Origin of the sequence: Aquimarina algiphila (genome assembly GCF_007489275.1) — a bacterium.
GTDB classification, from domain to species: domain Bacteria; phylum Bacteroidota; class Bacteroidia; order Flavobacteriales; family Flavobacteriaceae; genus Aquimarina; species Aquimarina algiphila.
Map to the genome: position 1 here is coordinate 115,344 of NZ_VLNR01000001.1, position 57,157 is coordinate 172,500.

Sequence of the window (57,157 nt, forward strand, 5' to 3'; positions counted from 1 at the left end):
ATTATAAAGGTATAAATGCCGAAACCTTGTAAAATTCGTCTGATGTTCCTGCATCAGTATTTAACGTTGAACCTGCAGAAATTCTAAATGCAATTCCCTTATCAAATTTTAATTTTATCGAACCTCCTAACCATTGATATATAAGCAAAGGGTCTCCCTCTTCTTGTCTTGTAATTCCGAAGGATTCATAAAAAGCACCAAGTACAACTCTAGAACTAATATTTATACCTGGTGCCATCCAATTGAGTAAGTAATCTTTTGTAATAATATCATCATCTTCTCTTAGTGATTTATAATATGCCAAATAGCCTTCAAAATCAAATATTCTGTCATGGTAGTTTACATAAATATTAGGAACCAGCCCTTCTCCTATTTTTGTTTCTTTACTGTTAGATGAGAACTTCCCATGGGAAATCCCTAAGGAAGGGTTTAAGTAAAGCTTATTCTCAAATAACTTAAATCCAAGCCCTACTCCTGTTTCTAATAATAGATCACTTCCTGTTTCTAAATTCCCAAAAGAAGTATTTGTCCAGAAAATACTATAGATAGTAATGTCATAATTTTTATTGGTTTCGAAATTACCAAAGAAAATAGGGTAAAATCCAGCCACGCTATTATGTATTATTTTTGTTGCAAAAGTTGCTTTCTTTTTCTCTTCAGTCTCTTGAGCACTTAGATTGCATAGTGATAATGTGAGTACTAAAATTATTATTTTTTTCATGATTAAAATTCTGTTTGTAAAAATTGATTTATTAATGCTGAAATTTTATGGTGCATTTCTTCTAAATGCAAATGATGACCTCCTTCTATCCAATGCAGCTCGGCATGCTTAAATTTATCTAGCCTTGCATTAAACATTCCATCAGAAAAAAGTCCTTGTTTCCCTAAAATGATAAGGGTTTTGCAAGAAATAGAACTAATAAAAAATTGTGCTTGTGACTCTGTCATTCTATAGCATTCTGGTAATACTATCCTAGGATCATAACTCCAGCGATACCCCGCAGGCACCTCTTGTAAAGACCGTTCTATCAAGCAAGCTGATGCATCATAAGAAATTACTCCCATACTAGAATCCATTCTTTCTTTTATAGCTTCATCTTTTGTAGTAAATAGCACTGTATCTGGTAAAGAAAACCCATACAATTTTGTTCTCTTTGCCATTTTTAATTGCTTTACTGATTGTTGAAAATTTGAGACTATGTCATCGTCATTGATTACAAAAGGAGCTCCCAAACCATCAATGAATATTAGTTTATCGATAAGTTTAGGCATAGCTCCCGCAAGTATTGAAGCAATACCGGTCCCCATAGAATGCGCAAGAATACTAAGCTTTTTTATTGCTAGTACATCAATGACTTTTAGAATGTCGATTGCATAATCCCATAAATAATAAGAGTTATTGGCATCTCGATGATCAGAAAAACCATGTCCTGCCAGGTCAATTGCTATGAGATAAATATCTGGAGAAAGTAATGACGCAATTTTGTCAAAAGTATTTGCATTATCCAACCAACCATGAATTGCCAGCACAGGCGCACCCTCTTTATTTCCCCTAGTTTTTGCTGATAATTTTAGCCCTTCGATATCAACTACTAATTCCATAACTAAGCAGATAATATTTTGGTATTGGATGTAGCTTCTTTTATTGCTATATCTTTCAAAGCAATAACATTAAACTTACCATTCGGAGTTTTTGGTATTGTCTTGAGAATACGAACATATTCTGGTACTTTATAAGGTTCTAAATCTTGTATACAAGAAATGATAATTTCTTTTTCTGCGATGGACTTACCTTCCTTAAGAACTACAAAAGCAAATAATGCTTCTCCATAATCTTCATGAGGAACTCCGGTCACAACGACTGCGTTGATTTCTGGAATATTGCCTATATAATCCTCTACCTCTTTTGGACTTACTTTGATTCCTCTAGAATTGATCATATGATCCATTCTACCTTTAAAATAAAGGTACCCGTCTTCATCCAAAGAACAAAAATCACCTGTATAGAGTACTTTTTCTCCAGTATACATTCCTGATTTAAGTTTTTCTGCAGTTTTTTCAGGCTTATTCCAATATCCATTCATTACGGTAGCTCCTCTAATAACCAATTGCCCTATCTGGTTGGGTTCTGTTATTTTATTATCATCATCATCTACTAACCATAATTCTGTATTAGGAATTGCAATACCTACACTATTAGGCTTTTTATCGATATCTGAAGGAGGTAAATATGTACACCTCTTACATTCTGTGAGACCATACATAGAAAATAGTTCTACATTAGGAAACAACTCATGTACCATTTGGATATTACTTTGTGTAAGTGCAGCTCCGGTATTAGTTAAAGATCTTATGCTAGAAAGATCAAATTGATATTTTTTATTCTGTTCGAATAACAGCATTACCATTGTAGGAACAGCTGGTAGTATCGTTATTTTTTCTTTTACTATTTTCTTCAATAAAAATATAGGCCATGTAAATTCTTTTTCCAGTACTAGCATCGCTCCTTTAGAAATACACATAATCATTTGGTACAAACCATAATCAAAAGATAATGGTAAGGCACATAACACTTTATCTTCTCTATTATAGCCTAAATAAGTATTTAATGAATTTGTTGCTGCAATCATATTTTGATGAGTAAGCATAACTCCTTTTGGTTCTCCAGTTGAACCCGAAGTATATAATATAGCGGCTAAATCAATACTAATTAAATTTGAGGACTTTAACTCCTGATTTTTCTGAGATAAAATAGTGTTGTAATCTTCAAATAAAGATTCTATAAAATGATCAGGTTTATTAAGGACAATCGCTTTTTTAAGAACTGACGATGTTAAAACAATTTTATTTTGAGTTGCTATTTCTTCGTTTGTTATCAGTACAGAAGCTTCTGAATCATTAAGTATATACTCTATTTTGTTTGATTTCAGTTCGGTTCCAACCGGGATTACAATTGCTCCTGTTTTTAAAATCGCCCAAAAGGAAATAATAGTTTCTATAGTATTACCTAAAAGCACTACTACTCTATCTCCCCTTTCTATTTGTTGACTTTGTAAATAAGCTGCAAGAGTATTTGATTGTTCATGAATATCAGAAAAAGTATATGTACTTCCAGAAATTGCAACAGCTTTTTTTTTAGGATAGAGATACGCAGTCTCTTCCAAGAAATTTTGCATTTTTGGTATCATTTTATTTATATTAAAATTCTAATAGTTATTAATCTGTATTAACAGTATAACTCCCAAAAAAACAGGAAGCTATACTCTGTCAATACTATGTAGAATGTGTTTACGAATATTTTATATCCCTTATGCTACAGAAACACTTATATTCATCTCTGATAATACATAATCAAAAATTGTTTGTAACGTATTAAAATGTCTTGCTTCAATAGTATCGGCATTTACTTCAAATTCATTTATATTATCTTCTAAATAGGTTAGAAAAAACATTGAAGAAAGCGAATCAATACCTAAATCATTTTTAAGATGAGAATCCATTTTAATTTGTTCTTTGGTGATATTAGGAATACTATCTAATAATCCTTCTTTAATAATGTCTAAAATTTTATGAGTATCCATTGCTTTATTAATTTAAGATTAATTCGTTTTGTTTAAAATCAACTACTATTTGTTTATCCATTATATCTTCAGCGGTATCTTTTGCTCGTATAAGATGTGCTTCCCCTTGATATAATAAAATTTCTGAAGGATAACCATGGCTATGAAAAAGCACTGGAGAAGATGTAGGTCCATACGCTCCTGATAATTTAACCAACAGAATATCTTCTACTTTTATTTCTTTAAGTTCTATATTACGTCCTATAATATCATCAGGACTACATAAAGGACCGGACACTTGATATTTATATTCTAATGCGTTCTCTGAAGCTGATATATTTTCTATAGGAAAATTTCTTTTTACTACGCGACCAGAACCTGCTGCTGCAGAGTGACAGTTGGTTCCACCATCAGTAACGGCAAATGTTTTTCCATGATTTACTTTTATATTATTCACTTCTACGGCCATGCATCCTGAAGTCCCTATAATAAACCTACCAGACTCCATAATAATTCTGGTTTTAGGATATTTTTTGTTAAAATCTGTAAACAAAGGAACCATGAGGTTCTTGAATTCCAGAATATCAAGTTCTTCTTGATTTTGGAAATAAGGAATTCCCATACCTCCTCCAACATCAATCATCGTAAATTCATGATTGTATTTTTGAGCTATGGTTTCATACAATTCTAAAATATACTTGGTGTTTTCAAATACTGATTTTGCCTCGAGAATATTCGTTCCGTTATACACATGAATCCCTCTTATATGTATATCTGGAGTATCCAAATACTTTCCAAAATTCTGAATTGCTTGCTTTTCTTCAATACCGAAATGTGTTGGCCTTCCTCCCATTTTCCATGGAGACCCCTCTGCAGAAAAATCTGGATTAATACGAATAGCAACATTTGCTACAATTCCCATTTCTTTTGCAAAAGCAGATACTCTTTTTAATTCAATTTCTGATTCTATTACTATTGCAAAAATATTTAATGATATCGCTCTTTTAAGTTCATAGTCCTTTTTGCAAGGTCCTAAGTACACAATATCTTGTGGGGTTGACCCTGCTTTAAGCGCTATTTCCATTTCTGTAATAGAACATACTTCTGTACAAGCTCCATTAGACCTAAGCAATTTCACCAATGATACATTCGGGTTTACTTTTAACGCATAAAATACATCTACACAATCGGGTAAAGCATTTTTTAGATTTTTATAATTTTTGATCAATTGTTCTCCATCATAGATATAGGAAGGAGTTCCAAATTGTCTTACGGCAGATAAAATCGCTGATTTATTCTTTTTCATTTTTATAACAATTATTCGCATACTATGTCTTAATTATATACACAGATACGTTTAGGTATCTCGTATCACATAATACGAGATATACCCATGGGGTTAATTACAGGTTTTAATTAATGTTTGTGATTGATTTTGGTCGGAAGTATTTATTCTATTTGTCAGAATTAAACATATCATACTCGATAAGCCATTTGCCATTCTCTTTTTTCCAAAGAATTACATAAGAACCTTCAAAAATGGGTGTTTGTTTAGAATTTATGTAACCTAACATATGACACCTTTGAAACGCAACGTCTAAATCCCCAAGGAACTGTAATTCATCTTGAAAAAACTCTACTCTATCAACCGTTTTAACGCTTAAAGAAAATTCTTTTTCAATCTCGGCTCTGCCAAGTCTAGGTTTTGTACCTGGTTTCATAAATACAGCTCCCGTTGTAGTATACTCTTCTGAGATACCTTTTGGGTCTTTTTTTTGCCATTTTTCTTCAAAACGACGATCAGCAATATCAATTAGTTTTGCCTCTTTAAGAAGATCTTCATCCATTACTTTTTTGTTTCCGTAATAACTTACAACAGAATTTTTGTAGTTGATTTCTGGGTTTTTTGGTTTTGGATTTTCTATAAATGAAAGTAATAAAGTTACTGCCGCTAAGGTAATAACAAGGCACGAAGCCGCTTTTAGACTAATTGTCTTCATTGTTTGTGTGAATTAAGTGGTTAATACTATTTGTGAAGATCGAAATTATAGTAGCATAGGAGTTTTTGATATAAACATTCTAACATAAAATCTATTTTATTTTAATTATGACATGCTAAAAACGACATAATAACCATAAAAAAAATATGCTTAAGTAATAATTAAAAGTAGAATTTTATGTTAACATCATATCGTTTTAACATTTATTATGAAATATTCTAAATAACTCAAAATTTAAGGTCATCAATTGGTATGTGTTTTGAATTATTTGATATTCTGATAAAAGCGGAGCAATATAAACGTTGTTTTTACTGTCAAAAAGAAATCATCAAGACCCCAGAATATTTAGATAAAAAAATCTATCTTATAAAAAACGGAATTGTCAAAATCAGTAGTATTACAGAGCATGGCGAAGAAATAATTCTGGTGATACTTACCACAGGTGAAATTTTTGGTGCTAGTCTGATTTTTGAAAACCCTCATCTTAACTATATATGTGAATCTATTAATGAAGAAACGATACTTTATGAATTTGATATAGCATGTATCCAAAAAATAATTAAAAAGAATTGCAATATCAATCAAGACTTTCTACACATAATTGGCACACAATATTTTGAATTAGAAAGAAGAATAAAAATACTTACCGATAGCTCAGCAGAACAAAGATTGATAAATGTATTGATAGAATTTAAAAATAAATTTGAACATTTATCAGATAATGAAGAAAACATTATTATTCATTTACCTATTAATCAGGATGAATTATCAAATTACATAAGGACTACGCGGGTAACTACTAATAAAATAATTAATAAATTAAAGAATAACTTTTTAATAGAATATCATCAAAAAACTATTACACTAAAAAAAGATTTTTTTAAGCATTACAAATAATCAAAAAACTATTAAAGAGTATTATAATTTATACCCTATAGATAGTTGGATATTTCTAGTGCTCCCATCAGCACCTCCTGGAATATCTTCGTCGTCAATGATATTTGATAAACCAAACCCATAGCGTAAATCGGCAAAAACATTATCAGTAATATTTGCTCCTACTCCAATAACTCCTGCAAAGTTAAATGTATTAAAATTAGTTTCAATACCTGTATTATCTTCCCATTCCCATATTTTAAGTCCTATCTGAGGTCCAATATGAACATTGAACAAGTCAGAAAAATTATATTTTAATAACACTGGTAACTGAAGATAATCTACACGTAATGTTTTGTCATCATTCCCTAACGATGAAAACTGAAGCTCTGGTTGTATACTCCATTTTTGGGTAACTGGATACTCCACTAAAAACCCTACTACAATACCAAACCGACTATCTTCAAGGTTTTCCGGAATATCATCAGAGCTTATAGAACTTAGGTTAGCACCAATTCTCATGCCGTAAGAAGCGTCTTGAGCTTTAGAAATCAAAATTCCAAATACTAAAAATAATGTTACAAATAGTAGGTTTTTTTTCATGGTATATAGGTTAGTTATAAATTCAATTTAAAACAAATTAATGGTTTTAGGAAAAAAACTAAAGTTTATAATAGTATTTAATTACAAAAAATCGATTAACGGTGCTTTTTTTCTTTTATGAGTTTATCGATTATTTAGTTTATCATTATACAGTGATTTAATAATGCCATCAGATAATCCTATTTTGGGAACAAAAATTTTCCTTGCTCCACCCCATTTCATTGCTGAAAGATATATACGAACTGCTGGAAGAATAACATCTGCTCTATCTTGATTTAGATTAAGTTGCCAAATTCTTTCTTCATAGGTCAAAGAATTAAGTAATTCATAATACGAGCTCAAATACAAAAATGTCAAGGGTTTCCCCATACTTTTTCCGCTATTCTTAAAAATATTATTAATATTTCCTCCCGACCCTATTAGGGCAATTCTGCTATAACCTTTTGTCTGGTTTTTGATCCAACGTTCTACATCGTTCCATATCTCATCAGAAACTAAATCATTAAGAAGCCTAACGGTTCCCAGCTTGAAAGATTTTGATGCAATAACATTTCCATTGTGATATAATGTAAACTCTGTACTACCTCCACCAACATCTACATATAGATAAGTAGCATCTGTATTAATCAATTCATGTAAATCTGTCATTGCAATAATGGCTGCTTCAGATTTACCATCAATAATATCAATCTGTATTCCTGTTTTTTCTTTTATAAGTTGCACTACTTCTTCTCCATTTTCGGCCTCACGCATTGCCGATGTAGCACAAGCTTTATAACGAGAAACTTTATGAGTTTTCATTAGAAGTTGATACGCCTTCATTGCATCAATCATCCTAGTAATATTTTCTTCAGAAACACGCTTAGTTTTAAAAACATCTGCTCCTAAACGAATTGGGACTCGTACAAGGCTCGTTTTTTTAAATCTCGTAGTTTTTCCTTCTTCTTCGTGAATACTACTTATTAATAGCCTTACTGCATTGGAACCAATATCTATAGCTCCATATTTTTCTATAGTTAACAAAATAATTAATTTCCTAGTTTTTTTAAATAATAGTTATATGTTGCTATTTGTGATCTCACTTTATCTTTATCATTTCTAATGTAAGCATTATCCTGCTCTTTAGAAAGCATTCGACCTTTCACATTATCACTCCAACAGATATCAAAAGTATCAATTAATTCTAATTTAATATCTTCATCATAAATAGGACAAGAGATTTCTACCCTTCTATCCAAATTACGAGTCATCCAATCAGCAGAAGAAATATAAACTTTTGGATCTCCACCATTATTAAAAATATATAATCTTGGATGTTCGAGAAATTTATCAATCACGCTTATTGCTCTAATATTTTCACTCATTCCAGGTATCCCAGGAATCAGGCAACAAATTCCTCGTATGATTAAATCAATTTTTACTCCAGCTCTACTGGCTTCATATAGCTTATCAATCATATCATAATCACTTAAACTATTTAATTTCAACCTAATACTTGCCTGAATACCTTTTTTACTATTCTTAATTTCTTCATCTATTAACTTCACCAAAGAAGACCTGGTATAGTGTGGAGAAACTAATAAATGTTTATAGCGATTTATCTTATAATTTATTTCAAAAAATTTAAAAACTCTATTCGTCTCTTTTAAAATAGATTCATTTGTAGTAAATAACGTATAATCGGTATATATTTTGGCCGTAGATTCATTAAAGTTACCTGTACTTATAAATCCATATCTTTTTAGCTTACCTTTTTCTTCTCGCTCTATCACGCAGGCTTTACAATGTACTTTTAATCCGGTTACTCCAAAAATTAGATTGACACCTTCTCTCTGCATTTGTTCTGCATATCGAATATTTGCTGCTTCATCAAAACGGGCTTGCAATTCGATCTCTACAATAACTTTTTTACCGTTTTTAGCAGCATTTATAAGAGAACTTGCAATATGAGAAATACTAGCTAATCTATAAATAGTAATCTTAATACTTTTTACTTTAGGATCAATCGCAGATTCTCTCAAAAACTTTACCGTATAGGCAAAAGTATGGTAGGGTGTATATTGTAAAAAGTCTTTTTTGGCTATTCTATCTAATAAACTCCCCTGTAGAGCAAGTCCAGGAATATCTAATGGTTTTATTTGCTGATACACCAAATCTGAATTCCCTAAATCAGGAAAATTCATATAATCTCTTCGGTTATGATATCTACCTCCCGGAATAATACTATCAGTATTATCAACTCCCATTTTTTCCATTAAAAATGCAAGGGTGTCTTTTTCTATAGTTTTATCATATACAAAACGAACAGGTTCTCCATCTCTACGAGATCTTACGCTGCTTGATATTTTCTGAATAAAACTCTTACTCAGGTCATTATCAAAATCCAACTGTGCATCCCTAGTAATTTTAATCATATGTGCAGATGCACTCACATAATCAAAAATACTGAAGTTGATATGCATGCAATATCTAATAAGGTCATCAAGAATTATGATAAACTGTTTTCCATCCTTTTCTGGTAATACAACAAATCGATCAGTGTTTTTCGGAATTTCTATTAATGCATATATCCTTTCTTTTATCGTTTGCTGTAATATTTTAGAAATCCTTCCTTCTTTAGGTATTTTCTCTCTTAAAACCAGTTTAACTGCCAAATATGCAACACTATCCTTTAAATGAGGGAATTTATCAAGATCGTTAAGTATATAAGTTACTAAAGCTGGACTAACCTTGTTAATAAAATAGCTACGTATGAAAGCATCCTGGTCTTCGGTAACCTGATTCTCATCAATAATAAAAATATTATGGTCTTCAAGCTTACTTTTAATGGTATTAATCGTCTCAAGACTTTCTGATTGTTGTTTAATTACAATATTGGTAATTTTATCTAACAATTCACTTGCTGTATTCCCTTTTAGTACATTCTTACCGTCTTTTCCTGCTAAATCAATTCTCTTAATTGTAGCATATCTTACTTTAAAAAATTCATCAAGATTATTAGAAAATATTCCTATAAAACGTAATCTTTCTAGTAGAGGAACCGTATCATCAGAAGCCTCTTGCAACACTCTTGCATTAAATTGCAGCCAACTTAATTCTCTATTAATATACTGATTATTAGTATTTTCCCGCATTATCTCAAGGATTTAGGGTAAATTGTTAATAGGGTTTTTCCTACAGGTAAATCTTTCCATTTATCGGTATCAAACTCTATAACCACAACTCCTGCAGTAGGTAGATTATCTATTTGCTTACTTCCTAAAAAATTAGCTATTGAAGTAAACGCATGATTATGCCCAAATATCATCAAAGTTTTAATCTCATCATCACAGCTATTGATAACGTCCATTACCATAGTACCATCAAAATCATAAAGATTTGGTTCTAAACTAAATACATCTTTAGATATATCCAAATGACTAAGTATAATTTTTGCTGTACTATACGCCCTCTCTGCCGGACTACACAATATCTTATCTACAGTTTTTACTATGGTTTTCAGCTCTTTACCAACTAAATCAGCATCACTCAAGCCTCTTTGATTAAGTGGTCTTTTGTCATCAGTAACATCAAACTCCCATGAAGATTTTGCATGTCTTATTATATATAAAGTTTTCATGAACCAGATACTATTTTTGAAGAAACAAAGTTATTTTATACAAGTTTAAGCATAAGCTTTTACAAATCTTAGTATAAGAACACAAAAAATATTTTTTATACGAATATTAATAGGTAAGATTCTTTGTTTCAGAAATTATAAGAAAGAGTTATAAAAGAATTCTTTTATTCTGACATAATCGCTAAATTAATGAAAATGAACGTAATATCTAACTGATTTTAATCGGTAAAAATAGTGTTTACATCGAAAACATGATTTTTTTCTTATAAATTCAAATGTTAAAATATAAATTTACATACGGTTTTCCCTTAAATCAGAGTGTTTCCCTCCAAACATTATGTATACAGATTTATCATAATATGAATAGGGCTATTAAAAATGAAAAAGGTGGAAAAAGTGATTATTAAAAATAGAAACTATAATAAGTTTCAAAACGTATTCCTACTTATCGTCATATATTGTTTTAGTACTTCAATTATATATGGCCAGGTAGAGGTGCCTCTTAAAAAGCGTACTGAATTAACGCTTAAAGGGGATTTCAAATTTGTATCCAATACAATTTTAGGTAAAGTAAGTAATGATGACGGATCTGGTGTTTTTGATCCCAATAAAAGCTATAATAATGGTGGATTAAACAATCAATTCAAAATGGGATTTATCGATATCGATAATGATACATCTACTTTTAACTCTAGCAGTGCTGATCTTAATATCGAATCTGAATGTAATGCTATAAAACATGTAGGCTTGTATTGGACAGCGTCATATGCTGATGCCAATCGTGAACATGATATCACATCAATCAAAATAAAATATCCAGGAGAAGAAACATACTCCACTATAACAAACGGAAAAATTATCCATGACTATTATAAGGATAAAGAATCTTTATTTCAACAATATTCTTGTTATAAAGATATTACTTCGGATGTTTTAAATCTAAAAAACCCTCAAGGAACCTATACGGTTGCTAATATTCCAGCAACTACGACTGAAGTAAATGATGATCCAATCTTGGGCAATGGATTAGCTGGTGGATGGACGATGGTTGTTATTTATGAGGATAATGCTAAACCAAGAAAAAGATTCTATGTTTATGATGGATTTGTAAATATTGACTCCAAAGCTAAACCCGTAGCCTTTTCTTTTAACAATTTTCAGACTATCCCAAATGGTGCTGTAAACGGAAAAATAGGTATTATTTCTTATGAAGGAGATAAAGGAATTATTGGAGATCGTTTTCAGGCTATGTCTAATGAAACAGGCAAATACAAAAGTCTTGCAGATGGAACTAATCCAATGAATAACTTTTTCAACGCAAATATCACTGAAAATGGAAAGAATGTAAAATCAAGAGTTCCTGCAAGTCAAAACACCTTAGGATACGATGCTGATTTATTTAATATAAAGAATGTACGAAATAGTATCATTGGCAACAATCAAACTGAAGCAAAATTTAGATTATTAACCGATAACGATGGATATTCTGTTACCGCTGTAGCATTTAGTATAGAAATATATGAACCCGCTATACATATTGTTAAAAGGTCTAAGTATACTGCAAATGATACTTATATTCACCCAGAAGATGTTTTAGCTCCAAAACAAGAAATAACATACCATCTTACAATACACAACGATGGTAATGATGATGCAAAAAACACAATCATTAAAGACATTCTGCCTAAGAATGTAATATTTTCTGAAAAGTCATTGGTATTACCTTCTAAAAAGATCAAGACAAAATTTGATGATGCAACTAGAACATTGAGTTTTAGTGTACCAAATAAAATGGTTAAAACTGATAGTGAACCGTTTAAAATAAGTTATAATGTTATTGTAGACACTGGGTGCGAATCTATCAATACTATAGATGACATCTTAGTTGTTGATCAGCCTATAACTGCTGAATTTAATGGAACATTAAATGAAACAGTAAAGTACTCAAAGGGATATAACCATATCAACTCATGTAACTTACCAGACTTTTATCAGTTTAAGCTTGCTATAGATATTAGTGAATTAAACTGTCCTAATGCAAATCGTCTTGCTTCTATTCCTAAAAAGAAAATGAATAACCATTTTGCAGCGGTAATACCTGGCGAATCTGATAAAGTTGATAAATCTAACAATACTCAAAGTGGTGGTATAGCACCCGGTGATGTAGTGCCTTCAAAGACTACTCCGAAATCTCCATTAAAATCAGAAATAAAATTAACCAAGACGATAAATGACCTTATTGATCTAAATGAAATCTATTTTGATTTTGATAAGTGGAACATAACTCCACAGGCTGAAAAGGAGTTAGATAGAGTTGTTCAAATTATGAATGAGGACTACCCAGATATGGTTATTAAAATAGAAACACATTCTGATAGCCGAGGAGGTGAAAATTATAATCTAACTCTTTCTCAAAAAAGAGCAGAATCAATTTACAATTATCTTCTAGGTAAAAACATTTCTAAAAACAGAATACTTTCCTATATAGGTTTTGGAGAAAGTCAACCTGTGAATGATTGTAAAGATGGTCAGGATTGTTCAGAAGATCAATATCAAAAGAACAGAAGATCTAGTTTTGTTATTATGTAACTAGTTAACTAGTATTATCAAGGAGACAGTCTTACTGTTTCCCAATCCTCATTTTTGATAAAAAATCTAATTCTATCATGTAATCGATTAGGTCTTCCTTGCCAAAACTCAAATTCTATAGGTTGTATGCGATATCCACCCCAAGATTCTGGCATAGGTATTTCTTTATTGTGATATTCGTCTTCTAAAGATTTAAGTTTTTTTTCTAGTTCAGTTCTTGATTCAATAATTTCGCTTTGATTAGAGGTCAAAGCTCCTATCTGGCTACCTCTGGGGCGAGAACGAAAATATTTTAAGCTAGCTTGTTTATCTATTTTTTCTACTACCCCCTTAACAATCACTTGTCGCTCCAGGTTGGGCCAAAAAAAAGAAATACACACTTTGTTATTATATGCTATAGCCTTTCCCTTTTCAGAATTATAATTGGTATAAAACACAAACCCTTTATCGTCAAAATGTTTTAACAAGACAATTCTTGCTTTTGGAAAACCATCAGAACCTGTAGTTGTAATTGTCATAGCATTCGTCTCTTCCACTCCACCCTTTTCTTCAACTTCTTTGAACCACTGAGAAAAGAGTAAAATAGGAGTTTCCGGAAGATCACTTTCTTCTAAAAAACTCTTCTCATAAGATTTTCTATATGCTGTCAGATCTCTATTCATAATCAAAAATATAGTGCAATTTACTTATTTTAAAAAATAGAAAGTAATAAACGAACTAACAATTTTTGCCTAAAGTTGATAACTGTAAAATCAAAATTCAAAGACTTTACCATCATCTGCTATTTTAACATCTTGAAACACAGTTTTTGCCTCATCTCTAAACAACTCAATATTATCATATCTTGTAGAATAGTGTCCTAATATTAGAGTTCCAACATTTGCCTTCTTAGCAATACTTGCTGCTTCTATTGCAGAACTATGCCCTGTCTTGGCACATAAATGTTTATGGCTTTCTAAAAATGTAGATTCATGATACAGCACAGAAACATCTTTAATTAAGGGGATTTTTGCTTCATCATATTTTGTATCACTACAAAACGCATAACTTTTTGCTGGTTTTGGATCTTTAGTGAGTTCATTATTTGAAATTACTGTTCCGTCATCCAAAACTACATCTTTTCCTTTTTTTATAGATCTATAATATGCTTTATCAATATCATAGTTTAACACCTTATCAATCAATAATGTTCTATCACCTGATTTTTCACGAAACAAAAAGCCATTACAATATACTCTATGTTGCAAGGGTATGGTCGTTACGACTACCTTTTCATCTTCAAAAACTATTTCTGACTCTGTATTAGTCAATTCATGAAAATGCAACGGATAATCTGTCCAGGAATTTGAAAGTTTCAATTGAAGCGTAATTGCTTCTTTAATCCCTTTAGGACCGTGAATATGCAACGGTATATCTCTATTTAGTAGTCTAAATGTAGACACCAAACCAATCAAACCAAAGAAATGGTCACCATGAAGATGCGAAATAAAAATATGTTTAATTCTTGAAAATTTGATTTTATTTCGTCTTAATTCTACTTGGGTGCCTTCTCCACAATCAATTAAAAAAATATGATTATTTATTTCTAAAACTTGTGATGTTGGATTCGTAAAAGTTCTTGGAGTCGCTGAATAGCATCCTAAAATCGTAATTTTCAAAATTATCTTTCCTCTTTATTAAATAGGCTGTGAATATAATTCAATCTTAATTATAAATCAATCTAATGCCCAAAAGAATCGAATGAAGTTAATAAAGATATATAACCTTGTACATCCAAATCACTTCTATATCCTGTAGCACCAAGAACAACTCCTTCTTTATTAAGGATTAAAATCGCTGGAAACTGCTTCTTTTTATTATAGCGCTTTGCTAATTCTTTATTTTTATTTTTTTGCTCTTGTGAGATTTTGTTCTTTTTTCGCCTTGGAAAATCAGCTCTTAACCAAACATACTTTTGATGAGTGAAAGCTGCAAATTCTTCACTAGATAATAGGTTTCTTTCTAGCTTGATACAGGGAGGACACCAATCAGATCCAGTAAAAAACAATACAATTTTTTGGTCTTTTTCTTTGGCTAAAGCTAGCGCTTCATCCAAATCATATTTCCAATCCTGAGCTTTAAGATTCTGAGAAAAAAGCATAACAAATGCTACTAATAAAATTGGGGCTAATCTTTTCATAATGTATGAGACGAAAATTAATATAAGAAATTACAAAAAAATATTAGTTTTCTCAAAAACCAAGATCTCTTTCTATTTCTTCCATTTCTACCAAATCATACGCTTCCTGTAAAGTAGGTACAATTGTTATTTCAGCAGGGGCTTCATCATATGAAACCTTATTTGTAACAATCACAAAAGAGTGATTAGCTGATTTGTGAGTATTAGAAATTCTTAAAAACTCATTTAAATCACTTACTGAAATTTTTGCTAATGAAAATAAATTAACGATAATATTATCGTTTTTAAGCGTATCATACTTGCTCTCCATTCCATTAACAAATTCAACGATTGTGGTTTTTTCTTGTGTTATTATAGTCGTAGAACCTTCCTTATTAAAAATCATAAATTACCGTTTAATTTTTGAAGCTAAAAGATATATTACTGCCATCCTCACTGCTACCCCATTTTGTACCTGATCTAATATAATGGCTTGATTAGAATCAGCAACATCACTCGTGATTTCTACTCCACGGTTGATAGGTCCTGGGTGCATTATTACAATGTCCTTATTAAGACTATCCAATACTTTTTTATTGACCCCAAATTGTTGAGTATATTCTCTTGTTGAAGGGAAGTAACTAATTTCCATTCGTTCATTTTGCACGCGTAGCATATTAGCCACATCGCACCATTCTAACGCTTTCTTGAGATTAGTTTCTACCCCCACACCTAATCTATCTATATATTTAGGAATTAAAGTTTTAGGTCCGCAGACTTTTACTTCTGCCCCTTGTAATTTTAATGCAAAAATATTAGATAACGCTACTCTTGAGTGTAAAATATCTCCTACAATTACTATCTTTTTACCGCCTACACCCCCTAATCGTTCGCGTATTGAATATGAATCCAGCAAAGCTTGTGTTGGGTGTTCATGTGCTCCATCTCCAGCATTTACGATACTAGCTCCAACATGTTTTGATAAAAAAACTCCTGCCCCCGGATTTGGGTGACGCATGACCACCATATCTACTTTCATAGACAGGATATTATTTACCGTATCAATAAGCGTTTCTCCTTTTTTAACAGAAGAAGAAGCCGCAGAAAAATTAATTACATCTGCAGAAAGCCGTTTTTCTGCTAGTTCAAAAGATAATCTTGTTCGTGTGCTATTCTCAAAAAAAAGATTAGCTATTGTGATATCTCTAAGCGAAGGAACTTTTTTAATTGGTCGATTAATCACTTCTTTGAAATGATCGGCTGTCTCAAAGATAAGCTTAATATCATCTTTGTTTAGATATTTGATTCCTAGTAAGTGATTTACACTTAATTCGCTCATTTTCTATTTTAATTTATAATTTTAGTCTATTGACAAAAAGAACCTATTAACCAACAAGATACACAGCATCTTCTCCTTCATTTTCCACCCAATGTACTTTTACTTTCTCCTGATTAATTGCATCAACTTGCCTACCTCTATAATTTGGTTGTATTGGTAAATGTCTACTAAAGCGTCTATCAATCAGTGTTAATAATTCAATCTCCTGTGGTCTTCCAAAAGATTGCATCGCTGTTAAAGCTGCTCTAATACTTCGTCCTGTATACAGTACATCATCTATAAATACAACACGTTTGTCCTCAACCACAAAATCAATATTAGTCTTATTAGCTTCCAAAGGTTTTTCTCCTCTTCTAAAATCGTCTCTATAAAATGTAATATCAAGGTATCCTAGCTTTACACTAGTTAACTTATAATCTTCTTCTAAAATCCTTTTAATTCTATCTGCTAAAAATATTCCTCTAGGCTGAACACCAATCAAAACCGTATGCTCAAAATGTGTATGATTTTCGATTAATTGACAAGCCAAACGGTGCAGAATTATATCGATCTCTTTTGCACTAAGTAGTAATTTTTGACTCATAATCTCCAAATGGATATTTGGAATACAAAAGTAGTGAAATTTTAGAATAATACAATCCAATTTCTAAATAACATACCCCAAACAATCACAATCAAAAGGCATGTTTATACCAATTAGAAACTAAAAATTATAAATAAATAATCAGAAGATTTTAATGAAGACATAAAAAAGGGTATTTTATTGAATATAAAATACCCTTTTTTATAGATTGTACTATCCCAATATTATTTTTCTAATAATAGAACAAATGAATTATCAGATATTGGAGAAACGCTATATTCTTTTACATTATTAAAGGCCTCAAGATACTTTTCTGCTTCTGCAAATGCAGTTTCCAGAGGACTCAATTCAGTAGCTTCCTTAACTACAATAGTCTTAGATATAAACCCTCCATCAGTATATTCTATAGTTATTTTCCATTTCTTAACAGAATGAAAACTTGTAACTTTAGAAATCTTTTCTATTTTTTTAGTTTTTGGCTCATTACGAGACTTCTTTTCTTCTACACGTTCTATCTCTTTGTCATTTGTTAAAACAGACAAGATATTAGTTTCTTTAGCATTCGCCTGAATGGTTATTAAAAAACTCAAGATTACTACTATTTTTCTTTTAATACTTTTCATTTTAAAAAACAATTAAGATTCTTTTGCAATGCAAATATCAAGAGGTTTTTCTTCCAAAATCAGGCTAATACTAGTGAAAATCACCCCCCCTTTTTCAGTGGGTATTTACCATCTATCAAAAGTCAATTAAAAATAAAGGAGGACTTAAGAAGTTTAACCAAAAAACAATAACATAAATTAAAAACTTATGGGTTATAGCAATTACAGTATGTACGGAGGAAAGAGTGAAAGGAAAAGATTCAAATTTTAAACATGTTCACCCTTAACAAAAGCCACTGTAAACGGGTAGGTTTAAAAAAAATTGCACTGATTTTTAGTACCAATGACTTATTATTATTTTATAAAATATTCATTCCCACTTCTATCAATATATCCCCGCTTTCCGTTTTGTAATTCAAAATAAGCCAAATTATATTCAAAAATATCTAAACGAGAATACTTGATTACAGTAACGCCATGATAACCATAAAAGCCATCTTTTTTCACTCTAATCTTAGAGCTTCTATCTATAAAAACAGTATCATAAAAACGTATTGGTCGTGCCGTAAGATTATATAGATCTTGGATTATAAATTTTTTATTTTTTTCTATGATAAACACTGGCGAAACATATGCACCTGAAGGGCAATCATACGTAGTTAATGATCTCCTAGAGTTCAAGAAATATACGTCATCTGCCTTTTCTTTTGAAATAACGGTTACTACAACAGGCTGAGGGTCATCCTTATACTTTGCATTTCCGTCATCAATGTACTTTGCAAATACACGAAACTCTCCTTCTTCCTCTTCAATATAATATTGATTCGAAGATGTTGGCATACAAGGAATAGCCGAACACACTACATTGGATATGTCTATTTCTTTTAATTCTGAATCTAAAAAAGAAACATTTCCTTTGCTATCTAATATTTGTACAAAATCATTACACACTATAGAAACATAAACTAGTGAGTCATATAGTTTCTTTTTCTTATGTTCACTTATAATATAAAAAACACTATCAACCACACGTCTATACACCTTAAAATTATGTTGAGATATCACCAAAATATCTTGTTCTTGGCCGCATAAACCATTAATCCCTATAGTAAATACCATTAAGAGTATGAACACTTTTTTTTTCATAATTGAATTGCTTTGATGCTAAATTCTATATTATGAATCACAATTATTTCACTGTTTTCTGTGAAAAATTAAAACCTCATAAGATTATTCAATTGTTATAATCATATAAGTTTAAATCTTTAAAGAATTCTATCTTTTTAGTATAATAATAAAAAAGACCGCTCAAAAGAGCGGTCTTAATTTATATATTGAAAAATAAGAAAACTAGTTTCCTCCTTTTTCCATTTTAGCTTTAAGATCTGCTAATGCATCGATATCACCAAGAGTAGTTTTCTCTGATGAACTAGCCGCTTTCTTAGCAGCTTGTTTTACGATCTTAGCTTCTTCTTCTTTGAATAAAGCTGTATGAGAAGCCACCACTCTTTTGAATTCTTTATTGAATTCAATGATTTGGAATTCTGCCTCATCACCTTTTTTCAATTTACTTCCATCTTCTTTTTCAAGATGACGAGAAGGAACAAATGCAACGATATCTTCATTGAAGTCAATAGTAGCACCTTTGTCCACTATCTCTCCAATTGCAGCTGTATGCTTAGTTCCTAAAGCAAATTCAGTTTCATATTTATCCCAAGGATTTTCCTCAGTTTGCTTATGACCAAGGCTTAACTTACGTCCTTCTACATCAAGTTCAAGAACTACTACATCAAGAGTATCACCAACATTCGTAAAGTCAGATGGATGCTTAATTTTCTTAGTCCAAGAAAGATCAGAGATATAGATAAGACCATCAATACCTTCTTCAAGTTCTACAAACACACCAAAGTTAGTAAAGTTACGAACGATACCGTTATGCTTAGAACCTACAGGATATTTAGTAGTAATATCTGTCCAAGGATCTGGAGTTAATTGTTTGATACCAAGAGACATTTTACGCTCTTCTCTATCAAGTGTAAGGATAACTGCTTCTACAGGGTCACCAACTTTTACGAAATCTTGCGCAGAACGTAAGTGTGTAGACCAAGACATTTCAGAAACATGAATCAATCCTTCAACACCTTCTTCTACTTCAATAAATGCACCGTAATCCGCAATTACAACTACTTTACCTTTAACTTTATCACCTACTTTAAGTTCTTTATCAAGAGCTTCCCATGGGTGTGGTTTTAATTGTTTAAGACCTAATTGGATACGTGTTTTAGCCTCATCAAAGTCTAAGATTACCACGTTTAATTTCTGATCAAGTTCAACAATCTCATTTGGATGATTAATTCTTGACCAAGAAAGGTCTGTAATATGTACTAATCCATCAACTCCTCCAAGATCAACGAATACACCATAAGAAGTAACATTCTTAACAGTACCTTCTAATACTTGACCTTTTTCTAATTGACCAATAATTTCTTTTTTCTGCTCCTCGATATCTGCTTCGATAAGCGCTTTATGTGATACAACAACGTTTTTGAATTCGTGATTTATTTTTACCACTTTAAATTCCATTGTTTTACCAACATATGCATCATAATCACGGATTGGCTTCACATCAATTTGAGAACCTGGCAAGAAAGCTTCAATACCAAATACATCAACGATCATACCTCCTTTGGTTCTACACTTTACAAAACCGTTTACGATTTCACCCGTATCATGTGCACCATTTACTCTATCCCATGCTTTGATTACACGAGCTTTACGGTGAGATAAAATTAATTGACCTGTAGCGTCTTCACGCACATCTATTAAAACTTCTACCTTATCACCTACTTTAAGATCTGGGTTATAACGAAATTCATTTAACGAAATAACACCTTCACTTTTTGCATTAATGTCGATGATAGCATCACGATCAGTAATATTAATTACGGTTCCGTCTACTACTTCATCATTTAGAGTATCTACAAAATTTTCTGCTACTAACTTTTCAAACTCTTCAAGTTTTGAATCAGCGATAGGATCTATCCCTTCTTCATAGTTGTGCCAGTTAAAATCTTTTAGAAATTGCTCAGGGTTTGCTTGTTGCGGAGTTTCAGCTACTGCTGGCTTCTCTACTTCCTGAACGTCTGTGTTTTTTGTTTCTTCAGACATTGAAGATAAAATTTGTATCCTGTATATTACTGAGAATCAATGCGAAAATTATACAGAAGCGTTAAAATTATTTATATACAACCCTTTTTATACTCTCTTACTCGCTAAAAAGGAGTGCAAAAGTACAATTTAATTTATTAGAAAACAAAACATTATAGATGTATACTAAAACTTAACGATCTCGAATTCGCTTCTTCGGTTTGTTTGATGATCATCCTCTGTACATGCTTTATTATCGCAGTCTATAAGTGGTTGAGATTCTCCAAATCCGATAAACTTCATTCTCCTAGCATTCACATATCCCACAAGTGCAAGATAATTACGTGTTGACTCTGCACGTTTTGTTGATAAAACCTGATTGTAGGAATCTGTTCCTCTACTATCTGTATGAGAACTTATTTTAATATACACCGTTTTATAACGTTCTAATTTAAGTGCTAGTTTGTCTAATACTTTTTTGGAGTCTGCACGTATATTCCATTTATCATAATCAAAATAAATAGGAGGCATTTTAAAATAAAGTTTACCATTCTTTTCTATAACCGGTGGTCCATCTTTATCAGCCAGAAGAGTTTCTCTTAGTTTTGTCTTTGTGATCTCTTCCTTTTTACGTTCTGTGGAACTTTCATCGATCTTTGTACGCTCGGTATTATTTGAACTACTGGTATTTCTAGAGTTATTGCTATTATTATCTTCTGTGGTAGTGATCTCATCCTTCTTACCTACTCTATCCAAATAGATCACATACACCTCCTCTTCCTTTTCTTTTGCGACCAAAGGTTTTGTTCTAGTTTTGTACCCTTCGGCAGAAGCTTTAAAATTATATCTTCCTGGAAATAATTTAAGGTCAAAAGCAGCTATAGAATCCAACTGGCTTTCATAAATTTTTTCATTATCATTATTGTACAAAATGGCATCTGCATTTGCTATATAATTATCAGATGCATAATCTCTAACTTCAAAACGAGCTCTATATTCTTTTGGAAAAATATCTCCGATCTGAGAAAAGGTATAAATATCGTCTCCAACCTTATTTCTGTTTGAAGCAAAAAAACCATCGGTATCATTATAATACGTCATAGAAAAATCATCGTAACTAGAATTGATAGGGGCTCCTAAATTAATTGGAGTTATAAGCCCTCCCAATTCTGAAACAAAAATATCCATCATGCCCAAACCTAAATGTCCATTTGAAGAAAAAAACAAATTACCTTCTCTTGAAATGAAAGGAAATTGCTCTCTATTTTCTGTATTTATTGATGGACCAAGATTTGTTGGTGATCCATAAGTACCATCCAAATTAACATCAACTACATAAATATCAAAATCTCCATACCCGCCAGGCATATTTGAACTAAAATATAACTTACTATCATCAGCACTTAATGATGGATGCACAACAGAATAATTGACATCATTAAAATCTAATTTTTCAGGGGTAGTCCACTTTCCGTCTATTTTGATAGCTTTATAAAGATGTACTGAATTATTTTTTATACTATCGAATTTCTTTTTTCCTTTCTCTGAATTACTTTTAGATATATACATTGTATTTCCATCTGCGGTAAAACAAAAATTTCCTTCATGAAGTTTTGAATTTATTTCTTTTGAAATTTTTTCTATTTCTGAAACAGGATTATTATCCTGATCAACTTTTACTGTATAAATATCCAAAAAAGGTCGATGTGTCCATTTATACTTTTTATCTAATGGACTATAAGCTTGTCTATCACTAGCAAAATATACTGTATCACCTTGTTTAATTGCTCCAAATTCTGAAGATTCAGAATTAAAAGACGCACTAGTTATAGTATAATCATCATCTTTTAGTTTAAAATCCTCTATAGTAGAAATTGCATCTGATGTACTAAAATCACGTACAGCATTATTTGTTTTATATAACGAAAGATATTCTATGGATTTTTCATATTCACCCAAGGCAGAAAGCACTTGATACATCATAAAATTATAACCATTATCATAGGCTTTATCTTTACCATAAAATTTACCTGAGGTCAAAACTTTAAGATATCTATATGCTTGTTTAAACTGAAATGTATTGTAATATGATGTTGCAATATTTTCAAGAATACTCTTAGTATATCCTTCTTGATTTAATTCTTCTTCATAGTGCTCCGCTGCATTTATATAATCTCCTTTTTCAAAAAAACGATCAGCTCTGCTTTTCTTTTGTGAAAAGGTAAACTGAGTGATCAGTATTGTTATTATCAGTACTATTTTAGTCTTTATCATTATTTAGAAAAATCTTGGAGAGGAATATTTATTACTGAACTTCAGCAAATCAAAATTAAATAGCATTACTATCTCGTGACTTCCATCATTATAACCACTTAAATCACTTACACTAAAGTCATAAGAGTATCCAATTTTAAGGTTTTGAGTGATATTAAATCCTGCTAATGCTATGAATGAATCTGTATATCGATAAGAAACTCCTAATTCAAATTTATCATATATTAATGAGTTTAACGACAGATCAAAAGTTAAAGGAGAATCCAAAACTTGTTTAATCACCATAGAAGGTTTTAATTTAACTTCGTCAACAAAGTCAAACACATAACCAGCAATACCATAAATATGTGTTTTTGTTTGCGCAACTCCAATACCATCAATATCAATATCACTGGGAAGCAAATTCGGAGAAGAAATACCAGCATAAAAATTACTAGTAAACAAATACAAGCCCGCTCCAATATTTAATTGTGTTGTTGACGTATTATCAGCAAATGCAGGATCTGATGCTACATTAGAACCCGATGGGTCAATTTTGAAATTATTAACCCCTGCTTTTAATCCATAAGATAATCTTGCTTGATCCGAAATCTTAGTGATATATGCAAAATCTATGTTTATATAATCATTATTCACAGGAATAGCATCGCCAATCCTATCATTTACATAATTAACACTTAATTCTATTTTTTCACTCATAGGAATATTACCAAATACATTAGCCGTTTGTGGTGCACCTTCAATACCTGTCCACTGTCTTCTATACAAAAGCCCTGTAGAAATCAGGCCACTTTGAGCTGTAGCATATGCTGGATTCACCGTACTCATATTATACATGTATTGAGAATACTGTGGTTCCTGTTGCGCATGTATTACCAAACAGAAAACTATGGTTATAACAAAAAATAATTTTAACTTCATTTGTTTATCTGCTTAAGTAAAAACTTCCTTGTATCGGAATATTATTTTCAAAATTCGGAGAAAAAATATAGAAATACGTGCCAGAGGGAAGATCATCTCCTAATCGTACAGACACATTACTTTCTCCTCTAAACTCTTCTGTATTATTATTTCCTTCATATACAAGGCTACCATATCGGTTAAATATTTTTATATCAAAATCGGGAAATGCTTCTGGAATATTATACACCTCTTCTATCAGTAAATCAAAAGTATCATTTTGACCATCTCCATTAGGAGAAACTCCATCCTGAAAATCCAATGTACATAGCTCTCCTGTTGATGACCTTTCTCCAGTATTTAATATTGTGATCATCACATCAAGGCGTTCAGACTCACAGTTATCAACATCTACGGTTGCTATATAATACACTTGGTTATCCAAGAGAATTGGATTATCTATAATAGGTGTTTCACTTTCTTGCGTAGCATACCAATTATAATTTAATACATCAACCTCTATATCCTCTAATCGAACTGCATCAAGGATACAAAATTCTTGGGCAGGTACATTTGGAATTGGTAAATCTATAATTTGAACAGAAACATTTAGAGATGATTCATCACATGGTGCGGCATTTCTTACCACATATCTAAAATTATAAATAGCATTAGTAAGTGTTGCGAATTCTAATACCCCGTCTGCGCTTAAAGCTCCTGTACTATCTGTATCTTCAAAAACACCAGTACGTGCTGTATCTCGATCTAAAAGAGAAAATAAATTTACTCTGCCATCAATTTTACAAAATGATTCATTTACATCATCACCTATCTCTATGGGGTCGACAATCGTTATTTCTACTGAAGCTGAATCTGAAGAAGAACAACCTGCATTTGCAGGTGCAGTATATGTATATATTCCTGCACCAAGAATTGGTAACATATCATCGCTAGTATCAAAAACACCTAAATGATCCGTAGATACATATCCAAAAGGGCCAGTCCAGGTACCTGTTGTATCTGGAGTACCCCCTAAGAGATCAAAAAGAGTTACTGTCAAACTATCAGAGCAAACTGTTGTACTTCCATCTTCTCCAGCATTAGGTAATTTATTAATGGTCAGTGCTAAATCTGCAGTCTCTGTACATCCTCCGGTACTAACTGTTGTATAGGTAAAATTAAATGTTTGCGCTACATCACTTGTTGGAAAAACAAAAGTATTATTGATAACATCTCCTGCTGAATTAGTCCAAACACCAGTAGTAACAATTGAAGTTCCATTTGTTCTTAACAAACTTCTTAAATCAACTTGACCTAAAGTTTCACAAATATTGGTATTAGTATCTTCTCCAGGATAATCGGGTGCGAAAATTTGAATTTCTACACGAGCAGTAATAACGTCACAAGGATGTTCACAATAAAAAACATCTCCAATGGTAGCATATGGGTCACAAACTTCATTATTTACCTTGCAATTTATTTTTGGGCTTACTGCATACTCATAAATATATGTTCCTGGTTCTGCTCCGAAGGTATTTATTTTTCCTAAATAGAATTCATAAGGAGGTAAAACGGAAACTTCTGGTTTTTCGGGTAGACCTAAATTTCCTGAAGAACCTGATGGTCCAGAAATAAACCTCCAATTCACATAATTATCATTTGCATAAATAAAATCAAAACTTCCTTCTGTAGTAAATTCTAATAAGTCAAATAAATTTAGATCGCCAGAAAGTACATTATTACAAATAGCAGGAGGAGGATCTGACTGACTAAATGGTCTGAGTTGTTCATGAAAAATAAAACTAACTGCTGCTTCTCTATCGATACATACTGCAGATCGTTGTTCTGTTGCATAGACAAAATCATACCTCATGCATCCATATCGTAAATTATTACCTCCATCAATTAGATTATCATAAATAGTTCTCAAGTTAATTACAGAATCTAACTCATCATCTATTTCTCCTGTAGGTTCCGATAACCATATTCCTTCGATATCTTCTCCATCTAGATATTCATCATCTCGTAAATTTATATCGGCATCATAGACTCCGGCCAACATATCATCTTCACAAATTGCTATTGATTCGCCAATTCCCGGATCGACCTGTCGTACCATGGCTATTCGTACTGTAGTACTTTGCGAAGTTGAACATCCTAAAATACCACCAACTGTATAGGTTACTTCAAAAACCTCTTGATCCACTAAGGGAATCCCTGGTTGATAAGGAATATCAACAAAAAGTTTTGAATCAACAATTTGTAAAAAACTTGAACTTGTTCCATTATATGTCCATTCTCCATTAGAATGAGGTGATGGAGTGATATCATCTAATGCAAAAGCACTAAATAAATTAAATCCTTCAGAATCACATCCCTGTGCATTTATATTTAGCGGTCCTGAAGGAGGTAAAGCAATACCAGAATATGGCCCTAAAATCAATCTGGCTGTTCTAAATGGAACATCACCACAAGTTGCATTTCTTAACTCAAAAAAGTAATCATTTTGTGTAATAAGAGTGGTTGCCTTTTTTAACTCCCACATTGATAAATTACCAGTAGTAGCATCAAATGCAGCATTAAATTCGGGATCTATACTCCAAACACCATCCATAGGAGTAGTACCTGTTTCTGTATACAAATTAATAATCCCATCTGGACCATTAATCCCATCAAAATCTACATTCTCCATGTCACATTCTTCTATTGTGATCAACCCAAGATCACATTGTCCAAATGTTATCTGAAAAATAAAAAAAAAGGGAAATGTAAAAAGTAGTAGTTTATCTATAGGTTTCAAAATTGATTAGTTTAGCTTACGAAATTAAAAAAAAATATTACATACCAGTAAAAGCATAATGGCTTTAACGTATAACAATTTTCAATAAAACAAACTACGACCTTGTTTTTAAAACATTTACAATATCATTCAAAGTGTACCCCTTGGCCTGAAGAAGTATTAAATAATGAAATAATAAATCTGCACTTTCGTTTAAAAACAATTCTTCATTATCATCCTTTGCCTCAATAACAACCTCTACCGCTTCTTCACCAACCTTTTGCGCTATTTTATTGATTCCTTTTCTAAATAAAGAAGCTACATAAGAATTTTCATCATTTTGATTTTCTTTCCTATCTCGTATAACTCTCTCTAATTCAGACAAAAAACCAAAAGATTGATTATTATCTTCATTCCAGCATGTATCTGATCCTGTATGACAAGTTGGTCCTTCTGGAGTAACCAAAATCAACAACGTATCATTATCGCAGTCACTGTTAATGTCTTCAAGATGTAAAATGTTACCACTCTCTTCGCCTTTTGTCCATAATCTTTGTTTTGAGCGGCTAAAAAAAGTGACTTTCTTAGTCTGTATAGTCTTTGTATATGCCTCTTCATTCATATACCCCAGCATTAATACATTTTTAGTCAAGGCATCCTGAATAATAGCAGGTACGAGACCATCGTCATTTTTATTAAAATCTATTTTCATCGTTCTATCTTCTCTTTGTAGGTTTGGATTTTTTTTAATTAAATTTATGTTTTGAATTTCAGCCTTTAGTTTATCCTGAGTTATGTCGAAGGACCGGAATTACAAATTTGTTATAATCGTACAGGAATATCATTATTCCTTAATTCTTTTTTCAACGTTTCAATTTCAATTTCTTTAAAATGAAAGACACTGGCAGCTAATGCTGCATCAGATTTGCCTTCTTTAAAAGTATCAACAAAATGTTGAATAGTACCGGCACCCCCAGATGCTATTATCGGAATATTTAATGTTGATGACAACTTAGACAATGCTTCATTAGCAAATCCATCTTTGGTACCATCATTATCCATAGAAGTAAAAAGAATCTCTCCTGCTCCTCGTTTTTCAACTTCTTTGGCCCAATCAAACAAATCCAGTTCTGTAGGCACTTTACCTCCTACAAGATGTACTTTCCAGGTACCATCTATCTGTTTTGCATCTATAGCCACCGTAATACATTGAGATCCAAATTTACCAGCTAAATCATTGATTAATTGTGGATTTTTTACTGCCGAAGAATTTATCGATACTTTATCTGCTCCATTTTGCAGTAAAATATCCACATCTTCTATCGAAGATATACCTCCTCCTACAGTAAAAGGAATATTTACTCTTTCTGCGACTCTTAGTACCAAATTAGCTAATGTCTTACGCCTTTCTTCTGTTGCAGAAATATCAAGAAAGACTAATTCATCTGCTCCAGCATTAGAATATATTTCTGCAAGTTCTACAGGGTCACCAGCATCTCGTAGATCAACAAAATTGACTCCTTTTACAGTTCTTCCGTTTTTGATATCAAGACACGGAACGATTCGTTTTGTTAGCATTATTATTCGTTTTTTATATTGAGATCGATTCCATCATAGAACCCTAAACTCTTTTTATCTTTTAATTGCTTTGTCCAGAAAGCTATTTGCCCAGTATGATAAGAATAGTGCTCTGCTACATGAATTAAGATTCCTATTCCCGAAAATACAAACCCTTGCACTTCTCGTTCTCTAAGTAACTCAGATACAGAAACATTTTGAATAGTGTTTTTTGCTTCATCAACTGTATCCATTAGTTTTTCTAAAAGCTCTTTTTTTGAATATCCTTCCTCCGCTTCAAACTCAGCATTTCTTTGTCTTTTATCCTGTTTATTTCCTAAAGAAGCTATAGCATACTGCGTAATGTTTCCGCAAAGATGTAAAATCAAATTACCTATGCTGTTGGAATTGGCATTTGGTCTTTTCCAAACATCTTCTTCTATAAGTTGCTCAAAACTTAAGGTGATCATCCTCGTACTTTCGTTCATTCGATAGATGATTTGCTTCGAAAATTCTTTTGCTACTTCCTGATTCATTGTTATGCTTTTGAAAGAATAAAATCTTCTAATTGTTTTAAACTAATTCTATTTTCATAAATAGCTTTTCCTATTATGGTTCCTTCACAACCAAGTGTTGCAAGTTTTGGTAATTCATCAAATGTAGAAATCCCACCAGAAGCAATTAATTTAAGATCATTCGTTTCTTTTAATATCCTTTCATACAAATCAAACGAAGGTCCCTGAAGCATTCCATCTTTACTAATATCAGTACAAATTACATAACTCACATTTTCTTTTTGATATGCAGTAATAAAAGGAATCAATTCTTTATCACTTTCTTCCAACCACCCACTAACGGCTATTTTTTCGTTATTAGCATCTGCTCCTAAAATTATTTTATCGGCGCCAAACTTAACTATCCAAGAAATAAATGTTTCTGGATCCTTAACAGCAATACTACCTCCTGTAATTTGGTTAGCACCACTATCAAAAGCAATTCTAAGGTCATTATCTGTTTTTAACCCTCCTCCAAAATCAATCTTTAAGTTTGTTTTGGATGCGATTTGTTCTAAAACCTTATGATTTACAATATGTTTTGACTTTGCTCCATCCAGATCTACCAAATGTAAATATTCAATCCCATGCGCTTCAAACTCTTTGGCTACTTCTAACGGGTTTTCATTATATATTTTCTTAGTGTTATAATCTCCTTTTGAAAGACGAACACATTTTCCGTCAATAATATCTATTGCTGGTATTATTCTCATTGGTTATTTTATGGTTATAAGTGCATAGTACAAAGTATTAAGTTTTTTCAATACTCCTTTGAAGTGAATAATTCATCTTCTTAATTTCTGCACATAAGTTTAACAATTTTTCTACTTTATCTTTTGATGTAAATTTTAGTCTTATAACTAAAATTAATTGAGTTTCTAGTTCTGTAGTAGAACCATTTGCTATACTTAAAAAACGAATAAACTCTTTATTAGAATTCCTACCAGCTCCTTCTGCAATATTTGATGGTATAGAAACACTACATCTTTTTATTTGAGATATTAATCCAAATTTCTCCTCATCTGGTATTTTTTTGTTAAAGCATATACTTCTTCCACCAATTCCATTGCTTTATTCCATATTTTTAATTCTTGATATTTATTCATTTAAATCTAATAACACCAAAATAAAACTTATAATTACTTTATACTATTTACTTGATACTAAGAAAATTCAAAAGAATTTTCTCTCCTACAACACTACTCTTTTCAGGATGAAACTGAGTTCCATAAAAATTATTCTTATGTAAAGCTGTACTATACTTTATTCCGTACTGAGTTTCTGCAATCGTATCTTTTGTTATAGGCGCATAATAACTATGTACAAGATAAATATGTTCATTTTCTTTAACACCTTCAAATAAAGGTGAGTCCAGGTTTTCAATTTGATTCCATCCTATTTGTGGTACTTTGACTTCATTATTAAAACGAACTACATCTGTATCAAAAATACTTAATCCTTGTGTATTACCTTCTTCTGTATATCTGCACATAAGCTGCATTCCTAAACAAATCCCTAATACAGGCTGTTTGAGTTCTGGCACTAAATTATCCAACCCTGAAGCTCTAAGCTTCTGCATTGCGCTACTCGCTTCTCCTACTCCAGGAAAGATCACTTTATCTGCTGATTTGATCTCTTGTGGATCATCACTTAACAGAGCTTCGTATCCTAATCGTTGAATTGCAAATTTTATAGATTGAATATTTCCTGCCCCGTAGTTTATAATTACTATTTTCATTAGATCTGTCATTCCGGCGTAGGCCGGAATCTTTTTAATTAAAACTTTTACTTTTTTTATAGATTCCGGCCTACGCCAGAATGACAAAAGGGTTTATTATAGCATTCCTTTTGTACTGGGTAAAATCATTTTCTCTGGATCACGTTTCACAGCAACTTTAATCGCTTTAGCAAAAGCCTTAAAAATTGCTTCAATCTTATGATGTTCATTTGTTCCTTCAGCTTTTACATTCAAATTAGCTTTAGCACCATCTGTAAAGGATTTAAAAAAATGAAAAAACATTTCTGTTGGCATTTTACCAATCATTTCACGATTAAAATCTGCTTCCCAAACTAACCAGTTGCGACCTCCAAAATCAATAGCTACCTGTGCAAGACAATCATCCATCGGCAAACAAAAACCATAACGTTCTATACCCAGCTTACCTCCTAAAGCATCACTAAACACTTCGCCTAGTGCTATTGCTGTATCTTCTATGGTATGATGTTCATCTACTTCAAGGTCTCCATTCACTTTTACATCCAGGTCCATTTGACCATGTCTTGCAATTTGATCCAACATATGATCAAAAAATTCCAATCCAGTAGATATATCACTTTTACCTGTTCCATCCAAGTTCAACTTAATAAAAATGTCTGTTTCATTAGTTTTTCTGGAGATTTCTGCGGTACGATCTTTTAATTTTAAAAATTCATATATCTTTTCCCAATCGTTATTTTCTAAAGCAATAAAATCATTGAGTTCATCTCGTTTGATTGTAATTTCGTCTGTACCCAGATTTGTATTATCATTTATGAAAATACCCTTTGCTCCTAGGTTTTTAGCTAGTTCCATATCTGTAAGACGATCCCCTATTACAAAAGAATTAGCAAGATCATAATCTTCTGAAAAATACGCTGTCAATAAACCTGTTCCTGGTTTTCTAGTATTTGCATTTTCATGAGGAAATGTTCTATCCAAAAACACTTTATCAAATACAACCCCTTCATTTTCGAAGGATGACATTATAAAGTTGTGAACAGGCCAAAAGGTATCTTCTGGAAATGAATCGGTACCTAAACCATCTTGATTCGTAATCATAACCAATTCATAATCTAATTCTTGAGCTATTTTTCCTAAATAGGTAAATGCTTTGGGGTAGAACATCATTTTTTCAAACGCGTCTATTTGTTCATCCACAGTCTCTTTGATAATCGTTCCATCACGATCTATAAATAATACTTTCTTTTTCATTATTATGTCATTCCAACTTAGTTGGAATCTTTTTTAATTAAACTTTTAGTTATTATAATGGATTCCGGATCGAATCCGGAATGACAATCACAACTGTTTTAATATTTCAACTAATTTCTCATTTTCTTCTTTTGTTCCTACTGTAAATCGTAATGTACTTTCACATAGTGGTTGAGTACTTCGATTGCGTACCACGATCCGTTCTTTAATTAGCTGATCATATCTTTTATTAGCGTCGTCTACTCTTATCAAAATAAAGTTAGCATCACTACGAAACACTTTTTCTACAAAACTTACTTGTGATAAAGCTTTTTCTAATTCTTTACGCCCTTCTATAATGGTATTTACTTCGGTTTTGATCTGATCTTTATCACGTACTCTCTCCAATGCACGTTGTTGAGTTAATTCATTTACATTATAAGGAGGTTTGATTTTATTAAGTATATCGATGATCTCTACAGAAGCAAAGCAAACTCCTAAGCGTATACCTGCTAACCCATAGGCTTTAGACAGTGTTTGAGTAACAATAAGGTTGGGATATGTATTTAGATCTTCCACCCAACTCTTTTTATCTGTAAAATCAATATATGCTTCATCAATAACTACTATTCCTTCAAAACGTTCTAAAATTTGAAGTATACGTCCTCGATCTATTAAGTTTCCAGAAGGATTATTCGGAGAACATATAAATAGTAATTTTGAATTCCCATTAACGGTATTGAATATCTCTTCTACATTAGGTTGAAAATCTTCATTTAACAATACTTTCTTTTCTTCTACATTATTTATGTTAGCCAATACAGTATACATACCATATGTAGGAGGTAATGTAATAATGTTATCTACTTCTGGTTCGCAGAATGCTCTATATATCAAATCTAAAACTTCATCACTACCATTACCCAAAAGTATGTTCTGGTCAGACACCTTTTTTTGATCTGATAAAATTGATTTTAGATTTCTTTGTTGTGGGTCGGGATATCGATTTACTCCATTCTCATATGGGTTCTCATTAGCATCAAGAAAAATCATATCTTGATCAAAATCTGTAAATTCATCTCTTGCAGAACTATATGGCTTCAACCCTGCTATATTCTTACGAACTAATTGTGTTATATCAAATTGTTTCTTATTCATTATCTCATGTCATCCAGAAAACATTCTAAGATGATAGGTTTTATTTTAAACTTTCTAATCGCAACGTAACTGCATTTTTATGAGCCTGTAAACCTTCAGCTTCTGCCATAAGTTCAATCGCATTTCCTATGGTTTGGATACCTTTTTCAGATATTTTCTGAAAGGTCATTGACTTCATAAAACTATCTAAATTCACACCACTATATTGCTTCGCATATCCATTTGTAGGTAACGTATGGTTTGTTCCAGAAGCATAATCTCCCGCACTTTCTGGTGTATAATTACCAATAAAAACAGAACCCGCATTTACTATTTTATCAATATAAAAGTCTTCATCTTCTACACATACTATAAAATGCTCGGGGCCATATTCATTAATAAGTTCAATAGCCTCCATGTTACTTTCTACATAAATTAATTTTGAATTAGCAATTGCTCCTTCTGCTATTTCTTTTCTTGGCAATACATTGACTTGTTTTATAATCTCTTCTTCTACTTGATCTATCATTGTTTTTGATGTAGAAACAAGGATCACCTGACTATCTTTACCATGTTCTGCCTGACTCAGTAAATCAGATGCGACAAAGGATGCATTTGCAGTATCATCTGCTACTACAAGTAATTCACTAGGTCCAGCTGGCATATCTATAGCCACGCCAAACTTAGTCGCTAATTGTTTTGCTACAGTTACAAATTGATTTCCCGGTCCAAATATTTTATATACTTGTGGAATGGTTTCTGTGCCAAAAGTCATCCCTGCAATCGCCTGAATCCCTCCTACTTTACATATTTTGGTTACACCACAAAGATCAGCAGTATACAAAATAGCAGGATGTATTTTTCCTTCTCTATTAGGAGGTGAACATAATACAATCTCTTCACAACCAGCAAGGTTTGCCGGAATGGTTAACATTAAAATTGTAGAAAATAATGGTGCCGTTCCTCCTGGAATATATAACCCTACCTTTTGAATCGGTCGCTTTTCTTGCCAACACTCAATACCGACATTTGTATCTACAGAAATTTTATTTGTCTTTTGTGCAGCATGAAATACGGTAATATTAGATTTAGCTAATTGTATAGCATCCTTTAATTCCTGGCTAACAAGTTCTTTTGCTTGTTCTATTTCTTCTGAAGAAACCAAAATATTATCAAGTGACACTTGATCAAACTTTTGAGTATATCGATCAACTGCCTGATCTCCTTCTTTTTTTATTTCATCAAAAACTTGTAAAACAATATCTTCTATATCAGCAACAGTTTGCGTTGGCCTCTTTAAGATTTCTGACCAGGAATTTCTATTTGGATTGTATATCTTTTTCATTGCCCTTGTTATTTATCTAATTACAATACCATTTTTTCAATTGGACAAACCAAAATTCCTTCTGCTCCTTCTGCTTTTAACTCATCTAAAATATCCCAAAACTTATTTTTTTCTACAACAGTATGGATAGAACTCCATCCTTTCTCTGCCAAAGGCAACACTGTTGGACTCCTCATTCCAGGTAATATTTTCACAATATTTTCTATTTTATTATTAGGAGCATTAAGTAATACATATTTAGAATTTCTTGCTTTTAAAACGGCCTTAATTCTAAATTGTAATTTCTCCAATAACATTCTGTTTTCTTCAGATATCTTAGGCGAGACTGCCAATACTGCTTCAGAAGTAAGCATCACTTCTACTTCTTTTAAGTTATTCTTAAATAAAGTACTCCCACTAGAAACAATATCGCAAATTGCATCAGCCAAACCAATATTTGGAGCGATCTCGACTGAACCAGAAATTTGGTGTAATTCAGCAGAAATTCCTTTTTTATCCAAATAGTCATTAACCGTATTTGGGTATGAAGTAGCAATTCTTTTTCCTTCAAGATCCTGAATAGAATTGTATTCAAAATCTTTTGGTACTGCAAGAGAAACTTTACACTTAGAAAAATTAAGGCGTTCTGCAATAGAAATATCTGTCCCTTTTTCTATAAGAACATTTTCTCCTATAATAGCGATATCAACAACTCCGTCTCTAAGGTATTGCGGTATATCTCCATTACGTAAAAACATAACTTCCATAGGAAAATTACGTGTTTGAGCTTTTAATTGATCTTTTCCATTATCAATGGAAATACCACAGTCTTTTAATATTTTGACAGAATCTTCATTAAGACGTCCACTTTTCTGAATAGCAATTTTAATTTTTGACATTTTGTTTTTGTTGTTGTGTCTAATCAGTTCGAAAAAAGTTTTATGAAAACAAAAAACCCGTTTGAACTGCTCAAACGGGTTTTTATTATATGATTACTTATACACATATCAACTTACCACGCTTGTGCGAGAATGTAAGAATGATGATGATGTAAAAGAATGTTTTTCATTTTTCTATTTAAATACTTTGCGAATTTATAAAAAATTATTTTTTCTGAAATGCATTTCAACTTATTTTTTTGAGGTTCATCTTTTTTCAGTCTATAAATCACTAGATTTTAAGATTTTAAATAGGATCATAATAAACATTTTTATAAATTTAAGTAACTAACTAATCAACAATTTATGAAAGGCTTATTTTCATTCCTCTTTTTTTTACTATTCGCATGGCTAGGAATATGGTGGTATTATTCTTGTGATTGGTGTGCTAAAAATCTAGATAAAGATACTGTTATTGTTAAAGACGAAATAGATTCTGAAGCAGATGCGCTTGCCAAAAAAGCCTATGAAGACAGTATTGCCAATCTTAACAATTCCCAAGTTGGTTTATTTGCAAAAGACAATAAAAATCAAGAAGTATTTAGATATTATGAAAACTTCAGAATTAATAATGGTAATGGTAATGTTCATATCCCAAGTACTCTTGAAGGTTTTGACAGTCAAGTAGCAAATTATCTAGGCAAACATCAGGATCAAGAGCTTGTAATAACCGGTTTAGAAAACTCTATTGATATTGAAGACACTAGTAAACTTGGAATCTCCAGAGCAAATTTCATCAAAGATATTCTTGTCAGCGCTGGAGTTAATGCTAATCGTATTGTAATTAAAACCGAATTAAAGGAATATACATATAATGATGATGGCACATACAACGGAGGTATTCTTTTAAATTTTGGAGACCTGGATACATCCAGACTTGAAGAAGTAGAAAAAAGTATCGCTAACAGAACATTATACTCCAGTTTTGCTCAAAAAACATTTCAACCTGATGCTACGTTATCTAATTATGCTTTGGAACTTAAGAGCTATTTAGAAAAATACCCTAACAAAACAGTTTCTATTATTGGACACACAGATAATGTCGGAGAAAAAGAGGCTAATTTATGGTTTGGTCAACAGCGAGCTAATAATGTAAGAGATTATCTCATTTCTCAAGGTATTTCAAAAGAAAAAATCAAAGCTTCTTCTCAAGGGGAATCCAACCCTATTGCTGTAAATGACAGTGAGGAAAACAAAGCAAAAAACAGACGAATAGAAATAACCGTAAACTAAATACACAACAACTATGTTAGATTTTATACATGAGGCAAACTGGTGGTGCTTATTACTTTTATTGTTTTTAGCATTTTTACTTGGGTGGCTTTTATCAAAATGGTCTCTTAAAAATAAATATAAAAAAGCATTAGACGAATGTGAAAGAAAAAATACACTACTTAAAAACTCTAATCATGAAAAAGCAAATTCTACTTTTTCTAATTCAGGCGACACCGATAACGGAATCAAAGCAGTTAAAACTAGGGATCATGGTGGTGTAGCTGTAACAAATGGAGGAGCTCCTCCAAAATTAAATTTTGATAGTTTTGGTACCGCAGATGCATCAGAAAAGGATGATTTAAAACTCATCAGTGGTGTTGGTCCATTTATTGAAGAAAAATTAAACAGCATTGGTATCTATACTTTCGATCAAATTAGTAAATTTACCAAAGAGGATATTGACACAGTAACGGCACTTATTCAATTTTTTCCTGGAAGAATTGAAAGAGACAATTGGTCAAAACAAGCTAAAAAATTAAAAGAAAAATAGTAACCACTAACCATTTTACTATTTAAATAAGGCCTTCATAATCATATTTTATGAAGGCCTTTCATATAGTATTATTCTTCTACATCGTCACTCCAGGCAACTGAAGACATTTTCCATTCATCATTCATTTTTATGAATTGAATTGTTTTCATCCCGCGTCCAACAAAATCAACTCCATTCAATACCCCTGATTTTTGATAGAAACTAAATCTTTGTGCTACATTTCCATATATCTCAGTTGTAGACGAGATTTCATATTCTTCAAAATCAATGAGGGTACCATCATTCAACATTTTTTCTCTCGGAGTAATGAATTCATTTAATTTGAAAATTTCAGGTTTCCCATGGGTATTACTTATCAATATTCCTTCTGGAATAAATATTCTCTCAATATCTTTTACTCTAGGAGTTCTCCTATTCGTATTTGTAAATACCTCAAAAAAAGTAGTTGTTAATTTGTTAATCTCCTTTTCATCATTTTTATAATTAGATTCAGAAAAAAAGAGAACACTATCGTCATCTGACAGTTTCATCGTTTTCTCAAAACAGAGTCCAATTTTGTTCAACAATTTAATTGAAGCGATATTACCTGGATCTGTTATAGCCACAATTCTATCAAGGTTTAATACCAGTTTTGAATATTGCATTGTTGCACTTGCTATTTCAAACCCATAACCTAATCCAGAATATTCTGGTAACATTGCAAAACCTATATCTATATCTTCTAAGGTCTCTCTATTTACCAATCCACACATGCCTATCGGGATGTTTGTATTCTTCAATAGAACTTTCCATAAACCAAATCCATATTGCTCATAACTATGTATGGGACCATTTTTTAGATATTCTATGGCATCTTCATCAGTTTTTACATTTCTATCTCCAATATATTTTAACCAATTTGGAGAATTAACCAATTCTATGATAAAATTAGCATCCTCTAAACCAAACTCATAAAGACAAAGTCTTTGAGTTTCTAGTATTTTTTTTGTTTGCATGCTACTCTATAATTAAGCTGAACTATATTTTAATATAATTCAGAATCCTTCTATCTATTATAACTTTAAATAAAAATTGGCGCCCAAGGACGCCAATAGAGATATATTTTGATAATACATCAGTTTTTTTACTGATTCCCCAAGATCAGAGGTAAACCATCTTTTCCTGAACCTACAACCACTACTTTAGCATTTGGAGATTTTGCTAGTTCTAAAGTAGCTTCAATTCCTTTTTCTTTAAGAATTTTATCAGTTAAGGAAGCACTTAAGATTTGATTAGCAATTGCTTTCCCTTCCGCATCAATCTTTTGTCTTTCTGCTTCTTTTTGAGCTTTGGTCAATTTAAATTCATATTCTAATGATTCTTGCTCTTGCTTTAATTTACGTTCTATTGCCTCTTTAATGGTAGGCGGTAAAGTTACATCACGAACTAATACTTCATTAAGTTGAATAAACTGATCCTCTACAATCTTCTTAGTCTCTTCATAAATCTCTTTTTGTATAACATCTCTTTTACTAGAATACAATTGCTCTGGGGTGTATCTACCTACTACACTACGTGCAGCAGATCGTATTGTTGGTAATAATATTCTAGCTACATAATTTTCTCCTTTTTGTTGATGCAACAAACCCAATTTAGCATAGTCAGGTTGAAACCAAGCTGAAGCATCTAATTTAATTTCTAATCCATTAGAAGAAAGTACTTGCATCTTTTCAAAAACTTCTTGTTGTCTTACTTCATAAACAATCACTTTATTCCAAGGAGCTACCAAATGAAATCCTTCTCCTAATGGAGGTTCATCTGTAACTACTCCTCCTCCAAATGTTTTGTAAAGTACTCCTGCTTCTCCAGAACCAATAGTAATCGTAGATTTTGAAATAAAGACAATAGTTAAGACAATAATAATTAAAATAGGTAACCCTATCTTTGGTAATTTTTCCATAATAATTCTGAATTTTTAATTTTAAATAAGTCCGTTATATTTTCGTGCAAACCATTCTATCGAAAGCAATAAAATAACTATTACTAATAGATATTTCCAATCTATTAAAGATACCACATTTTCCTTGCTTTTCTGTATTGTTTGATATCTTTGATCTTCTGTTAGCTCTTTTATCAAAGCTTCATTTTGATTTAAATGAAATGACTTTCCATTAGTATTAGTAGCAACTTGCTTAAGTTTTGTTACATCTGCATTAAGAAATTGTTGCTCTACATCATATTCAAGAATTGCAAAACTTCCAGAACGTGAAATATTTTCTCCTAGAACGGTTACTGTATATTCATAATTTCCTGCTGAAAGACTACTCAAGTCAACCTCATATGAATTATTTTTCAACAACATTGGTATAGTTTGCGTTGCCTCAGTTTCTTTATTTTTTACAGAAATCCTTAAATTCCCTCTTCGATCAAATTCATAATTTTTGGTAAAATATTCTGCTTTGATACTAATATTTGCATTACCATAATAAAAGGATTCTGAAATAGTATTCAACCTACTTTTTCTTTTGTTTGAAGCAAGATACTGTATTAACTTCCCGAAAAAATCATCAAAGTCTTCAAATCCTTGACTATCCAAATAATTTTGTGCTCTCCATCTCCATATTCCTTCTCCAAACAGCACTGCTTCTCTCACTCCATTTTCCTCTATTGCGGTTATTAATACTTCATCAGTCTCTATATTACTAATTGTTCGATACAATAGCGGATCGTGATTGGTGTTTATGCTAATATCACCAAAAGTCCCTATTAAAGGAGGGTAATTCTCGAAACCAATATCTTCTAAAAGAAATGTACTATAATTGGTATTAAATCTAGGAATATAATATTCAGTTTGTCTTGTTATTTCTTGTGTATATTTATTTTGTATTTTATTTAAAAATACCCAATCTGTTTTAGTACCTGCTATAGTGAAATAATTCTTTTTTAGCGTATTTAAATCTTCATATACTTTTCTAAACCGTGTATTAGGTTGATATAAAATAACTAATTGATAATCATCTAAATCTTTTACTTCTTGAGGTTTACTGATTGATATACTGCGACGTTCATTACTTTCAACACTTTTCTTGATAGCTCCGAGATCAGGATGTACTATATCAGAAATCAAAAGTACATTTGTTTTTTGATCTATAACTTCTACTGCAAAATTTTTGTCGTTGTTTACTGTGTTTTTCTCATTCGTTAATGGAACTAATCTAGCAATATATTTAATAACACCTGCACGACTAGCGGGTAAAGTAAAACTAACAACAGCAGAATTACTTTGTTGAGAAAAAGTTATTGGTTGAGAATACACTACACCATTTCCTGATGTAACCTGAAATGTAGTTGTTACATTTTCCTGACCAGAATATGTAAGGATAGCCTCTACTGGAAATTTATTTTTTAAATACGCGTAACGATTAACATTAAGCTGTTGAATTTTGGTATCTGTTACAGCAGTTGTATCACCAGATACCACTGGATATACCGCCTGTTTATATCCTAAACTACTAAACTGATAATCTTTACCATAAGTCTGATTACCATCAGTAATCATTATCGTAGGTGCAATCGTGTTTTTATAAATCTGATCTAATTCTTCTAAAGCTTTAGATATATTGGTTTGTTTTTGATCGAAAGAAAGATCTAACGAATCTTTTAATTTACCGGCAAATGAGTAATACACAAGATCAAACCTATCATTTAATTCTTCGTTTTCTTTTATTTGATTTATGAATTTAATGACTGACTGATCTTGTCGGAGATTTTTTATTGATGAAGAATTATCTACAGCAACAATTAAATCTGGTTTCTCTACATAATACGTTTTTTGCTTAAATGTTGGATTAATTAATAACAACAAGAGTGAGAAAACACTAAGAAAACGTAAAAAAGCAAAGAATAGGCTATTTTTTTTCCTATTCTTTGCCTTATATATATACTGAAACAATGCTATAACCAATGCGATTACAAAAGCAGCTATGATCAATAAAATTGTTTCTATTTGCATGTTTCTAAAGTTAGAGGTAAAGGCAGAAAGTTAGAAGTTGAACAGTATAATTATCTAACAACTCTTACTTTCTAACTCCTTTCTTTATGTTAACATTCCTCCGTCAACATTAAGCACTTGTCCTGTGATGTAAGCACTTAAATCACTTGCCAAAAACAGACATGTATTTGCAATATCTTCTGGAGTACCTCCTCTTTTTAATGGAATAGCATTACGCCATCCATCGACCACTTTTTCATCTAACTTCTCAGTCATTTCGGTTTCTATAAAACCAGGAGCAACTACATTACTACGAATATTTCTTGATCCCAATTCTAAGGCTACCGATTTAGAAAACCCAATAATTCCAGATTTTGAAGCAGCATAATTCGCTTGACCTGCATTACCTTTTACTCCAACAACAGAACTCATATTAATAATACTTCCTTTACGTTGTTTGAGCATAGTTCGTTGTACCGCTTTAGTCATATTAAATACGCTCTTGAGGTTTACTTCTATTACTTTATCAAAATCTTCCTCACTCATACGCATCAAAAGATTATCCTTTGTAATCCCTGCATTATTTACCAAAATATCTACACCCCCAAAAGTTTCTAAAACAGACGCTACCAATTCTTGAGCATCATCATAATTGGCTGCATTACTTTGATATCCTTTAGCTTTAATTCCTAATACATTTAATTCTTTTTCTAAAGCATTTGCCGCTTCTACTGAAGAACTATATGTAAAAGCAACATTAGCCCCTTGTTGCGCAAAAATTTCTGCTATTCCTTTGCCGATACCACGAGTAGCTCCTGTGATAATAGCCGTTTTACCTTGTAAAAGATTCATTCGTTATGTTTCTATTTTTTTTGTACTTCTGTACAATTTATAATTTGCAATGTAAATTCAAATATAAGAATTACAAATAGGTCATCAGCAATAAACCCTGCGATTTCTCACAGGGTTTATAAACAAATTATAGTTTATCAAATTTTATAATTTTATGTCTTCATTTTTCTTTTCATAATTGAAAAGATAATCAATGTCCATTTCCTTAACCTCTCCTAATTTAGATAAAGCTTTCATATCTGCATCTTTCTTATTCCCGATCACAAGAACATTATAAGTTTCACCTTTGATATTTTCATTAAAGAAAGATTTAAGGTCAGCTAATGTCATATTTTTAATCGTTTCATACATCTCTTCTCTATTATCATAATCAATTCCTCTTTTCTTCAGGTTTTCATAAGACCAAAATATATTTGACTTTGTAATTCGTTTAGCTGCAATTTTCTTTAAAGTGGCTTCTTTTGCTTGATTAAATTGCTCTTCTGCTTCTGGCATATTTGTCATAAGATCCATCATTGCATCAACAGCTTGAGGCATTTTGTTCGCCTGTGTGCCTATATATGCATACACATAATCTGAATCTCCTTTTTCACTAGCCATACTATATTGTGAAAATGCAGAATATGCTAAAGATTTTGATTCACGAATTTCCTGAAATACAATTGAAGATAATCCACTACCAAAATAGGTATTAAACAAACTTGAAGCTGCCATTTTTTTAGGGTCAAACTCTGCTCCTTTTGCTAGGAAAATCATTTCACTCTGGACCATATCATAATCTACAAAATATACATTTCCTCCTGTTTCTTTTTCTATATAGGTAGCCTTTTCAGGGTATTCTTTCAAATCACCAGAAATAGTATGATTTTTATCCAAAGAAGCAAGTGCCGCTTCTACATCCTTACCATAATAGAACACACGTTGTTTATAGGTATATAATTCTTTTATTTTGTTAACCAAATCCTGAGGATTGATTTCCTTTAGTTCATTGATTGTATATATATTACGTAATCTAGAGTTTTCTCCAAATTTGCCATAATTCAATAATCCATTCCAAAGAATATTCTGTTTTTGCGTCTTCCCATCCTGACGGCCTTTTGCTATTTGATCAACAAATTTATCATATGCTTCCTGATCTGCAACTGCATTTTTCCATAGATCTTCTAATAAAATTAATCCTTTATCAAGGTTTTCTTTCAACCCTGAAATACTAACATTTGTTCTATCTTTGGAAGAGTTTATACTATAATTAATTCCTAATTTATAGAATTCTTTTTTAAGTTCTTCTGCTGAATATTTGTCTGTCCCCAGGTAATCGAAATAGCCAGAAGCTACTGACAATGTCTTATCATTATCTATTCCTAAATCAAAAATAATAGTAAGGTTAAAGAGATCATTATTTTCATTTTCTATATAGGATACAGAAACACCGCTATTCGTTTTGGTCGACTTAATCGCTGTTTTGTAATCAATAAATTTAGGCTGTAATGCAGGAGATTCTATTTTTTTAAATTCTTGAATAAACACTGACTCTTTATCCCTATTTAACTCAACAGGAGTAATTCCTGGATTTTCTACCTTAACAATATTCTTATCTTCTCCTTTGATTTTATGTACTTCAACATAGTTATTCCCATAATGCTTATTAGCAAAATCGATCACTTCTTGCTTTGTAATTTTTTTCATATCATCCAACATAGTCAAACGATCTTTCCAATCTGTGAAATGAATAAAGGCATCAAGATATTGGTATGCAGTAGCGCTGGCATTTTCAAATTGTCGTACTCTTGTTAATTTTAAATCATTAACTACAGCATCAATTAGCCAGTCATCAAATTCTCCTTTTTTAATTTTTTCTATCTCACCTAACAGTAGCTCTTTAACTTCATCTAAGGTTTGTCCTTCTTTCGGCATTCCATATAATAAATGAAACCCGTAATCGTTATCAAAATTTGTAAAAGAAGATGCATTTTGCACCATTTGTTTTTGATTAAGATCTAAATCAATCAACCCTGCTTGTGAATTCGCTAAAATATAGTCAACCAGCACCACCATAGTCTCCTCTTTTGTCCCAAAACCATCTGTTCTAAATGCTACATATACAGATTCTGCAGTTGGACCGTATACCTCTTTTTTGATTGGTGAAGTTAGTGCTGGTTCTTTTGGGAAATTAGGATGGGTGACTTCTTTAGACTCATATCCTCCAAATGCTTCGTTTACTTTCTTAATTGTACTATCAAAGTCTAAATCTCCAACTAAAATCACAGCCATATTATTTGGCACATAATACTTATCAAAATATGCATTAATAGCTTCCATAGATGGATTCTTTAAATGCTCTGATTTACCAATTGTAGACTGAGTTCCGTACGGATGATTAGGATACAGCCCTTCTAAAACAGCAAAATATTGCTTACGACCATCACTATCCTGACCTCTATTAAATTCTTCATATACTGCCTCGAGCTCTGTATGAAACAAACGCAATACTACCTGACTAAATCGTTCACTTTCAACTTTAAGCCATTTATCTAACTCATTAGATGGAATTTTATTAACATAAACAGTTTGTTCATTTGATGTAAAAGCATTTGTTCCTTCTGCACCTAATGAGTTCACCAATTTATCATACTCATTAGCAATAGAAATTTTTGAAGCTTCGAGAGATACTTCATCTATTTTTTTGTAGATTTCTTGCTTTTTCTCTGGATCTGTTTCTGCTTTATGCTGTTCATACAAATCAGAAATTTCTTTTAAGAATACTTTTTCTTTTTCAAAATCCTGAGTACCAATTTCATCGGTTCCCTTAAACACCATATGCTCCAGATAGTGCGCTAAACCAGTATTATCGGCAGGATCGTAAGTCGAACCAGCTTTAACAGCAATTAAAGTCTGAATTTTTGGTTCCTCTTCATTCTTACCCAAATATACTTTTAAACCATTATCTAATGTATACAATCGTAAACCTGTAGGATCATTAGTTACAGTTTCATAATTAAATCCCGAAACATCTGTATGTTGCTCTACCTTTACTTCTTGGGACTCTTTGTTAGTTTCTGATGATGAATTTTTACAATTACTTAGGCAAACGGCCAATAGTAATAGTAAAAATGTTTTAATTAATTTCATATCCTATTTTAATTGTTTTATGGTGATGTTACACCTGAGTTGATTATATGAGTTAGTTTATAATTAATGTACTATAATACGTGTTGTTCTTTTCAATGTTACGTTTTTTAAGCTTTTTTTAACAAACAATATGTTCCTTGAAACAAAAAACCTCTTGAAAATATATTCAAGAGGTTTTTTTATATTAAAGTATACTATAATATCTATCCTAATACTTCTGCAACTTTCTTTCCTATTTCTGCAGGAGAATCTACCACGTGTATTCCACATTCTCTCATTATTGCTTTTTTGGCAGCTGCGGTATCTTCACTACCTCCAACAATTGCTCCTGCATGTCCCATAGTACGTCCAGCAGGTGCAGTCTCACCAGCAATAAAACCAACAACAGGCTTAGAAGTTCCGCTTTCTTTTATCCATTTTGCAGCATCAGCTTCTAACTGGCCACCAATTTCACCTATCATTACCACGCATTCGGTTTCTGGGTCATTAATCAATAATTCTACAGCTTCTTTTGTGGTAGTACCAATTATTGGATCCCCGCCAATTCCTATTGCAGTAGTAATTCCTAATCCTTGTTTCACTACTTGATCAGCAGCTTCATACGTCAAAGTTCCTGATTTTGATACTATCCCTACGTTTCCTTTTTTAAATACAAAACCTGGCATAATCCCAACTTTTGCTTCTCCCGGAGTAATTACTCCAGGACAATTTGGTCCAATAAGAGTACATTCTTTATTGCTAATATAATTCGATGCAGTAATCATATCCGCCACTGGAATACCTTCTGTAATAGTAATAATAACTTTAATCCCAGCATCAGCAGCTTCCATAATCGCATCAGCAGCAAAAGCTGGTGGTACAAAAATAATTGTAGTATCAGCACCTACTTCTTTTACCGCGTCTTCGACAGTATTAAAAACAGGTTTATCGAGATGTGTTTGTCCCCCTTTACCAGGAGTCACTCCTCCAACAACGTTTGTACCATATTCTATCATTTGACCTGCATGAAAAGTACCTTCACTACCGGTAAAACCTTGTACAATAATTTTTGAATCTTTATTAACTAAAACACTCATTGCGTTATGATTTTTTATTTTTTTTAAAGAGCTTCAAAAGTAAGCTTTTGAACATTATGTTTAAAATGAAAAAGTAATTATTTTGAAATAAAAGACATCATACTTTCTGGAGTATTATCTCCTTGTTGACTTATTTGATATCCTTTATATAATTTATCATCTTTAAGTTCCCAAATTGTAATAAAATGCGCTATTGCATCTTCTTTTTCTGGATTTTCGATTGTCTTTGCAAAGTAAGTATATCTAATAGTTACAGAGCTGCCTTCTGCAATAAGATGACTAATTTCACATCTAAAAGTTTCAAAAGATAAAGCCATCTCACTAAACATGGTTTTTATATCATTGAAATCCTTCTTATTAAATCCGAAACTACTATTCCAGTATAATATAATTTCAGGATGCAAATATTTAGAAAATGCTTCAACATCATGAATAAGATCAGTTTCATAAAAAGATCTTACTATTTCCTTTGCACTATTCATTCTTTTTTAATTTTTCTATTAATTCTGGTACCTGTCTAATGGCAGCAATCTCTTTATATTTCTTTCTAAAATCATCAGCAGGAGTACCAAAATAACTTTTATTAGCTCCTAAAGATTTGCTTACTCCCGATTGAGCTGAAATAATTGCTTTTGTTCCAATTCTAACATCACTTGTTATACCTACCTGTCCCCAAATAGTTACTTCATCTTCTATAACAACACAACCTGCTATACCTACTTGAGATGCAATTAAACACTTCTCTCCTATTACAGTATCATGACCAATATGAACCTGATTATCTATTTTAGTTCCTTTTTTGATCGTCGTATCACCAGTAACTCCTTTGTCAATTGTACATGAAGCACCTATATCAACATTATCCTCAAGCACTACTCTTCCTCCAGAAATCAATTTATCAAAACCTTCGGGTCTTTTTTTATAATAAAAAGCATCTCCTCCTAAAACACTTCCAGAATGAATTGTTACATTATCTCCTATAATTGTATTGTCATAAATACTCACATTAGCATGAATACAACAATTATTACCGATAGTTACGTTATTACCTACAAAACTCCCTGGTTGTATGATCGTATTTTCTCCTATTTTAGCCGTATCTGAAAGTAAAGAATTTGCTTTTTCAAAAGGTTTAAAATATTTGGTAAGTGTGTTAAAATCTCTAAATGGATCATCAGAAATTAGAAGCGCCTTACCTTTGGGACAATCTACATTTTTATTAATCAAAATAATTGTAGCCGCACTTTGCAAAGCTTTATCATAGTATTTTGGATGATCAACAAAAACAATATCCCCTGGAGAGACAACATGTATTTCATTCATTCCCAAAACTGGAAAATTGGGATCTCCTATATACTCACTAGAAATAATAGTGGCAATTTGTTCTAAGGTGTGTTTCTGAGGAAATTTCATTTTTTAAATCAAGAAATTCAGCATTCTGAATTATTCTTTAATACGTTCTTTATATGTACCTTTTTCTGTTTCTACTTTAATCTTATCACCTTCATTAATAAAAAGAGGTACCATTACTTCTGCTCCTGTTTCTACAGTTGCAGGTTTTGTTGCATTTGTTGCTGTATTTCCTTTTACTCCTGGTTCTGTAGCGGTAACTTCAAGAATTACACTTGCTGGCATTTCTACAGAGAGAGGCATTTGATCTTCAGAGTTAATAATTACAGTCACTACTTCTCCTTCTTTTAGTAAGCCTGGGGCATCTAAAACAGATTTTTCTAAAGTGATTTGATTGTAATCTTCTGTATTCATAAAATGAAAAGTGTCACCTTCAGCGTATAAATATTGAAATTTATGCGTCTCAACACGTACATCTTCGATTTTATGTCCCGCAGAGAATGTATTATCAATTACTTTTCCTGTGGTAACACTCTTTAGTTTAGTACGCACAAAAGCAGGACCTTTACCTGGTTTCACATGTAAAAATTCAATAATTTTATAGATGTCATGATTATATTTAATACATAATCCATTTCTGATATCACTAGTACTTGCCATTATTTAGTATTCTTTATTTCTTATTAATCAAATATAAAAGATATCTCCAATTTTCTAATTAGAGAAATACCCTTTCATAATACCTCTTTGCGAATTTTTAATAAATTCTAACACTTCATCTCGTTCTGGAGTAGCCTCCATTTCAGCTTCTATAATAGCAACTGCTTGCGAGTTATTATAATTTTGCTGATATAAAATTCTATAGATATTTTGTACTTCTCTTATTTTTTCTGTCGTAAATCCTCTTCTACGTAAACCGATAGAATTTATTCCAACATAAGACAAAGGCTCTCTTGCTGCTTTAACATATGGTGGTACATCTTTACGCACTAATGATCCTCCTGTAACAAAAGCATGATTTCCAATACTACAAAACTGTTGTACTGCTGCCATACCTGCCAAAACCACATAATCTCCTACATTAATATGTCCTGCTAATGTACTATTATTAGAAAATATACAGTTATCACCTACAATACAATCATGAGCAATATGACAATAAGCCATAATCCAACAGTTCTTACCTATTTTGGTTTTCATTCTATCCGCAGTACCTCGATTTATAGTAACACATTCGCGAATAGTTGTATTATCTCCGATTTCTGTGATCGTATCCTCATCATTAAACTTTTTATCCTGAGGGGTTGCCGAAATAACCGCTCCGGGGAAAATGCTACAGTTTTTTCCAATACGTGCACCTTCCATAATAGTAACATTGGAACCTATCCAGGTTCCTTCTCCAATTACTACATTATTATGTATAGTTGTAAAAGGTTCTATTACAACATTTTTTGCAATTTTTGCTCCTGGATGAACATATGCTAAAGGTTGATTCATCTACTATTATTTATTGTTATTTTGATTTTACTATTTGTGCCATAAGCTCTGCTTCAGTCACTAATTTACCATTAGCATAAGCAAATGCTTGCATATGACATATACCTCTACGAATTGGAGTAATTAGCTCCAACTTAAATATTAACGTATCCCCGGGCAATACCTGTTGTTTAAACTTTACTTTATCTATTTTCATAAAATAGGTAAGATAATTTTCAGGATCCGGAACTGTACTTAGTGCTAAAATACCTCCGGTCTGAGCCATTGCTTCAACCTGAAGTACTCCTGGCATTACTGGTGCTCCAGGAAAATGCCCTTCAAAAAATGGTTCATTCATTGTCACATTCTTAAGTCCTACAACATGGCTGTCTGACATCTCAAGAATCCTGTCTATCAATAAAAAAGGAGATCGATGCGGAAGCATTTCCATAATCTTATTGATATCCATTAATGGTGGCTTATTAAGATCAAATTGAGGAACTTTATTACGTTTCTCTATCTTAATAATCTTAGAAAGTTTTTTTGCAAACTGTGTGTTCACAAAGTGACCGGGCTTATTAGCTATGATCTTACCTCTTATTCTGGTTCCTATTAATGCTAAATCTCCTATTACATCCAATAATTTATGTCGAGCAGCTTCATTTGGATAATGTAAAGTTAAGTTATCCAAAATACCGTTAGGTTTTATAGCGATAGATTCTTTCCCAAAGGCAACTTTAAGTTTCTCCATGGTACTAGGACTAAGCTCCTTATCAACATAAACAATAGCATTATTTAAATCACCACCTTTTATTAGACCGTGTTCTAACAACATTTCTAACTCATGTAAAAAACTAAATGTTCTCGCATCAGCTATTTCCTTTTTAAAATCAGAAAGATGTTTTAGAGATGCATTTTGAGTTCCTAGAACTTTAGTACCAAAATCCACCATAGTAGTAACCTGGTATTCATCAGAAGGCATTACTATAATTTCACTACCTGATTCTTCATCAACATATGAAATTACATCTTTTACGATATATTCTTCTCTTTCTGCTTCTTGCTCTACAATACCTGCAGATTCTAAAGCTTCTATAAAAAACTTACTCGAACCATCCATTATTGGTGGTTCTGAAGCATTTAACTCTATCAAAAGGTTATCAATCTCTAATCCTACACAAGCGGCAAGTACATGTTCTGAAGTCTGGATACTAACTCCATTTTTCTCTAAATTTGTACCTCGTTGTGTATTTACAACATAATTAGCATCTGCCTCGATGATAGGATTTCCTTCCAAATCAATTCTACAAAATGCATAACCGTGATTTTCGGGAGCGGGTTTAAAGGTTAATGTTACCTCTTTTCCTGTATGTAAACCTACTCCAGTAAGTATTACCTCCTTTTCAATGGTTCTTTGTTTGCTCATGACAACGTCACTCATTATTATTTATCTTTTTCTCTAGTTTGTATACTCTATCTACTATTTTGGGAAGGTTTTTAAAATGCACATAGGATTTATTAAAATCAGAATATCCCAAAGCTGGAGATCCCTGAATAGCTTCTCCATCTTTAATATTTCTTCCAATACCGGTTTGAGCCTGTATTCTCACATTGTTACCTATAGTTAAATGCCCTGCAATACCAACTTGTCCTCCTATTAAACAATGTTTTCCTATTTTGGTTGACCCGGCAATACCGGTTTGCGCTGCAATTGCAGTATGTTCTCCAATTTCTACGTTATGAGCAATCTGTATTTGGTTATCTAATTTTACTCCATTATGTATAACTGTAGACCCAAGTGTGGCTCTATCAATTGAGGTACCTGCTCCCACATCTACATTATCTCCAATAACAACATTACCTGTTTGAGGCACTTTACTATATTCTCCTTTTTCATTTGGTGTAAATCCAAAACCATCGGCTCCTACTATTGCTCCACTATGGATAACACAACCATTTCCAATTATAGTCTCAGAATAAACCTTTGCTCCTGCAAAAACAACAGCATTATCTCCAATGGTTACATTATCTCCTATATAAACGTTAGGGAAAATTTTTGCATTCTTTCCTATTTTAACGTTTTCACCCATATAAGAAAATGCACCAAAATAAATTGCTTCTCCATAAACGGCTGTCTTAGAAATAAAACTGGGTTGTTCTATCCCAACTTTATTCATTTTTACCATATTGTAATATTCCAACAATTGAGAAAAAGCTTTATAGGCGTCATCTACTCTTATAAGAGTTGTTTTTATATTTGATTCTGCTTCAAAGGTTTTATCTACAATAGTAATAGATGCATCAGTAGAATATATGTATTGAGTATATTTAGGGTTTGACAAAAAGGTTAGTGAGCCTTTTGTTCCTTCCTCTATTTTAGCTAGTTTAGATACTTCAACAGTTTCATCTCCCTCGATTTCTCCGTTTAAAATACCCGCAATTTGTGTGGCTGTAAAAATCATTCTAGCAAAAGTATAAAAAATGTGTTAATGTTTATGCTTCGGATAGCACATAAAATATTTGGTAACTGGTTTTGATAAAGCTTCTAAGTTAAACTGATCAGTAGCTTTTACAATATCAACAATTTTTCTAGATTTGTATAAAACATTGATATTCTGCTTATTTAGATGATATGCTTGGTTTGAAATAGCTCCTTCAAATATAAAATAACGTGCTTCTTCATTCGAAATTTTATATTTTTCCTTAAATTTCTTTATATGCTCTTCTTTCTTTTTTTCCTGAAAAGGCTTCTTTTTAATTTTAATTTTCAAAAGATCACGATCTATAATCATTAAAGATAATGTGCTCAAAACAAAATCATCTGAAGTAGACCATTCTTTCATTGCAGAAACAATATCATAATCATCTAACCTCGAAAATGTATGTAACACTTCAGAAGTAAAGTTCTCTGATGTGATTTTATTTTTTAAGAAAAAAGTTAAAGGTTCACTCGCTCTTAGGTCTACTCCTTTATCAACAAGCTCCTTTGCTCTTTTTAAAACTCTAATTAATAAACTCTCTGCAACAAGACTCGTTTTATGAAGATATACTTGCCAATACATCAAACGTCTTGCAAGTAAAAACTTCTCAACAGAATAAATTCCTTTTTCTTCTACTACTAAAGCATCATCTACTACAGTTAACATAGTGATTAAACGCTCACTATTAATATTGCCCTCTGCTACACCAGTATAAAAGCTATCTCTTTTTAAATAATCCAAACGATCCATATCCAATTGTCCAGAAATCAATTGATGTAAAAAATCCCGATGATACTCTCCTTTGAAAATTTTTATCGCAAGCGTTAAACTACCGTTAAATTCTTCGTTAATTTCCTCCATAAACATCAAGGAAATTGACTCATGATTTACCTCATTTACGATACTATGCTCCATCGCATGAGAAAAAGGACCATGACCAATATCATGTAATAAAATTGCTGCATATAACGCTACTTCTTCATCTTCAGAAATGCTAATCCCTTTAAAACGAAGAACTCTCACCGCTTTTTGCATAAGATGCATACAACCTAATGCATGATGAAATCGAGTATGATGAGCACCAGGATATACTAGATACGATAACCCCATCTGCGATATACGACGTAACCTTTGAAAATACCTATGCTCTATTAGATCAAAAATTAGTTCATTCGGTATCGTAATAAAACCGTAAATTGGGTCGTTTAATATTTTGAGCTTATTTCTTTTTTTCAAGTTCATTTTGCCTTTACGGAAGCAAATATACATATATGACAATCATATACGTATATTTCTAAATGAATTTAAGAGAATCAAGTTTACTATTTGGGGGCAAATAAGCATTCTCACAAGTCAACACATAATTAAAATTAAAACTAAATGAGTAAAATAAAGATACTTTGGGTAGATGATGAAATTGATTTACTTAAACCACATATATTGTTTTTGGAAAAGAAAAACTATGAAGTAACAAAATGTCAAAGTGGTACAGAAGCCATTGATATATTGGATGAAGATAACTTTGATATCATTTTTTTAGATGAAAACATGCCTGGACTTTCTGGAATAGAAACACTGTCTGAAATCAAAGAAAAAGAAGATGGTATCCCTGTAGTCATGATCACTAAAAGTGAAGAAGAATATATTATGGAGGAAGCTATTGGTAGTAAAATTGCTGATTACCTTATTAAGCCCGTAAATCCCAATCAAATTCTTTTAAGTCTGAAGAAAAACTTAGACAATTCGCGTTTAGTATCAGAAAAAACCACTGCCAATTATCAACAAGAATTTAGAAAAATAGCGATGGATATGGCGATGGTAAATTCTTTTGAAGAGTGGTCAGAATTATATCAAAGATTAATCTATTGGGAATTACAACTTGAAAACATAGAAGATACTGGGATGTTTGAGATCCTTGAATCTCAAAAAGTAGAAGCTAATTCACAGTTTTGCAAATTTATAGATAAGAATTACCCAGATTGGTTTAGCGGAAGTAATGATGCCCCCGTAATGTCGCATACATTATTTAAGGAAAAAGTGGTCCCTGAAATAAGTAAAGATCAACCGACCTTATTGGTTGTCATTGATAATTTACGTTATGATCAATGGAAAGCTTTTGAACCAACGATAAACAACTATTACAAAAAAGAACAAGAAGATTCTTATTTTAGTATTTTGCCTACGGCAACTCAATATGCCAGAAACTCTATCTTTTCTGGGCTTATGCCTTCTGAAATGAAAAAGAAACATCCAGATTTATGGCTTGACGACACTGACGAAGGAGGAAAAAACATGAATGAAAATGAGTTTTTAACAGCCCAGCTACAACGATTGGGACTTAATATCAAACATGAGTATTATAAAATCACAAATGAAAGATCTGGTAAAACTTTAGCTGCAAATTTTAAAGGGTTAAAGGATAATGATCTAACGGTAGTTGTTTACAACTTTGTAGATATGCTCTCTCATAGTAAAACCGAAATGGAGGTTATTAAAGAATTAGCATCAAATGATAAATCCTATAGATCACTTACGCAAAGTTGGTTCAAAAATTCGCCTTTACTAGAAATGATTCAACAAGCACAGCAATTAGGTTTTAAACTTCTTATAACTACAGATCATGGTACTATAAATGTAAAAAATCCATCTAGAGTTATTGGCGATAAAAATACGAGTCTTAATTTAAGGTACAAGACAGGAAAAAGTCTTACTTATGAAAAAAAGGAAGTTCTGGAAGCTATAAACCCAAAAGATATTCATCTACCTTCTATTAACATGAGTAGTTCGTTTATTTTTGCAAAAGGAGACTATTTTTTTGCATACCCAAACAATTATAACCACTATGTAAGTTATTATAGGAACACTTATCAACATGGAGGAGTTTCTCTAGAAGAAATGATTATTCCTTTTATTGTTTTAAATCCAAGATAAATACAGAATTTAAGTAAATTTCATTTAGCTAAAGTATATTTGTAGTTATTATTTCTAAAGTTAAATTTATCAACATAATAATGACGTTAGTATACACTCTAGAAGATTTACCCGATGTAGCCAAGAAACTAATTTCGAATATCAAACATAAAATTATCTTGTTTGATGCTTCTATGGGGACCGGAAAAACTACTTTAATCAAAGAGATTTGTAAACAATTAGGCGTACAAGATGTTATTTCTAGTCCGACCTACTCTTTGGTAAACGAATATAAAAGTAACAATGGACTGATATATCATTTTGATTTTTACAGAATAGAAAATGAAGAAGAAGCTTATCATATTGGGTTTGAAGAATATTTAGATTCTGATGCATGGGTATTTATAGAGTGGCCCGATAAAATTGCTAATTTACTTCCAGAAAATGTATCAAAAGTTAAGATTGATTTACTTGAAAATCAAAAAAGGAGTTTGTCTTATAATTGAATACATTTTTGCTTGTTAAATTTTAAATATTTGCTCCAACTTGCTTTCTTGAGTTTTTTATTCGTAATTTGAGTTAAAGAATTTCACGCAAATGAGTACACCTAAATCTCCTTTTACAAAAGAGCAATTGCTACCACAGGAGGAAATGATCGAAGTAGCACGCAAAAAAGGAAAACTATTTATAGGTATCCCAAAAGAAACTCACTATCAAGAGAAACGTGTTTGTCTTACTCCTGATGCTGTTGCTGCATTGACAGCTCATGGTCATAGAGTTTTATTAGAAACTAATGCTGGAATTGGTGCTAGCTTTTCTGATAGAGATTATAGCGAAGCTGGAGCTGAAATCACTAATGACAGAACAAAAGTGTTTGGTTGCCCTATTATTCTTAAGGTAGAACCACCATCTTTGGAAGAACTAGAGCATATAAATCCACAAACCGTATTAATCTCTGCTTTACAGCTTAAAACTCAATCAAAAGACTATTTTCAAGAACTTGCAAAAAAAAGAATCACAGCATTAGGTTTTGAATTTATTCGTGATGCAGATGGAGCATATCCAGCCGTTAGGGCATTAAGCGAAATCGCAGGAACTGCTGCAGTTTTAATCGCATCAGAATTAATGAACAGCGTTTCTACTCAAGGCTCTGGATTAATGATGGGAAATATTAGTGGTGTACCCCCTGTAGAAGTTGTAATTGTGGGAGCAGGTACTGTTGGTGAATTTGCTGCACGTTCTGCAATTGGTCTAGGAGCTAACGTCAAAATCTTTGATAACTCCATAACTAAACTACGTTGTATACAGACTAACATAGGGAGACCTTTATTTACTTCTACTATTCAACCCAAAAACTTACTCAAAGCATTACGTCGTTGTGATGTAGTAATTGGAGCTGTAAGAGGAAAGAACAGAGCTCCAATAATTGTTACTGAAACTATGGTAGAACGTATGAAACCAGGCTCAGTAATAATTGATGTTAGTATTGATATGGGAGGATGTTTTGAAACCAGTGAGATCACATCACATGATCATCCTACTTTTCAAAAACATGGAGTAGTTCATTATTGTGTTCCTAATATCCCTTCTCGTTATGCAAGAACATCATCTTTGTCAATAAGCAATATTTTCACCCCTTATCTATTGCAAATAGGAGATGAAGGCGGAATAGAAAATGCTGTACGCTTTGATAGAGGATTAAAAAATGGGCTATATTTCTATCACGGAATTTTAACCAGCAAACCCATAGCAGACTGGTTTGATCTTTCATATCGCGATATCAACTTACTCATTTTATAAAATGTCCTATTACATTTTTTTTACTTAAAACTAGTCTTGTTTTTATATCTAAGAATTCCAAAATTTACTTACTTTTGGCGTCATAATATTGCTTTTTATTTATGAAACTAGCGCAGCGGTTATTTTATTACTTAGGTGGATTTGCTATAGGTCTTATACTTTTATTTTTCTTTTTGGGAGGAAAAAATGCTTCTTGTGACTATGGCCCTTCTGCCAGAGTTCTTAAAAATATTAGAATTAAAAAACGAGCTTTTTCTAATGAAGCAATAAACAATATGAGAACCTATCAAATTGATACTGCTGATATATCTCTCCTTTTAACAAAAGGTAATGTTGATTTTTCTAAAAGTAATACAAAATTAGACTCCTGTAGAACATATTTCATTGAAGGTTCTATTAAAGAACAAAACATACATATGCTAGTTGAAAATTGTGACTCAATAGCAAAGATTAATGTCCTTAACAAAAGTAATTAAGTAACAATACTTTTTTACTTTTAATATAGAAAATGTAAAAACTCTCTATACTGACCGGTATTTATTCTATAAAATCACCAATAAAAATACCTCCGTTTTTACTTACGTTTATAAAATACAAATCAAATAGTTGTGAAATAGAATCTCTACCTCCCTTAGAAAACCAATACATTGAATCACCTAAAGAAAAACCAGCTCCAGAAGATATTTCCGAAGAAATAGAACTTCCTCCATAGGAAGAAAATATAATCAATACCCGTTGTGCATTTAGAAAAAGTTGCGCAAACTGCTAAAAGGCAGTAAATTGTAGTTACGACACTATAATTCATATGCACAACTTTCAAGCAAATTACGATAAAATACTCAAGGTTTTAAAAGGAT

Annotated in this window: 54 protein-coding genes; 8 read left to right on the forward strand and 46 right to left on the reverse strand. The window is 31.8% G+C overall.

Annotated elements, in window-relative coordinates; genetic code table 11:
• Position 1 precedes the first annotated feature (1 nt).
• From FOF46_RS32430 to FOF46_RS00555, 6 genes are all read right to left on the reverse strand, one after another.
• Positions 2-721, reverse strand: a complete 720-nt coding sequence (locus FOF46_RS32430; RefSeq protein WP_244299546.1) for a DUF6733 family protein — start codon at positions 719-721, stop codon at positions 2-4.
• A gap of 2 nt (positions 722-723) precedes the next feature.
• On the reverse strand, positions 724-1,602 hold the full coding sequence (locus FOF46_RS00540) for an alpha/beta fold hydrolase (RefSeq protein WP_143915099.1): 879 nt from the start codon (positions 1,600-1,602) through the stop codon (positions 724-726).
• A gap of 2 nt (positions 1,603-1,604) precedes the next feature.
• Complete coding sequence (locus FOF46_RS00545) at positions 1,605-3,176, reverse strand: class I adenylate-forming enzyme family protein (RefSeq protein ID WP_208746736.1); 1,572 nt, start codon at positions 3,174-3,176, stop codon at positions 1,605-1,607.
• 132 nt (positions 3,177-3,308) lie between these two features.
• Positions 3,309-3,581, reverse strand: a complete 273-nt coding sequence (locus FOF46_RS32290; RefSeq protein WP_200825137.1) for an acyl carrier protein — start codon at positions 3,579-3,581, stop codon at positions 3,309-3,311.
• 7 nt (positions 3,582-3,588) lie between these two features.
• The gene (locus FOF46_RS00550; RefSeq protein ID WP_208746737.1) at positions 3,589-4,866 is read right to left on the reverse strand and encodes a type III PLP-dependent enzyme domain-containing protein; all 1,278 of its coding nucleotides are present in this window, start codon (positions 4,864-4,866) and stop codon (positions 3,589-3,591) included.
• Positions 4,867-5,014: 148 nt separating this feature from the next.
• Positions 5,015-5,560: a YybH family protein gene (locus FOF46_RS00555; protein ID WP_143915101.1), complete on the reverse strand. Its 546-nt coding sequence runs from the start codon at positions 5,558-5,560 to the stop codon at positions 5,015-5,017.
• A 252-nt stretch (positions 5,561-5,812) separates the two neighbouring features.
• On the opposite strand from FOF46_RS00555, the gene FOF46_RS00560 reads away from it, so the two are divergent.
• Entirely contained in the window at positions 5,813-6,457 is a 645-nt protein-coding gene (locus tag FOF46_RS00560) for a Crp/Fnr family transcriptional regulator (protein ID WP_143915102.1), read from the forward strand.
• 21 nt (positions 6,458-6,478) lie between these two features.
• Here FOF46_RS00560 and FOF46_RS00565 read toward each other — a convergent pair whose 3' ends face one another.
• The 4 genes from FOF46_RS00565 to FOF46_RS00580 form a co-directional block, all read right to left on the reverse strand.
• Entirely contained in the window at positions 6,479-7,039 is a 561-nt protein-coding gene (locus FOF46_RS00565; protein WP_109437518.1) for a porin family protein, read from the reverse strand.
• Between the two features lie 123 nt (positions 7,040-7,162).
• Entirely contained in the window at positions 7,163-8,062 is a 900-nt protein-coding gene (locus FOF46_RS00570; protein ID WP_109437519.1) for a Ppx/GppA phosphatase family protein, read from the reverse strand.
• A gap of 5 nt (positions 8,063-8,067) precedes the next feature.
• Entirely contained in the window at positions 8,068-10,173 is a 2,106-nt protein-coding gene (gene ppk1 / locus FOF46_RS00575) for a polyphosphate kinase 1 (RefSeq protein WP_143915103.1), read from the reverse strand.
• Entirely contained in the window at positions 10,173-10,658 is a 486-nt protein-coding gene (locus FOF46_RS00580; RefSeq protein WP_143915104.1) for a SixA phosphatase family protein, read from the reverse strand. The genes ppk1 and FOF46_RS00580 overlap by 1 nt, the downstream gene beginning before the upstream one ends.
• A 378-nt stretch (positions 10,659-11,036) precedes the next feature.
• On the opposite strand from FOF46_RS00580, the gene FOF46_RS00585 reads away from it, so the two are divergent.
• Positions 11,037-13,247 carry an OmpA family protein gene (locus FOF46_RS00585; RefSeq protein ID WP_143915105.1) on the forward strand — a complete coding sequence of 737 codons (2,211 nt, stop codon included), beginning with the start codon at positions 11,037-11,039 and terminating at the stop codon, positions 13,245-13,247.
• Between the two features lie 17 nt (positions 13,248-13,264).
• Here FOF46_RS00585 and pdxH read toward each other — a convergent pair whose 3' ends face one another.
• From pdxH to hisG, 22 genes are all read right to left on the reverse strand, one after another.
• Complete coding sequence (gene pdxH, locus FOF46_RS00590; RefSeq protein ID WP_143915106.1) at positions 13,265-13,909, reverse strand: pyridoxamine 5'-phosphate oxidase; 645 nt, start codon at positions 13,907-13,909, stop codon at positions 13,265-13,267.
• A gap of 90 nt (positions 13,910-13,999) precedes the next feature.
• A complete protein-coding gene (locus FOF46_RS00595) occupies positions 14,000-14,905 on the reverse strand; it encodes a ribonuclease Z (protein ID WP_143915107.1) in 906 nt (301 codons plus the stop codon).
• 62 nt (positions 14,906-14,967) lie between these two features.
• Positions 14,968-15,426, reverse strand: coding sequence for a thioredoxin family protein (locus tag FOF46_RS00600; protein WP_235010994.1), 459 nt, complete (start codon positions 15,424-15,426; stop codon positions 14,968-14,970).
• Positions 15,427-15,478: 52 nt separating this feature from the next.
• Positions 15,479-15,811 carry a ribonuclease Z gene (locus FOF46_RS00605; RefSeq protein WP_109437525.1) on the reverse strand — a complete coding sequence of 111 codons (333 nt, stop codon included), beginning with the start codon at positions 15,809-15,811 and terminating at the stop codon, positions 15,479-15,481.
• 3 nt (positions 15,812-15,814) lie between these two features.
• Entirely contained in the window at positions 15,815-16,744 is a 930-nt protein-coding gene (locus FOF46_RS00610; RefSeq protein ID WP_109437526.1) for an aspartate carbamoyltransferase catalytic subunit, read from the reverse strand.
• Between the two features lie 46 nt (positions 16,745-16,790).
• Complete coding sequence (gene pyrR / locus FOF46_RS00615; RefSeq protein WP_109437527.1) at positions 16,791-17,327, reverse strand: bifunctional pyr operon transcriptional regulator/uracil phosphoribosyltransferase PyrR; 537 nt, start codon at positions 17,325-17,327, stop codon at positions 16,791-16,793.
• Positions 17,328-17,551: 224 nt separating this feature from the next.
• On the reverse strand, positions 17,552-17,950 hold the full coding sequence (locus tag FOF46_RS00620; protein ID WP_143915108.1) for a hypothetical protein: 399 nt from the start codon (positions 17,948-17,950) through the stop codon (positions 17,552-17,554).
• Positions 17,951-18,283: 333 nt separating this feature from the next.
• Positions 18,284-19,075 carry a hypothetical protein gene (locus FOF46_RS00625; protein ID WP_143915109.1) on the reverse strand — a complete coding sequence of 264 codons (792 nt, stop codon included), beginning with the start codon at positions 19,073-19,075 and terminating at the stop codon, positions 18,284-18,286.
• A 204-nt stretch (positions 19,076-19,279) separates the two neighbouring features.
• Positions 19,280-21,097, reverse strand: a complete 1,818-nt coding sequence (rpsA, locus tag FOF46_RS00630; RefSeq protein WP_109437530.1) for a 30S ribosomal protein S1 — start codon at positions 21,095-21,097, stop codon at positions 19,280-19,282.
• Positions 21,098-21,262: 165 nt separating this feature from the next.
• The gene (locus tag FOF46_RS00635; RefSeq protein ID WP_143915110.1) at positions 21,263-23,350 is read right to left on the reverse strand and encodes an OmpA family protein; all 2,088 of its coding nucleotides are present in this window, start codon (positions 23,348-23,350) and stop codon (positions 21,263-21,265) included.
• A gap of 3 nt (positions 23,351-23,353) precedes the next feature.
• Complete coding sequence (locus FOF46_RS00640) at positions 23,354-24,271, reverse strand: PorP/SprF family type IX secretion system membrane protein (RefSeq protein WP_109437532.1); 918 nt, start codon at positions 24,269-24,271, stop codon at positions 23,354-23,356.
• A gap of 4 nt (positions 24,272-24,275) precedes the next feature.
• Positions 24,276-27,050: a T9SS type B sorting domain-containing protein gene (locus tag FOF46_RS00645; RefSeq protein ID WP_244299547.1), complete on the reverse strand. Its 2,775-nt coding sequence runs from the start codon at positions 27,048-27,050 to the stop codon at positions 24,276-24,278.
• A gap of 94 nt (positions 27,051-27,144) precedes the next feature.
• Positions 27,145-27,780, reverse strand: a complete 636-nt coding sequence (gene hisIE / locus FOF46_RS00650) for a bifunctional phosphoribosyl-AMP cyclohydrolase/phosphoribosyl-ATP diphosphatase HisIE (RefSeq protein WP_262713243.1) — start codon at positions 27,778-27,780, stop codon at positions 27,145-27,147.
• A gap of 71 nt (positions 27,781-27,851) precedes the next feature.
• Positions 27,852-28,607, reverse strand: coding sequence for an imidazole glycerol phosphate synthase subunit HisF (gene hisF, locus FOF46_RS00655; protein ID WP_143915112.1), 756 nt, complete (start codon positions 28,605-28,607; stop codon positions 27,852-27,854).
• A gap of 2 nt (positions 28,608-28,609) precedes the next feature.
• Positions 28,610-29,122 carry a DinB family protein gene (locus FOF46_RS00660; protein WP_143915113.1) on the reverse strand — a complete coding sequence of 171 codons (513 nt, stop codon included), beginning with the start codon at positions 29,120-29,122 and terminating at the stop codon, positions 28,610-28,612.
• A gap of 2 nt (positions 29,123-29,124) precedes the next feature.
• The gene (hisA, locus tag FOF46_RS00665) at positions 29,125-29,853 is read right to left on the reverse strand and encodes a 1-(5-phosphoribosyl)-5-[(5-phosphoribosylamino)methylideneamino]imidazole-4-carboxamide isomerase (protein WP_143915114.1); all 729 of its coding nucleotides are present in this window, start codon (positions 29,851-29,853) and stop codon (positions 29,125-29,127) included.
• 37 nt (positions 29,854-29,890) lie between these two features.
• The gene (locus tag FOF46_RS00670; RefSeq protein WP_333968488.1) at positions 29,891-30,202 is read right to left on the reverse strand and encodes a four helix bundle protein; all 312 of its coding nucleotides are present in this window, start codon (positions 30,200-30,202) and stop codon (positions 29,891-29,893) included.
• A gap of 91 nt (positions 30,203-30,293) precedes the next feature.
• Positions 30,294-30,878, reverse strand: a complete 585-nt coding sequence (gene hisH, locus FOF46_RS00675) for an imidazole glycerol phosphate synthase subunit HisH (RefSeq protein ID WP_143915115.1) — start codon at positions 30,876-30,878, stop codon at positions 30,294-30,296.
• Between the two features lie 96 nt (positions 30,879-30,974).
• The gene (gene hisB / locus FOF46_RS00680) at positions 30,975-32,111 is read right to left on the reverse strand and encodes a bifunctional histidinol-phosphatase/imidazoleglycerol-phosphate dehydratase HisB (RefSeq protein ID WP_143915116.1); all 1,137 of its coding nucleotides are present in this window, start codon (positions 32,109-32,111) and stop codon (positions 30,975-30,977) included.
• A gap of 87 nt (positions 32,112-32,198) precedes the next feature.
• Positions 32,199-33,248 (reverse strand): histidinol-phosphate transaminase, encoded by a 1,050-nt coding sequence (hisC, locus tag FOF46_RS00685; protein WP_143915117.1) that lies wholly within the window; start codon positions 33,246-33,248, stop codon positions 32,199-32,201.
• A gap of 40 nt (positions 33,249-33,288) precedes the next feature.
• Positions 33,289-34,572, reverse strand: coding sequence for a histidinol dehydrogenase (hisD, locus tag FOF46_RS00690; protein WP_143915118.1), 1,284 nt, complete (start codon positions 34,570-34,572; stop codon positions 33,289-33,291).
• A gap of 20 nt (positions 34,573-34,592) precedes the next feature.
• Positions 34,593-35,450 (reverse strand): ATP phosphoribosyltransferase, encoded by an 858-nt coding sequence (gene hisG / locus FOF46_RS00695; protein ID WP_143915119.1) that lies wholly within the window; start codon positions 35,448-35,450, stop codon positions 34,593-34,595.
• 345 nt (positions 35,451-35,795) lie between these two features.
• On the opposite strand from hisG, the gene FOF46_RS00700 reads away from it, so the two are divergent.
• The gene (locus tag FOF46_RS00700; RefSeq protein ID WP_143915120.1) at positions 35,796-36,722 is read left to right on the forward strand and encodes an OmpA family protein; all 927 of its coding nucleotides are present in this window, start codon (positions 35,796-35,798) and stop codon (positions 36,720-36,722) included.
• 13 nt (positions 36,723-36,735) lie between these two features.
• A complete protein-coding gene (locus FOF46_RS00705) occupies positions 36,736-37,254 on the forward strand; it encodes a hypothetical protein (RefSeq protein WP_109437543.1) in 519 nt (172 codons plus the stop codon).
• A 71-nt stretch (positions 37,255-37,325) separates the two neighbouring features.
• On the opposite strand, the gene FOF46_RS00710 is transcribed toward FOF46_RS00705, so the two are convergent.
• The 13 genes from FOF46_RS00710 to FOF46_RS00770 all read right to left on the reverse strand — a co-directional run bounded on the left by FOF46_RS00710 (position 37,326) and on the right by FOF46_RS00770 (position 52,826).
• Positions 37,326-38,252 carry a GNAT family N-acetyltransferase gene (locus FOF46_RS00710; RefSeq protein ID WP_143915121.1) on the reverse strand — a complete coding sequence of 309 codons (927 nt, stop codon included), beginning with the start codon at positions 38,250-38,252 and terminating at the stop codon, positions 37,326-37,328.
• 128 nt (positions 38,253-38,380) lie between these two features.
• Complete coding sequence (locus FOF46_RS00715) at positions 38,381-39,196, reverse strand: prohibitin family protein (protein ID WP_143915122.1); 816 nt, start codon at positions 39,194-39,196, stop codon at positions 38,381-38,383.
• Between the two features lie 21 nt (positions 39,197-39,217).
• Positions 39,218-41,248, reverse strand: coding sequence for a vWA domain-containing protein (locus FOF46_RS00720; RefSeq protein WP_143915123.1), 2,031 nt, complete (start codon positions 41,246-41,248; stop codon positions 39,218-39,220).
• A gap of 84 nt (positions 41,249-41,332) precedes the next feature.
• The gene (gene fabG, locus FOF46_RS00725; RefSeq protein WP_143915124.1) at positions 41,333-42,079 is read right to left on the reverse strand and encodes a 3-oxoacyl-[acyl-carrier-protein] reductase; all 747 of its coding nucleotides are present in this window, start codon (positions 42,077-42,079) and stop codon (positions 41,333-41,335) included.
• Positions 42,080-42,223: 144 nt separating this feature from the next.
• Complete coding sequence (locus FOF46_RS00730) at positions 42,224-45,208, reverse strand: M16 family metallopeptidase (RefSeq protein WP_143915125.1); 2,985 nt, start codon at positions 45,206-45,208, stop codon at positions 42,224-42,226.
• 203 nt (positions 45,209-45,411) lie between these two features.
• Positions 45,412-46,284, reverse strand: a complete 873-nt coding sequence (sucD, locus tag FOF46_RS00735; protein WP_109437549.1) for a succinate--CoA ligase subunit alpha — start codon at positions 46,282-46,284, stop codon at positions 45,412-45,414.
• 77 nt (positions 46,285-46,361) lie between these two features.
• Positions 46,362-46,766: a nuclear transport factor 2 family protein gene (locus FOF46_RS00740; RefSeq protein ID WP_109437550.1), complete on the reverse strand. Its 405-nt coding sequence runs from the start codon at positions 46,764-46,766 to the stop codon at positions 46,362-46,364.
• Complete coding sequence (locus FOF46_RS00745) at positions 46,759-47,697, reverse strand: UDP-3-O-(3-hydroxymyristoyl)glucosamine N-acyltransferase (RefSeq protein ID WP_109437551.1); 939 nt, start codon at positions 47,695-47,697, stop codon at positions 46,759-46,761. Before FOF46_RS00745 ends, FOF46_RS00740 begins: the two co-directional genes overlap by 8 nt.
• Before the next feature lie 30 nt (positions 47,698-47,727).
• Entirely contained in the window at positions 47,728-48,294 is a 567-nt protein-coding gene (gene efp, locus FOF46_RS00750; RefSeq protein WP_109437552.1) for an elongation factor P, read from the reverse strand.
• Between the two features lie 54 nt (positions 48,295-48,348).
• On the reverse strand, positions 48,349-49,131 hold the full coding sequence (gene lpxA, locus FOF46_RS00755; protein WP_109437553.1) for an acyl-ACP--UDP-N-acetylglucosamine O-acyltransferase: 783 nt from the start codon (positions 49,129-49,131) through the stop codon (positions 48,349-48,351).
• Positions 49,132-49,147: 16 nt separating this feature from the next.
• Positions 49,148-50,551 carry a bifunctional UDP-3-O-[3-hydroxymyristoyl] N-acetylglucosamine deacetylase/3-hydroxyacyl-ACP dehydratase gene (locus FOF46_RS00760; protein WP_109437554.1) on the reverse strand — a complete coding sequence of 468 codons (1,404 nt, stop codon included), beginning with the start codon at positions 50,549-50,551 and terminating at the stop codon, positions 49,148-49,150.
• Positions 50,544-51,572 carry a UDP-3-O-(3-hydroxymyristoyl)glucosamine N-acyltransferase gene (lpxD, locus tag FOF46_RS00765; RefSeq protein ID WP_143915126.1) on the reverse strand — a complete coding sequence of 343 codons (1,029 nt, stop codon included), beginning with the start codon at positions 51,570-51,572 and terminating at the stop codon, positions 50,544-50,546. The genes FOF46_RS00760 and lpxD overlap by 8 nt, the downstream gene beginning before the upstream one ends.
• Positions 51,573-51,596: 24 nt before the next feature.
• Positions 51,597-52,826, reverse strand: coding sequence for an HD domain-containing protein (locus FOF46_RS00770; protein WP_143915127.1), 1,230 nt, complete (start codon positions 52,824-52,826; stop codon positions 51,597-51,599).
• A 144-nt stretch (positions 52,827-52,970) separates the two neighbouring features.
• Here FOF46_RS00770 and porX point away from each other — a divergent pair, with 144 nt between their 5' ends.
• From porX to FOF46_RS00790, 4 genes are all read left to right on the forward strand, one after another.
• Positions 52,971-54,521: a T9SS response regulator signal transducer PorX gene (gene porX / locus FOF46_RS00775; protein WP_109437556.1), complete on the forward strand. Its 1,551-nt coding sequence runs from the start codon at positions 52,971-52,973 to the stop codon at positions 54,519-54,521.
• Positions 54,522-54,601: 80 nt separating this feature from the next.
• Positions 54,602-55,006, forward strand: coding sequence for a tRNA (adenosine(37)-N6)-threonylcarbamoyltransferase complex ATPase subunit type 1 TsaE (gene tsaE / locus FOF46_RS00780; protein ID WP_143915128.1), 405 nt, complete (start codon positions 54,602-54,604; stop codon positions 55,004-55,006).
• A gap of 91 nt (positions 55,007-55,097) precedes the next feature.
• Positions 55,098-56,300 (forward strand): alanine dehydrogenase, encoded by a 1,203-nt coding sequence (locus FOF46_RS00785; RefSeq protein WP_109437558.1) that lies wholly within the window; start codon positions 55,098-55,100, stop codon positions 56,298-56,300.
• Positions 56,301-56,401: 101 nt separating this feature from the next.
• The gene (locus FOF46_RS00790; protein ID WP_109437559.1) at positions 56,402-56,776 is read left to right on the forward strand and encodes a DUF4258 domain-containing protein; all 375 of its coding nucleotides are present in this window, start codon (positions 56,402-56,404) and stop codon (positions 56,774-56,776) included.
• Between the two features lie 61 nt (positions 56,777-56,837).
• Here the strand turns inward: FOF46_RS00790 and FOF46_RS00795 are convergent, their stop codons facing one another.
• Complete coding sequence (locus tag FOF46_RS00795) at positions 56,838-57,029, reverse strand: hypothetical protein (protein ID WP_109437560.1); 192 nt, start codon at positions 57,027-57,029, stop codon at positions 56,838-56,840.
• Between the last annotated feature and the right edge of the window lie 128 nt (positions 57,030-57,157).

What these genes read in the sequence shown, in the direction of transcription:
- FOF46_RS00560 (WP_143915102.1), top strand. Translation starts at nt 5,813, where the DNA reads ATGTGTTTTGAATTATTTGATATTCTGATAAAAGCGGAGCAATATAAA.
- hisF (WP_143915112.1), bottom strand. Translation starts at nt 28,607, where the DNA reads ATGCTAACAAAACGAATCGTTCCGTGTCTTGATATCAAAAACGGAAGA.
- FOF46_RS00715 (WP_143915122.1), bottom strand. Translation starts at nt 39,196, where the DNA reads ATGGAAAAATTACCAAAGATAGGGTTACCTATTTTAATTATTATTGTC.
- ppk1 (WP_143915103.1), bottom strand. Translation starts at nt 10,173, where the DNA reads ATGCGGGAAAATACTAATAATCAGTATATTAATAGAGAATTAAGTTGG.
- sucD (WP_109437549.1), bottom strand. Translation starts at nt 46,284, where the DNA reads ATGAGTGTTTTAGTTAATAAAGATTCAAAAATTATTGTACAAGGTTTT.
- fabG (WP_143915124.1), bottom strand. Translation starts at nt 42,079, where the DNA reads ATGAATCTTTTACAAGGTAAAACGGCTATTATCACAGGAGCTACTCGT.
- FOF46_RS00610 (WP_109437526.1), bottom strand. Translation starts at nt 16,744, where the DNA reads ATGAGCGAATTAAGTGTAAATCACTTACTAGGAATCAAATATCTAAAC.
- FOF46_RS00710 (WP_143915121.1), bottom strand. Translation starts at nt 38,252, where the DNA reads ATGCAAACAAAAAAAATACTAGAAACTCAAAGACTTTGTCTTTATGAG.
- efp (WP_109437552.1), bottom strand. Translation starts at nt 48,294, where the DNA reads ATGGCAAGTACTAGTGATATCAGAAATGGATTATGTATTAAATATAAT.
- FOF46_RS00785 (WP_109437558.1), top strand. Translation starts at nt 55,098, where the DNA reads ATGAGTACACCTAAATCTCCTTTTACAAAAGAGCAATTGCTACCACAG.
- FOF46_RS00620 (WP_143915108.1), bottom strand. Translation starts at nt 17,950, where the DNA reads ATGAAAAGTATTAAAAGAAAAATAGTAGTAATCTTGAGTTTTTTAATA.
- FOF46_RS00640 (WP_109437532.1), bottom strand. Translation starts at nt 24,271, where the DNA reads ATGAAGTTAAAATTATTTTTTGTTATAACCATAGTTTTCTGTTTGGTA.
- FOF46_RS00550 (WP_208746737.1), bottom strand. Translation starts at nt 4,866, where the DNA reads ATGAAAAAGAATAAATCAGCGATTTTATCTGCCGTAAGACAATTTGGA.
- hisA (WP_143915114.1), bottom strand. Translation starts at nt 29,853, where the DNA reads ATGAGAATAATACCAGCAATAGATATTATTGACGGAAAATGTGTTCGT.
- FOF46_RS00600 (WP_235010994.1), bottom strand. Translation starts at nt 15,426, where the DNA reads ATGAAAAGATTAGCCCCAATTTTATTAGTAGCATTTGTTATGCTTTTT.
- hisH (WP_143915115.1), bottom strand. Translation starts at nt 30,878, where the DNA reads ATGAAAATAGTAATTATAAACTACGGGGCAGGAAATATTCAATCTATA.
- hisD (WP_143915118.1), bottom strand. Translation starts at nt 34,572, where the DNA reads ATGAAAAAGATATACAATCCAAATAGAAATTCCTGGTCAGAAATCTTA.
- FOF46_RS00700 (WP_143915120.1), top strand. Translation starts at nt 35,796, where the DNA reads ATGAAAGGCTTATTTTCATTCCTCTTTTTTTTACTATTCGCATGGCTA.
- pyrR (WP_109437527.1), bottom strand. Translation starts at nt 17,327, where the DNA reads ATGAGTCAAAAATTACTACTTAGTGCAAAAGAGATCGATATAATTCTG.
- FOF46_RS00580 (WP_143915104.1), bottom strand. Translation starts at nt 10,658, where the DNA reads ATGAAAACTTTATATATAATAAGACATGCAAAATCTTCATGGGAGTTT.
- FOF46_RS00730 (WP_143915125.1), bottom strand. Translation starts at nt 45,208, where the DNA reads ATGAAATTAATTAAAACATTTTTACTATTACTATTGGCCGTTTGCCTA.
- hisC (WP_143915117.1), bottom strand. Translation starts at nt 33,248, where the DNA reads ATGAATAAGAAACAATTTGATATAACACAATTAGTTCGTAAGAATATA.
- tsaE (WP_143915128.1), top strand. Translation starts at nt 54,602, where the DNA reads ATGACGTTAGTATACACTCTAGAAGATTTACCCGATGTAGCCAAGAAA.
- FOF46_RS00540 (WP_143915099.1), bottom strand. Translation starts at nt 1,602, where the DNA reads ATGGAATTAGTAGTTGATATCGAAGGGCTAAAATTATCAGCAAAAACT.
- pdxH (WP_143915106.1), bottom strand. Translation starts at nt 13,909, where the DNA reads ATGAATAGAGATCTGACAGCATATAGAAAATCTTATGAGAAGAGTTTT.
- lpxA (WP_109437553.1), bottom strand. Translation starts at nt 49,131, where the DNA reads ATGAATCAACCTTTAGCATATGTTCATCCAGGAGCAAAAATTGCAAAA.
- hisB (WP_143915116.1), bottom strand. Translation starts at nt 32,111, where the DNA reads ATGAAAAAGAAAGTATTATTTATAGATCGTGATGGAACGATTATCAAA.
- FOF46_RS00740 (WP_109437550.1), bottom strand. Translation starts at nt 46,766, where the DNA reads ATGAATAGTGCAAAGGAAATAGTAAGATCTTTTTATGAAACTGATCTT.
- FOF46_RS00565 (WP_109437518.1), bottom strand. Translation starts at nt 7,039, where the DNA reads ATGAAAAAAAACCTACTATTTGTAACATTATTTTTAGTATTTGGAATT.
- FOF46_RS32290 (WP_200825137.1), bottom strand. Translation starts at nt 3,581, where the DNA reads ATGGATACTCATAAAATTTTAGACATTATTAAAGAAGGATTATTAGAT.
- FOF46_RS00545 (WP_208746736.1), bottom strand. Translation starts at nt 3,176, where the DNA reads ATGCAAAATTTCTTGGAAGAGACTGCGTATCTCTATCCTAAAAAAAAA.
- rpsA (WP_109437530.1), bottom strand. Translation starts at nt 21,097, where the DNA reads ATGTCTGAAGAAACAAAAAACACAGACGTTCAGGAAGTAGAGAAGCCA.
- FOF46_RS00555 (WP_143915101.1), bottom strand. Translation starts at nt 5,560, where the DNA reads ATGAAGACAATTAGTCTAAAAGCGGCTTCGTGCCTTGTTATTACCTTA.
- FOF46_RS00720 (WP_143915123.1), bottom strand. Translation starts at nt 41,248, where the DNA reads ATGCAAATAGAAACAATTTTATTGATCATAGCTGCTTTTGTAATCGCA.
- porX (WP_109437556.1), top strand. Translation starts at nt 52,971, where the DNA reads ATGAGTAAAATAAAGATACTTTGGGTAGATGATGAAATTGATTTACTT.
- FOF46_RS00760 (WP_109437554.1), bottom strand. Translation starts at nt 50,551, where the DNA reads ATGAGTGACGTTGTCATGAGCAAACAAAGAACCATTGAAAAGGAGGTA.
- FOF46_RS00745 (WP_109437551.1), bottom strand. Translation starts at nt 47,697, where the DNA reads ATGAAATTTCCTCAGAAACACACCTTAGAACAAATTGCCACTATTATT.
- FOF46_RS00705 (WP_109437543.1), top strand. Translation starts at nt 36,736, where the DNA reads ATGTTAGATTTTATACATGAGGCAAACTGGTGGTGCTTATTACTTTTA.
- FOF46_RS00625 (WP_143915109.1), bottom strand. Translation starts at nt 19,075, where the DNA reads ATGAAAAAAAAAGTGTTCATACTCTTAATGGTATTTACTATAGGGATT.
- FOF46_RS00605 (WP_109437525.1), bottom strand. Translation starts at nt 15,811, where the DNA reads ATGATTTTTAATAAGGAAGGTTCTACGACTATAATAACACAAGAAAAA.
- hisG (WP_143915119.1), bottom strand. Translation starts at nt 35,450, where the DNA reads ATGTCAAAAATTAAAATTGCTATTCAGAAAAGTGGACGTCTTAATGAA.
- lpxD (WP_143915126.1), bottom strand. Translation starts at nt 51,572, where the DNA reads ATGATTTTTACAGCCACACAAATTGCGGGTATTTTAAACGGAGAAATC.
- FOF46_RS00585 (WP_143915105.1), top strand. Translation starts at nt 11,037, where the DNA reads ATGAAAAAGGTGGAAAAAGTGATTATTAAAAATAGAAACTATAATAAG.
- FOF46_RS00790 (WP_109437559.1), top strand. Translation starts at nt 56,402, where the DNA reads ATGAAACTAGCGCAGCGGTTATTTTATTACTTAGGTGGATTTGCTATA.
- FOF46_RS00660 (WP_143915113.1), bottom strand. Translation starts at nt 29,122, where the DNA reads ATGAATCAGGAAGTAGCAAAAGAATTTTCGAAGCAAATCATCTATCGA.
- FOF46_RS00635 (WP_143915110.1), bottom strand. Translation starts at nt 23,350, where the DNA reads ATGATAAAGACTAAAATAGTACTGATAATAACAATACTGATCACTCAG.
- FOF46_RS32430 (WP_244299546.1), bottom strand. Translation starts at nt 721, where the DNA reads ATGAAAAAAATAATAATTTTAGTACTCACATTATCACTATGCAATCTA.